This window comes from Nocardia vinacea (genome assembly GCF_035920345.1).
GTDB classification, from domain to species: domain Bacteria; phylum Actinomycetota; class Actinomycetes; order Mycobacteriales; family Mycobacteriaceae; genus Nocardia; species Nocardia vinacea_A.
Map to the genome: position 1 here is coordinate 9,982,354 of NZ_CP109149.1, position 57,671 is coordinate 10,040,024.

The following is a 57,671-nucleotide window of genomic DNA, read 5'->3' on the forward strand; positions in this document are numbered from 1 at the left end:
TGTCCTACACCACATCTGATTCCGTCTCTGCGCGATGCCACCGACTGTGGCGCCATCGGCGGGCTGAGCGATGAGCTGGCCCGATCCGCGACGCGGAACCACCGATCCCGCCTATTACCGCGACGCCGCCGACAGCACCGAAGCGCGAATCCGGGCGGATTTCACGCGCTACTACCAGCTGCGGGAGATCGCGCCGCATGGCGAAACACCCGAGCAGCAGCAGCAATTCACCGCGGATGCCGATGCGCTGGCCGCACGATGGGGCCGCCACGAATCCGTCGAGCACCGCACTTTATGGGCGCAACTGCAAGCCGCGGTCGCCGGGTGGGAGGCGCGTCCGGAATCCACCCGCCGCGCCTACGACCGCATCACCCAAGCCAGAGCCGATGGAGACCTCGACGTCGATGCGGTCGTGTGGCGCAACCTGCACCAGGCCGCCGTCATCACCGGCCATGTCGAAACTTTCACCGCGGGCTCCGACCAAGACGGCGTCCGCTGGAGACCACCGGAGCACACCCGTGGTCGGGAAGCCGACCGCGCCAGCCTGCTCGACCGGGCCCTCGGTGGGCGCGCACCGGGACTGGCCACCCTGGCCGAGGTCGATGCGATCATCGCCGAAACCGATCAGCTCCTCGAGGCCGAGGAAGCAGCCGGAGATCTCGACAACGGTCGTGACGAACGCCTCGCCCGGCAGAACGCGGCCTTGCGGCAGCTGCAGGACGCGACCGCCGAACACACCCGCCTGGCGGATGCGTGGCCGGGCTCGCCCGAACGCGACCTTGCCCACATCGCGCGGCTGGAATCCCTGCTGGATGACGCCCGCACTGCCCGCAGCGACGCGGCCCTGGCCGGGGTACCGGTCGCCGACATCGAAGCTGTCTACCACGCCGGACGCGACGGCACCTACTGGGACGAACAGTCGGCGCCCCTTATCGGTGAGGCAATCACCGGCGAGCCGGCCCCACCGGAACCGAGCACTGACCCCGGCGGCGCCGGGATCGAGGAAGCCATCGGCGCCGCCATGCCCGAGGCCGAGTTCGGCGACTGGAGCCCGGCCGACGGCGGCGAGGACACCCCCACGGCCCTCATGGCGGGCCTGGACGTCGATGCCGATATGTCGCGATGAAAACCATTGCCTCCCAATCCTTTCCATCTTCCTTCAGGAGTTGATCATGATCTCGACCAGAGAGACCCGCCGCCGCACCAAACGCGGTCTGGGCGAGGAAACGACACTGCTGCTGGCGTTTCTGGCGTTGGTGGCCTTCGCGCTGTCGCTGTGGGCGGCGTTGAGCGTGGGCAGCTGGCTGGCTGGACTGCCGGTCACCGGCCACCCCGTGACCGCGCTCCTTCAGGTTCTCCTCGGCCAACATCGCTGGCCCTGGCAGGCCAGCGTCGTGGCCGTCGCTTTCACTGCCGCCGAAGCCGCACTCGTGGTCGCGTGCTGGCGAACGTTCAGTGCGGGCAGCGAGCTCGATGCCGCCGCGCGCACCATGCAACGCCCCGCCCAGATCCGGATGGCGCGCGCCCGCGACAACGCGACCGCCAACCGGCGGCTGCTGCGCGACGCCTCTCCCGAAATCCAAGCCCTCAAGGGGCCACCGCTGGGAAAAACAGTGCTCGGTGGCGTGGAGCTTTACGTGCCCGCCGAACTCGGGGTGACGATCGCCGCCGGGACCCGAACCGGAAAAACCATGGCATGGGCGATCCCGGCGGTGTTATCGGCATGGGGGCCATGCCTGGCCACGAGCAACAAGCCAGACCTGTACCGGCACACCGCCTACGGGCGCGAGCGGCGCGGGCAGATCTGGTTGTGCGACCTGCAAGCGGTCACCGGGCAGGTGGAGTGCGGGTTCTGGGTCAACCTGCTCACCCAGGTCACCAACCTCCCGAAAGCTCGGAAACTGGCCGGTTTCTTCGTCTCCGCCGCCTCCGGCTCCGCGGCCCAGGCAGCCAACGCCAAGGTCGACAGCTATTTCGACGGCGGTGCCCAGGAGTTGCTCAGTCTGTATCTGTATGCCGCGGCCTGCGCCGGAGGGGACCTGCTGCATTGCGCTGAATGGCTCGGCCGCGACCAGGATCAAACCCCGGTACTGATCCTGCGCCACTACGGGCATGACCGGCCCGCCGAACGCATCCTCGAATCCCAAGCGCTGTATGCCCGCCAGCGTGACGGCTTGTACGACATGGCGAGGCGGTTTCTCAACGTCTTGTCCGATGAGGGTTACGCCCGCATGGTCACCCCACCCCAGCGCGTCCGGTTGGTGGTGCGAGAGGAAACCGACAAGAAGACCGGCAAGACCGGTGTCGTCATCGACAAAACCGAACAAGACCGAACTCATGATCTGCCCGAGTTCACACCCGCTGCCTTCGTGACCTCGACCGACACGCTGTATGCGCTGTCGATGGCCGGTCCCGACGGAGCCACACCACTGACCTCGGCGTTGGTCGGGCAGATCCTGGAAGCCGCGCTCGATGCCGCCCGCGCCCGCCCGGACGGTCGGCTGGCAGTGCCGCTGCTGGGGGTGCTCGACGAGGCCGCCAACTGCGCTCGCATCGCTGAGCTCCCGTCGTATTACACCTACGCCGGCGGCTGCGGAATCATCCTCATGACCATCCTGCAAGTCCTCGAACAGGGCGAAGACCTCTGGGGCGCAAACGGTCTCAAAACGATGCGCGCCCAATCCATCGAGGTCTACGGCGGCGGCATCGCCGCGACCGACTACCTCGAACACTGGTCAGCCATGACCGGCCCGCACGATGTGGCCGACCGCTCCCGCAGCCACGGCGCCCAAGGAGTCAACAGATCCCTGTCCTGGCGCGCCGAATCCATCCTCGACGTTTCCTTACTGGCCGCCTTACCGAAAGACCGCGCACTGGTGCGTCTTCCGAACCACGGGCCGGTGGTGGTGCGCAAGATCTGGTGGTCCGACACCGAATACGCGCCCCTGATCCGGGCGTCGCTGGCGCGGTTCGAGAAAGCCGCGCACCAGGTCGCGCTGCCCGCCAGTGACAACACCGACGGCCCGTCGGGCGGTGAGCAGCGGTGACCGCCCCGACCGCGGGCAAGAAGCCGCCGATGGCGCCGAGCTACACCCACTTCACCGAATTCGCGCAGCGATGGTTGTTCCCGTTCCTGACGGTGCGCCTGGCCGAAGCCAACCGGGAGAACACCTACACCTGGTGCAGCAAGTGGTGGGCACACCGCCCGGTCGCGGTGCGCATAGCACATATGCATGCCGCGTTCGAAGCCCAACGCCGCGCACAAACGGGCAACGGGTTCAGCACCTTCGTGGCATCCCACGTCGACGCCCACGTCAAAACCATGCTCGACGCCGCCAACGGGCCCCTGCACCGCTGCACCCGCACCACCCACGTCGCCACACCCTCACTGCCGTTCGACCCCGTCCCGGCCGGGTGGTTCGATTCCGCCTCACCAGCCGCTGGGCAAGCCGGTGCCACCGACACAGAGAGAAAGAAGAAGGAGGAGCCGCCGCCGCGGTTCGACCATTACAGCGAGTTCGTGCAGCAGTGGTTGCTGCCGGCCACCGCGGTGCGTCTGGCGGGCAACGGGCGTGAGGGCCAATACACGTGGTGCCGTCAATGGTGGCGCCACCACGGCGTGAGCGTCCGGTTCGCCGGGATACACAGGGTGTTCGAAGCCGCCCGCCGCGCCGAGGACAAGTCCGCGATGAGCAGCCTGTTCGTCCGCCACATCGACCCGCACCTGCGCCACATCCTCGACGCCGCCAATGGGCCGCTGTTCCGCTGTACCCCCGAGGCACACATCGACACCCCCGGTGTGCCCGCCGCACCGATCCCGGCCGCCTGGTTCGGTGCCCCCGGCGCGAAAACCCCCATTGAACGCCTCGGGTTCGGGCCCGACTTCCGCCGGTTCGTGGACGGGGCGAGGTCGTGACAGCACCGAGGCGGGCGCAGGTGACGGTTCTCAGATCCCTGCAAAACCAGAGCGTGTTCGTCAGCCGAATGCTGGCCACAGCCACCGAACGTCAGCAGCAGACCGGTCAACCCCCGCCGCAACCGTGGTTCGAGGACTACCACGGCCGCGCAGTCATGCGCGAAGAACTCAGCAACGCCGCCTATGCCGGTGGGGTGCCCCGGGTGTGGATCGATCACGTGCGCGAACGTGGGGACCGCGGTATCGGTTGGCGCGCCGAGTTGTACCTGCGTGCTCCCGAACCAACGGACTGGGACCGCATACTCGGTGACCTCGACGCGGACGTGCAGCGCCAGCGCGAGTGGATTGCTCTGGATGCCGCCCACCACACGATCAGCCCAAACACCGACAGCAGCGTCGCCTACGACGTCGAACGCAACCTGCGCGCCCTGCACCAGCGCACCACGGGAGTGGCCAACCTGCTCGGCCTCACCACCGAGGACGGCCACCAGCTGTGGGGCGATGTCTCCGACTGGGCCCACGCTGCGGTCACGATGCTCGATGGTGTTCCCGCCGAACAGTTGACGCAGCGTTGGCACCAACTCGCGCGCACTGGTACCCGCGCCTACGCCCTGCAAGCCCGCGCGCTGGCCGAGGCCGGGATACCGATTTCTACTGCGGCGGCGTTGCCCTCCCACGAGGAGCTGGTCCCCGCGATCAGAGCGGGGCTCACGCTCCCACAGCCCCTGTTCCGATCGGCCGTTACCACCGGTGCGGATATCGACACCGCGATCAACGCCGCGAACCTCACCGTCACCGTAGAAACCGACAGCGCACCAGCGGAGTTCAGCCACGCGCCCACCACGGAATTGTGGGTCTACGACCCCGCGGCAGACATCGGCGCGCCGCAGTTAGTGGCACCGGGCGAGGGATTCGAACCGTGACCAGGCCGGGATCAGGTACGCGCAGCGGGGAGATCCCGCCTGAGCAGGCGGCACTGCTGCGCCGCATCCATCAGCTGGCCGCTGACGCCACCCGCCTGCGACAGACCGATCACACCGCAGACGCGGGTACCCCGCCTACCCCACAGGTTCTCGCGCAGATTGCCGCGATCGACCGGGACCGCGACCTGACCGAGATCGCAGCCCGCGCACGCGGTGTGCCCGCGAGTTGGGTCGATACTGTCCGCCGCCTCGGGCAAACCGGCCGGGCATGGACCGATGACCACCTGCTCCCGACACCGCGGCCAGGACCGGGCCGCCGAAACCTTGAACGAGTCGTCGACGACACCCGCCAATTGGCCGATATGGCCGCGATCACGGTGGTCCGCGACCACCTGCTTGCTGCCGCCGGGATCACAAGTGAGCCGGACCCTGTTGCCGCGCAGCAACTCCGGCGGAACATGAATGCGCTGTGGACGCGCGCCACCACCACCGCCACCTCGATCGGCATGCGCGCCGAGGACCGCGCCGACACATTCGATGCCGTCGCCAGGGACGTGGGCACCCATGTCGAACGCTACCGGCACTACAGCCTCGACAACCTCGACGCACAGTGGCGCACCTACACCACATCGACCATCGCCGATGGCGTGCGGCGCTCCCTGAAAAGCCTCCGCCGCACCGACCGCGTCACCACCACCACCAGCAGCAGTAGCGACGCCGCGTTCGAGAAGCCACCGACACCGAACGCACTGCTCGACCACGCCCGCCATGCCCTCGACACGGCACACACCGACCGATCCGATGCCGGAGCCGTCATCGACGCAGCGGTCACCGACGCGATGCCCGATGCGGCGACCCATGACTGGGACACCACCACCCACGCCCACGACAGCGAGTTCGCATCCGCCGAGGCGTGCCCGGAGGCAGGACCCGATCCCTAGCCGACCCCGAACCGAACGTTGTTGCCCACCTTCAACTCTCACCCGAGAGGAGCCCATGCACGCACTCGACAACGGTGCCACCGCCCCACGGCACGCGGCGACCCGCACGCTCTCGCGATGACCCGCCCGCCCAGCCGCCGAGACGCGACCCGCCCGAACGCCCACCGACGGGTAGGACACCGACTCGTCTTCCGGCGCCGACCGCCAACGATTTCGCCCAGATCAGGAGACCGCTTCATGACCCTCAGCCTCGACCACTACACCCGCCCCGCCACCACCCACAGACACCAGTTCGGCGACCACCGCATCACCTACCTCCCCGACGGTGTCGCGCTGCTCGAACCCCAAGCATGGTTGCCCGGCGCCGACGACCAGATCTGGGCCGAGCACGCCCACTTGATCAATGCCGACGGCTATCTGGTCGCCAGCGTCGGTGCGCTGCTGGTCGAATACGGCAACCAAGCGCTGCTCATCGACGCCGGATTCGGGCCACTCGCCGTCTCGACACCGTTCGGGCTGCTGCGGGGCGGACAGTTGCTCGACAGCCTCGACGCAGTAGGCAAGAGCCCCACCGACATCGAACTCCTCGCCATCACCCATCTGCACCTCGATCACATCGGCTGGCTCTGGCAATCCTCGCCCACCAGCTACACCAGCCCGTTCGCCGATATCCCGATCCTGGTCGGGGACACCGAATGGGATCAGCGTGACCTCGCCTTCGCCGACGGCGCCAGTCCCGAGATGATCGAGGTGTTCGCCGCGCAAGTCCACACCATCGGCGACGGCGAGGAAATCTTTCCCGGCGTCCACGCCATGGCCACACCGGGTCACAGCCACGGACACCTCGCCTACACCATCACCTCGCCTGGTCACCGGCTGATCGCGTTCGGCGACGCCATGCAAACTCCGCTGCAGATCACCCAATCCGAGCTGACCGCCGCCGTCGATGACGACCCCGTCGCATCCGTGGCCACCTGCCGACGACTGATCGACGAACTCACGATGCCTGGCGTCCTCGGCTTCGGCCTGCACTTCGCCGACGTCCAACTCGGCCGAGTCACCACCCATCCCGATCGCGGTCGGACGTGGCAGCCGCAATAACCACGCGCCCAACCACATTCGACGACGCTCACGCCAACTCCAAGACCCCGCACACTCATCAATCCAAGGAGACAGCTATGCAACCCAACCCCCGATCCGCCGGTGTCACCGTTCAGATCCGCCCCGCCGCGAGCCGTGCGGAGCTGAGCGAGTTCACTCGATGGCATCGCCTCGCCGGTGTGCCGCAAGCACGCCGGGCCGGACGCAACCTCGTCGATGTCAGCGACGCGGGGATCCTCTCTACTGGGCTGACACGCAGCTACGCGCCGTCCGTGCTGGAGGGCACCAGCACGGCGGGCAGCGTACCGACCGTGCTGGCTGCGCGAACGATGGCACTGGTCGCCATGGCCGACGGCCGCCCGATCGGCGGCCTGTCCGCGGGCCCCTCATTCTTCCTGTGCGCGCAGCTCGCCGTCCTCGGTCCCGCAGTGACCTTGCAAGCGGCGCTGTCGACGATCAAGATTCACGCGCTGGCAGTCGAGCCCGGCTACCAGCGCCACCGCATCGGCACGGCGTTGCTGCGTCATGCGATTGCCACCGCCCGCGATGCCGGAGCCCGCATCGTGTACGGCCAATTCGATACCAGCACACCAGGACTGGCCGCGTTCTACCGCCACTGCGGAATGAACCTCGCCGAACCCGATGCACCACTGGACCTGGATGCACTCATCGAGCTGCCAGCGATAATCGCCTCACTGCCAGGGGAGACCCTGTTTCATCAGGTGATGAACCAGTGAGCAACCAATCACAGCGCCCACTACAGACCGAACGGACGACACAAGCCGCTACATCGGTATCAGACATTCCAGATCTGCAGGTCGCCGTGGTGGGAGCGGGTTTCGGTGGAATCGGCATGGGGGTGGCGCTACGGCGTGCGGGTATCGACCGGTTCGCGATCTTCGAGCAGGCCGACGACCCGGGCGGCGTTTGGCGCGACAACACCTACCCCAACTGCAATTGCGATGTTCCCGCTCACCTGTACTCGTATTCCTTTGCGCCCTACCGCAACCGGCGCACCAGGTATCCAGGACAGCCCGAGATCCTGAGCTATCTGCGGCGGGTCTTACACGAGGAGGGGCTTTCGCCACACCTACGGCTGAACACCGCGATCCGCGAAGCCACCTACCTCGAAGACCAGGGACGATGGGAACTGATCACCCAGTCTGGACAGCACGTGCTGGCGGATGCCGTGGTTTTCGCCGTCGGGCAGCTGCACCGGCCATATATTCCCGATCTGCCGGGTCGAGCCGACTTCACGGGGGCGGCTTTCCACACCGCGCGCTGGGACCACAACCAGGACCTGTCCGGACGCGATGTCGCGGTGATCGGTACCGGATCCAGTGCCGCCCAGATCCTGCCGAGTCTTGCCGCGACCGCGCACCGCGTGCGCGTCTTCCAGCGAACACCACATTGGGTGCTGCCCAAACCCGCCAGCGACTTCGGGCCCATCACTCGCACGGCGCTGCGAATACCTGGTGCGCACCGCCTCTACCGGCACGGGCTCTACTACAGTGCCGATCTCGTGCTCGCACCGATCATGCGCCGCGGCTGGTCGGGACGCCCCGCCGAATGGGCAGCCCGCCGCTACCTACGGCGACACATCCCCGACCCAGCACTACGCGCCAAGCTCACCCCCGACTACCCGATCGGAGGAAAACGCATCATCCTCGACAGCGACTACTACCCGGCGCTAACCCAACCGAACGTCGAGCTGATCACCGCCCCGATCACGCGCTTGACCCACGAAGGTCTCGAGACCGCCGACAGTGCACACCACCACGCCGATATCGTGGTGTACGCCACCGGCTTCCGCGCTGCCGAGTTCCTCGTCCCGATCACCGTGCGCGGCCGAGCTGGAGTCGTACTGCACGAGCAATGGCGTTCGGGTGCGTCAGCGTTGCACGGGTTGGCAGTGCCGGGCTTCCCGAACTGCTACCTCGTTGCCGGACCGAACACCTTCAATCCCGCGGGCAGCAACCCGGCGATGAAGCAACGCCAAATCGACTACATCATGAAATGCCTGCGCTGGCGCAACGAGACCTGCGCGGCCGCAATCGAAGTCGACAACACAGCGATGCACACCCACCAGCGGTGGATGCAACACGCCATCGCCGAAACCGTCTGGCCAGCCGCAGGGCCGAGCTGGTATAAGCACCCCAGCGGAGCCATCACCAACCCCTGGCCCGCCTCCACGCGCCGCTTCGACCAGATGCTGCGCCAACCGCCCGCTCAATCATTCCACGCGGTCTCGGCCGAGTCGATGACCGCAGAGGCCGATTTAGGCTAGTTCCAGTCGATTTCGAGCACCGACAAGATCGTTGGACTGTCGGGTTTATTGCCACGGCGTGGCTGCACAGGCAATGTGAGCTGATCAATGTTCATTGCCGGGTAGTCGACGATGACGACAACCGGTAGTCGGGGAGGCGAGGGGTGTCGTTGATCAGTCGACGAGGACGACTTGTCTTGTGCTAACTCGCATCTGCACGCCGTCGGGTACCGGTACCTGTGTCATCGACATCGAGATCGGCCGCTGCGTAGACGACGCCAGTCGCCACCGACCGGTGATCGTCGCCAATGCGAGCGCGGTCTCGATCAACGCGAACTGCTCACCGATGCACCGGCGCGCACCAAGACCGAACGGGATGAACGTCTTGCGATTGTGATGCGGTGTGGTGTCCACCCAGCGGTCGGGACGGAACGCGCTCGGATCCTCATACAGCTTGTCGCTGCGATGAATGACATACGGGCTCACCGCGATCGCTGTCCCTGCTGGAAGCAATATGTCACCCAGTTTGGTGTCTGCCGTGACCTGTCGAGTCACCACCCAGGTAGGCGGGTACAGCCGAAGGGTTTCGGTGATGATCCTGTTGGTGAGTGGCAGCGAGGGAAGGTCTTCACGCGTCGCTGGGCGGCCACCCAGGACCGAGTCGATCTCCTCGTGCAACGAGTCCTGCACGTCGCGGTTACGATCTAGCAGGTACAACGCCCAGGTGAGGCAGCCCGCAGTGGTCTCGGCGCCCCCCAAAAAGAACGTGAATACCTGGTCGATCAGCTCGGAGTCGGTGAACTGTGCCCCATCCTGTACATCGCTGGCTTGCAGCAACGCCGACAAGAGATCACCACGGTCTTTTCGATCGGCGCGCCGTTCCGCAATGACGGATGCGGCGAGTTGCCGCACGCGGCGGTTGGTGGCGTCGTAGCGCCGATTGTCGGGGGTGGGGAGGCGATTGATGATGGGGGGCAGTGCTGCCCGCCGGAAAAGTCCGTGAGCGATCGCGCTCAGATCTGTGGCGAATTCGCGAATCTGTTGGTCGGACAGCGACGTTGAGAACATGGTCTCGGTCGCAATCCGGAAGGTCATCCCAGACAGCTCGACGCCCAGATCGATGACCTGGCCGTCGTGCCATCCCTGCGCCGTGGTCTCGATCGACCGGGTCATGCTCGAGACATACGACGGGAGCCGTCCAGAGCCGAACGCCGGCTGGCAAAGGCGGCGCTGTCGACGGTGCATGTCGTGTGGACAACTCCCGAGTCCGTCGCCAGCGATCTCTCTGGCCCGAGCATAGAACGGCCCACCTTTGTCGTAGACCTTGTCATCAGCGAGGACCTGCGATGTCAGGTCCGCATCGGAGACGAAAACGACGGTGTCCGCCGCGAGCCGGATTCGGCACATCGGACCGTACTCGGGCAGTGCCGAGAGCAGTCCGAGGGGATTTCGCATCAGCGCCAAACCATGTCCGATCAATGGCAGACCACCCGGAACGAGAGGGATGCGGTCGAGATCTGACTTTTCCACGTTCACAGGGGTCCCCCTTCATCAGCTGGCTACTTCCCAGATGAGCGGGCAATTCATTCGCCAGCGAGCAGAACAATCATTCAGGATGCTACCAACATTCGGATGTTCATAACATCCCAAAAGCCGTCTGGTGCCTGGACGGTGAGTGTCATGCGTTGTGCCGGTGCGCGTGTCGCCCACAGCCCGCCGGGGCTGATCAGGACAGCGGCGGGCCAGCATATGGTCGTCGCATCGCCTGATGGATGAGGATGTCACGGTCAGGGCCAGGAAGTTCACTGACCTGAACGGACACCGAGAATGGCTCTTTGGTCACCGGATCCACCATGTGGCACAAATCGTCGGGCTCACGTCCATATGTGACCTGGATTCCGGCCCGCCAGCGAGCATTGAACTCGTCGCTGGCCCGGAGTCGCTCGAGCAAGTCGATGGACTGGGGAGAATCGCGGTAGCGACCTAGCCCCGCACGGACCAATGCGATAAGGCCGTTGGCCTCATACTCCCATTGCAGGGCAACGTCTTTGGCGGGTGGCCTGGCCATACCGGGCCGGAAATGCCACAGTGCGACATTGTGGCCTGCGGCGACGATATCGGGTTCTGCTCGGTAGAAATTTTCGTTGCCGACAAGGACATTCCACAAGGGGTCGGTGAAAACGCAAATGACACCGACCTGGTCGAAGAACCGCAGTGCGGCAAGGCGGTCCGGCGTGGTCACCCGTTCGCGCAACTCCTCAATCGGCGTCAGCTCGACGGGCGGTTCGGCGAGTTCCCGAGTGAAGCGGGCCTGCATCTCGTCAAGCCGGTAGCCGACGATGAGCTGGTCCAGCACACCGCGAAGTGGCACGAGCTTGTTGTTCTCGATCTGTTTGATGTAGGACTCGCTGACGCCGGTACGCGCTTCGGCGGACCGCCGAGTGTGCTTGCGGTGCTCACGCACCTTGCGCAACCAGTCACCCAACCTCGGCATCTCGGCTTTATCTGCTGTCTGGGCGCGGCCACGTCGTTGGGCGGCCATGGCGCGTCTTGCAGGAGTGGAGCTCATGTTGTCCTCCCCGTACGTCTTGTCATCTCTGCCAGAAATTCCTCACCATCACCAGATGGCAGAAGGTCACCGCAGACTCCCCCAAGCGGCTTATTTCCTATCAGACCTAGATCAGTCCGGCAAATGCACAATGCGCGCACGCGATTGCGAAAAAGTTGCCTTCAGCCGTCGACGCTTCGAGTCATTGACCGGGGCGGCGATCAAGCACGTTTCTCACCGTCGCACACCGAACCGACGCTACGCTCGGCTAGTCCATCGTGCGCTATGGCGCGATCGTGTTCTCCCGCACCCACATGCGGTGCCGATACGCGGGGCGGCCACCACGGGCGAAAGGCGCCTATGGGCAAAGCTATTGCCAAATCCCCCGATCCGCGCTGGTCAGGACAGTCAAGCCTATGGGCAAAGAAATTGACTGGCAAAAACGCTGTCCCCTGAAGGGGTAGCACCGCAACCGCTTTCGAGGTTTTGATGGCGTAAGGACGAACGCCGATCTCGACGCGCACCACGTCGCGTGCGGCGCGATCCATTCTCGGTGCTCAGGGGAGGAACCATGCAATTGATCCAGGTTCTGCGAACATACCGGATCGTCGGTACGGGCGAGGTGAACGGCGCGAGTGACAACCATGCTCCCACAGCCGGTCTCGTCGTCGTAGCCACCAGTGCGATGGGACTTCCGAAACCATTCGCACCTACGAATCCGGTATTGCCAGGGACGTCCGCAAGTGGTTTCGGGCGAGACACTTCGCAAGCGCCGGACTGCGAAGTGTCGCGATCGTCCAACGGCAGTGCAATCGCGACCATCACGAGGGACGGAGAACCGTCATCGCATGACGCCAGCGCATCGGTCAGCGGGCGGTTCCGGTGATCACGTCGACCGATCACGTCGGCCCACACCCTTCTAGCCCGAGAACAGCCCGAGATGCGCGACAACCCAGGACCTCCCCATGCCCAATCGTTCGAGAGGAACCGATGGAAGAAGCGACCACAAGTGTGCCTGGCCAGCTGGTCGGTTCGACATCGGTGAGCGCACGAAGCTCTCCGATCAGCTTGACCGCGCGAGCTGCCGGAGTGGCACGTCGAGCGGCAGAGACCCGCGAGCATTTCTTTCGTGCGGCGACCGAGTTGTTTCTCACGCGCGGCTACGCCGAGACTTCGGTCAAAGACATCTGCAATGGCGCAGGCCATGGCTACAACGCATTCGTAGCTCACTTCGACTCCAAACAGCAGATCGGCCACGAGGTCGCGGAAAAGCTTGCGAGCCGCGGTGCCCAGCGAATTCAGCACGCGAGCCCACGCGACACCGACCACCTGATCACGATGTTGGCGAGGTGGGCGACGATCCTGGTGACCAGGCCCGCATGGGTGTGCCTGGAGCTGGCCCTCGCAGCCATTGATGACCCCAGCCGTGCCAAGGCCACCGCGCGCGTCAGCCTCCTGCGCGACGCCATTGGCGAACTGGTTGTCACCACCGCAGACAAGCCACGCGAGTCACGTGCCGATATCGACAACACGATGTCTTTCCTGGTGACGACGGTTATAGGCACTGCCATCCAATACGCCAACGGCTTGGAGATAGCCGGCGAGACGATCGGCGAACACGTCCGACTAATTCTGGAAGCTGGTGGACTCAGCAGATCCGCGCCGAGATAGACCTCGTCGTCGACCTCAGCGAGGTTGCGATGCCATCCGATCACCGCCAGCGATCAGGCGTGTTAGAGGGCTGGCATGTCATCGTCTTCCACCGCTACCCGATCGCCTCGGATTCGTCGACAACCACGAGATCGGATGTGCGGGTAGGAAACTCGTAACCCCGGTCGCTAACCGGTTTGACGAGCACGCGGCCCGGGTCGCCGTCGACCGCCACGTCGGTGACCCGGAACCGCGACACACCGTTTTCGCCGAGTTTGACCAGGTCGCCTAGCTTGATCTCCATTTGCCGCAGCCTAGCTCGGGCGTCTGACTGGTTGGTACCGTCTCCGCCGTGGCCGCGTACCGTGAGTACCCCGACGATGAGCTGATGAGTCCGCAGCAGCGTGCCCTACTCCTCGAGGTGCTCACCGCACTCGACGCGGGCGAGACCGATGTCTACCGCGCTGTCGCGACTCGAATGACTCCACCTCCGCCGCCCGAACATGTCGATTCTGTGCTGCGAATCCTCGATATCGAGGCAATCCGATACCGGCCGGGCGAGCCGGGCGCGGTGGTTCTCTCACGTATCCTGGACGCTCTGGAAGCCGCAGCGAACGGCGTCGAGTTCAAGCTTCCGCCGGACGACGACATCGACTAGACCAGACGGTATTGTTCGAACATGGGTTCGAACAACTTCGACGGGTGGTCCCCGCAGTACGAACTCGACGGTGTCCCGGTCGACCCGGACCGGCTCTATGAAGTCCGTGGCGGGTGCGCGGCACCGAGCCCCGTAGCGTGCCCACGCGGTCACCGGCTCGGGCCATGGCGCGTGCTGGTGGGCTGGCAATCGTGCCGAACCGTCGGCGGGCATGGCACGCATACCTGTGTCGAGTGCGGCTACACGATCTTTACCCCACCCATGCGGCCCGACTGCCGGCACCATGCATTCGACGAGCGGCTGATCCACGAGCCCGAAATAGACGGAACCGCACCGCAGGCTGGGCCGTCCAATGCTATATGACCACTGAGCCGAGTCGCCCACCCCGATACGAGCCACCACTGCAGCCCTACGTACCGCGCAGTGTCCGCGCCAGCGAGGAGGACCTGCCCGCTTGGATCGAATACCTCCGGCGAGCGCAAGTTCTGGAACCCGACGAACCATTGGTCCGAAAGCGAGAAAGCCGCCCCCGGAACGCGGCTTCACCCAGAGTGTGCGGACGCTCATGAATTCGCGGTGCCGCACACGGCGCGGACCAAATTGGTCGAAGCGTTAGTCCCAGGAAGGGCGCTGCGCGAGCAGGTGAGGGAATTCGGTTTGCAGCACGCAAAATTCGTTGTCCCAGGGATCTCGCAGAACCCAGAAGTCGTAGCCGCGCTCTTGTTGGTGGTCCCACCGGGCTGCACCGAGCGCCTCGAGGCGGCGAACCTCGGCCTCCACATCGTCGGTTTCGATGTCGATGTGTACCCGTTCCTTCGACACCTTGTCGTCGGAGGTCGCTTGCAGCAAGATCCGAATGTCGGAATCGGGCAGACTGAGACGCCGGTAGACACGGCGGCTGGCGGGGTTTACCAGTTCCTCGGTCGCGTCGAGGGCGCGTCCCCAGAACGCGACCGCTTGATCGAGATCGGTCACGTCGATGACGATGTGGCACAGTCGACTTCGATGGCTCACGGCTCGAAGCGTAGCGGGTCCCGTGGTACCCGTCAGGCAGGACGCCACTGCTGGCCCGGGGTGGAGTGGGCACCTCGTCGCTGTCTTACGGCGCTGTCCGGACCGGCGAATTGGCGGTCGGAGGACGTGCCCTGATGTCGAAAGGACATTTGGGCGCGGGTCGGTCGTAGCCCGCTTCACGGCCGTTGTTCTGGTTGCCATGGCGATTGCACTGTTGGCTGGTCGGGGTGTCGGACCAGTTCGAGTAACGCCCAGACCTGCTCGAAGGTGAATGTTGGGCCTTCGACAACGAACTCGCGATTGCTGCCGCCGTACCGGGCGCCCGCCAACTGGAGAAGATCGAAGACATGATCGAAATCATCCACGTCGGAAGCTTGGATATCGAAACGCTGTGCGCCGCGCGGCGCGGAACGTCTCGGCGTGCCGTTTCCGGTCGGCGGGGGCAGCGGTAATACCGCCGATCCCTGCCATTGGACGTGGACATCGCGCCCGAGCACCGCTTGTATAGCTGCGCGTAGGGCATCGGCGTATTTCGGTATCGTCAGGCGCTGCGCCAACACTGCGTGCTGATGGGCTAATACGACAGTATCGGCTTCGAGCCGAACCACCGACACCCCCGACAGCAGTGCATCCACAACGCCGCCACCGAACTCACGCGCCTTTGCCCGGATCACCGGCCACGCAGCCTCGATCCCGTCAACCTCGTCACCGGACGAGATTCGCGTGATCGACGGCGGTTCCGATGGGACGGGCCGCGAATGTACTGAGTTGCGTGCGCTCTCGGCGTCTCGGAGCCGTCGCCGTTCCGAGACCAATTGTGCGGTCAGTTGCTTGCGTAGCTCAACAGGGACCGTAATGCCGTCTGGCGTCAACACCAGGTCAGACAGCAAGAATTCGTAGGGGACGAGGCTGTCTCCGATACACGGTGGCAGGTGCTGTACACGATGATTGACGTCATTGACCGTCTCGGTCGACCGGTGCTGATGCGGTGCGCCGACCATCAGCGTGACAGCGGCCTTCCACGGATCGAGCATCCAAACATGCTGCGCGCGCTCGGTGGCGTCGAGGATCACCCACGGGATCGGGCTGTCAGGATGCCAGAGCCATACATCGATAACACCACTGGCCTGGTAGTCGCGGTGGCGGTCGCGCAAGTCGGCATCGGTCAGCCGAGAGCTCTGCGCCTCGAGCACAACCTCACGACCGTCGGCGAACACGACACGAACATCGCAGCGCCGAGCACGGTCCGGCAGCCACACCTCGTTGCCGACCTCGACTACACCCGGCTGTGTCCGTGCCTAGCCAGCGAGAGTCTCCTTGCTGGCCAGATGCCACACCGACTCCGGCTCATGTTGTCCCCCAACGGGTCCTCGGCCTGGTGGGTGCGCAAAATGGGGACGCCGAACACCACCGATACGACCTTTCACGACCAGCGGAACCCTGATGCCCGGTGCTGCGTCGACACCCGCGTAGCACAGAGCGCACACCAGTGTCTGGTCACCGCGATAGCTACCTGCGCGCAGCGCATCCATCGCTGGATCAGCAGGATCGGTTGGCGCGCAAACATATTGGTGGCCCACCGTATCCAGCGCGACCGTGAGGTTGTAGTCACTCACGAACATCCTCCTCGGAATAGGCGAAGACATCCCGGCATAGGCCAGGAAGCCGTTACGAGACCGCGCTATTCGAAGTGGATAAATATATTGAGGTCCGGCTCAAAATTTGGCTGGGGGAGCGTGTGGCTCGGGTGATGGTGTCAATTCAGTTGCGTCGCCGGAGGTTTGAGGTTCGCGAGTTGTGTTGTTGCTGACGTGCGGCCTTCCCTGATCGTACGACGGCTGAGCCCGCGTGTCGACGATTAACGGGCTGCCCTGCCGCACTCACTTCTACCTCGGTGGTTTGCCAGCGCGAGCCGAAAGCTGCAGGACGACACAGGAAACGAGGGGATCCACCGCCGTACGGGCGCAGTCATTCATGGGCAGAATCGGCCTGAAGCGCGTGAGCGGCATCGTGATGAGGAATGAGCAGCAGCGGCATCGACGGCTGCGGCGGCATCCCTGCGCGAGTGCATGAATGCACGACACGCTGACGCTGGGCGACCGGCGAAGAGTGGGGCAGCCGCGAGGGTTCGGTCTCTGCCAGCTATTCACTGCCGTTGTTGGTGTGCAGGATGAAGTGACGCTGGAGCGTTCACGCGTGGACTCGCGAAACGCAACAGCCGAATGCGCGGGCTGCCACCATGGACTGTCACGGGCGGAAAAGCTGCCGAGGAATCGTGGGGGCACTGATGCCGGAGACGAGCGCGACTGCTACTGAGACGCTGGCCGATGATGCGGAACCGGTGGACTACCGATGGACCACTATCGTGACCGACGTGGACGGGCATCAACGGCCGATCTTGCACGGCCGGGGTTGGTTCGACGCCGAGGATTCCTACACCGCACGCGTCCACGACAGCCACACCGGCATAGCTGCGGCGGTGTTCGCCGAGGTGTGCGGCGAGATGGTCGAATACCACCGAGACGCGGTGCTCGATGCCTGCATCGACGGCCAACCCGACCCGATCCCACCCATCACGGTCACCACCACAGTCCACGATGCCCACGACACCGCCGTGGCGATCTTGACCGGCCGCCTGCTCCATCGGCCGGTCACCGAGGACGAGGTCGCCGACACCGCAGTCGCACTGGGCCAGACAGCCGTCGCCGACGCACGCCTGCGCATCGACCACCTTCGCGACCCCGGGGGCGCCAGCCACCACGACTTGATTCCGCCAGTCCTTGACCTCGATGTTGAGCTGCGCCCCGACATTGGCACCCGCACCGCTGGTGCTAGTGCAGTTGCAGCTGTCGACGACGACCGGCGACAACGCCTGCGCGCGCTGCGGGCGGCCGCCGCAGACCTGCGGGCCGAGGTGTACAACCCCGAGTATTTTCGGCAACAACTGGCCACCATGGAAGACGCCCTCGCCGCCACCCACACCACCGAAACCTCACCCTTGACCACACCGCCCAGCGTCGAGGATCGAGCCGCTGTCGCCCCGATCGATTGGCAGGCCCGCGTCGATCGCTGGCGGCGGCTGTTGGAGATCTCCACCGAGGCATACCTCGACGCCGCCAGGCTCGACACCGCCGCCGAACACCTGCGCCGGAGACGCAAACATCACGACTCTGTCGATCGCCGCGAGACGCAGGGCGACGATGCCGACACGAACACCACAGAGGTCCAGAGCCGAGCATGACCTCAGCTAGCCGGAACGGCAGGACCACGCGGTGAAAGACAACGTGGATAGCCATGAGCACTGCATCGGGGGGATGCATGCTGACCACGCCGAAGACTGCGATTCGGCCGTGAGCTCCTTGAATGGTTTGGCTCGGTCCCGGTGGACCGGCTATGTCGAGCAACCGAACTACGAGAGGCGTCACCACAGAGCGCAACACATCGACCAAGCCATAGCAATCGGCCACCAGAACGGATGATCTCGAGCGCCGCGACTGCCGCCGGCCTCGGCACCGCGCTTGCTTGGGGTCTGTTGCGACGCAGTTGGTTAGCGGTGACCCGACGGATCAACTTGCGGTTGTCAATGTCTTCGCGAACGCGCGATTGAAGTCCGGCCGGTCCGGAACATACGCGGGAATCAGGTGGTAGCCAGCGGATGTGTACATGTGCATAGCTGCCTGGTTGTAGGACCCGGTTTCGAGGATCACCTCGTGTGCGCCGTATGCGGCGGCGTGCTGCTCGAGCTCGGCCAGGACGCGGCGGCCCAGGCCGATCTTGCGATATCCCGGTGCGACGTACATCTTGCGGATCTCCATGACGTGGTCCCGGTCGGGATAGGTTCTCACACCGCCACACGCGAAGGGATCGGCTGCAGTGGTGTATGCGACGACGAACAATCCAGAAGGCGAGTGGTACTGCGATGGCTTATCCAGTCCCGGTGGATCGTCGAAGCCGACGACGCCCCGGCGTTCCTGCGCGTATGCGTGCAGCAGACACGTGGAGTCGGGATCGTCGAAATCACGCGCAGAGAGCGTGACATCGACCGCGCTGCGAACCCCTGCGACATGCGACATGCGACCCATTCCAGCGATTATCCGGTTCACAACCCTAGGTGCAGTGGGAAGAGCTTTGATCCTTCGCTAATTGACCCGTTGTGGACGGTGGCTGCCTAGAAGTTGTTGGGGCAGACCGAACGTGTCGATGCTGGTCTATAGGATGCCCGCGACGGAGACCTCAGCTTTGAATGGACCCGAGGCGGAGGGCCACCGATGAAGGAATCCGACGCCTTGGCGGTCGGCTGTTGTATTAGTGCGCGGTTGTCTCGATTGCGGGCATCCATGCAACGGCTGTTTCCTTCGAGCTCTGGTGCACGGGGACCAGATCGCTGTGGTCGTCGAGGCTCATCATCGTCACACCTATAGCCGTGCCGCCGACATCGAGAGCCGCGATCGTGCTGCCGCAGTTGCCGCAGAATCCGCGGGCGGTCGTGGGCCAGGTCGTGTACCAGCGAGGCTCCCCGCCGGGCCCGACCCATTCGAATCCTTCGATGGGGAAATCGACCCATGCCATCGCTGGGCAGCCACCGAGCTGCTGGCAGTGTGGGCACGAGCACAGTTCCCCGTCAAGTGCTTCTGTTCAAAGGTAACGCCAATGACAGGATCCGGTCTGGGAAACTCGCCTACCCCGGCGACGCTGATGCTCCATTTGCCGCTGTTGGGAGAACTCCGGCCGCAGTCATCGCCACCGTCAGCGCCGGGTACCGGTAGTAGTCCTCTGGGTCGGGTGCCTTCTGCTGCGCCGCTGCCAGGAACTCCAGGAACGCGACTTGTTGGTCGGTGCCAAGATGACGGGTACTTTCGAACAGCTCGGTCGCGATCTGTGGCATCTGGGCGGCCTTCAGGCATTGGTCGTTGGCCGCCCACGCCTGCAGCGCCTGGCGCAACGTGTCCGGTCGCAGCCAGTTCGCATGAGCCACAACGAGCTGACCGATAGGCTCGGCGTCCCGGAAGGACGGTGCCTCACGCAAGAGTTCGATCAGAGTCGGGACGTAGAACTCGGCTGGCCTGAGGCCGATGAGATAAAGCTTGCTGTACCAGTTCATCTCGTCGAACCGTCGCTCCAGCACTGGCAGTCGCCTTCGTGCCTGGCTGTTGCCTACCATCGCTAACCCGGCTGTCAGATCTGGATCCAGGGGGCCGGGCGGAGTCGGCACGTTCAGCAGGTTCGTGAGTCGATCGGTGAGCGGGCCGTCGACGAGATCCCAGAAGAAGTCCTCGGCGCCGAGCCGACCAAGCGCTCGCAATTGCGCGGCGCCGTCGAGGTTGTCGAACTTGTCGCGTTGCTCGGCGACGACGGTCCGAACTAGGCTTGGATCCCGCTGCGCGAATGCTGACAGCACCACTGCGGATCGATCCGCGTACTTTTGCTTTGAGGGGAACCGTTCACCGGGGTCGACTTCCAGCAGAGCATGTTTGGCTGCGAGTTTGGCGATTCCCTTGCGGGTCGCGGCACGTAGTCGGTCGAAGAACACGGCCTGGATGTGGGAGACCGACTCGGGAGCGAACATGGGGTCGCAGGTGTAGTCGAGGTAGGCATCAATCGCTTTGCGGCCCTGCGTCGGCGGGTGAATCAGAAGCGTCGTCAATGCGATCGCCAGGTGGGCTCGTGCCTGCTCGGGCCGAGGTTCGTAAACATCCCCGAATGGCCGCAGCGAGGGGTGAACGCACAGGTTGCGGTCCTCACGGATACGCTCCAGCTCCCGCTTCCCGACCGAGTCGATAAGTTCGAACTCGACCGCGGTGTCGAGCAGCTCGTTCTCGATCTGCTGCATCTGCTTCACGCCGTCGGTGCTGATCCCTTTCGACTGCGCTGCAATCACTTTCGCCGAGAACAGCTTCGCCTTGCCGTCGTCGCCATCGGCCAGCTCGATCAGCTTCCCGATGATGTCGGTGGTCACCGCGCTCCACGTCGCAGCGATGCTTGCTCGGACTGCGCCGCAGAGTAGCAGATCCACGCCTCACCGACCAGCGGTCGCACATCCGGAGTGCGCACCTGAGTCAGCAAATGCTCCACATCACTCACCGCCAAACAGTCCTCTCTGTCGTGACTCTCGGAAGAGCCAGTAGTACGCACTGATCGCGTCGACCTCGATCGTAAAGTGATGGATTCCCCCGGAAGGTGTCTCTGCGGCAGAGCTTTCCGCGCCGACCGATCGAAGACACAGCTGCGCGGTACGCGTTGTCACTGTCACGCAGCCTCGGCACCACGAGGGCAGCTCTGGCGGCGTGGCTGGCCACAGCGCGAGTGTTTTTGTTCATCGTCGTCGTGCTGACGGAACCCATGGACAGCTGCGTGTCACAAGATCGACGACCGGGTGCTCAGCGGTCGTCGGCGGTGAGCGAGTACACCGGAGGTTCAGACCTCGCGGCCGCGACGCCAGCGCCCAGTGAATCCAGCGTGTCGCGCCAGTAGGCCCGCCAGATCGCTCGAGTGGCGTCATCGGACAGTTCGGCATCGACCTTGACCGTGCCCTCTTTACCCTTCTCCTTGAACGGCCAGGGGGGCTCGTCCCCGCTGGCCAAACAAATACGGGCAAGGACGGTGCGTCGCACGATATCCCGCAGCCGGTCGACGGCGTACCCGAGCCGAACCAGGGTATTCTCCTCGGCCTTCTCGCTGGGCACGCACTCCATCGCTCGCAGCTTCCCGTTCAGGGACTTCACCGATACTTCCCCACCGTGGACGATGCTCGATCTCAGGCTATAGAGCTGCTTCAGGTCCTCGAAAAGTATTGCGGCGGGATCGTCGTCGTGCGCAAGCAGAGCGGTAACACGGGTGCACAACCGAAGCGTCAAGCCCTCTCCCTCGTTCGTCCCGAGCGCCAGTCCCTCCAATGAGGTGGCGAGATCTACGATCTGCTCGCCGAATCCTGTTGTGTCGTCGAAGTTCACGAACTTCTTGAGTGCTTCCCTGAAAGAGCTGAGCCAGACATCCGGACCGCCGGTCTTTGATTCAGCCTCCGCGACCAGCGCGGTCAGGGCGGTGATCGCTGGGCCTTCCGTTCCGTCGAGTCGTGCCGTTCGCCGCGTCGCCGTAACGTCGCTGTTCCGGGCCAGAAGGTTAAGAGAAGCCGGTTGGGTGGCAATCTTGCAGCTCGGTCCGAATACCTGATACATGCCTTGCACGTTGGCTCCGGTCAGAAGGCAGACGCCGAGCTGGAACCGATCCAGCGTCCGCGCCAGGCTACCAACGCCGAAGTAGTCGACGCCGGAGATCTGCTCGCGGACGATCAACAAGGCGTGCGGGGGCCGATACGGCTTGGAAAGGCGCCGTTTCCAGGCATGATCGGCGTCAGGGATCTCCTTCAGGATGCGTAGCGTCATATGCGTGCGCCCGTCGGGAACGATGGTGACGCCGTTGATCTCGATCTCACGCCCTGAATCCGGTACGAGATGAGAGACGTGGCGTGCCAGCACCATGTCGTAGGGCTCTCCGGACACCACCTGGATCAACTGCGCGATGGCAGCAGCCACTTGCGGACCGTTCGGATCGTAGGTGTTCGCGAAGGAACACTCCCGCACGCACAACTCAAGAAAACTCGTTAGCAGCAACGAGGCCGCGAACTCCGGCCCGCCGGAACCCTGGTAGCTATCGCGCATGCCGTCAGGCGCCGCCGAAATCACCGATTCCGCGAGCCGCGCATACTCCGGAAGCTTCTCGATTGGGGAGATTTCGAAGTCGAGGCCGGCCTGGAGATGTCTGTGGGAGGTAGACGTCGGGATCGCTCCTTCTGCTCGCAATCTTTCGAAGCAGACTGTTACGAATGCCTTGGCGGTCGACTCGAACTCGTTCAACGAACTCCTCGGTGGGCGTGAGCAGCTTCTGGCCGTCGTTTCGAATAGCCGACCGAAACTGTTACGGAGACACACTCAGCCACCGTGCTCGGTCGTGACACGGTCAGTCCTGTGCGCCGACGATCGGCAGCCACGGGGCGGCATTGGGGCGGAAACTCTGCCGCTCGGGCACCAAACCGGCGTGATCATCGAGGCTCATCATCGTGACGCCGACCAGTTTCGCGTCGCCGTCGTCCTGGGCGGCCACCGAACTTCCACACACGCCGCAGAAGCCACGCTGGGAATCGGGAAAGGTGTTGTACCAGACCGGCTCTCCGCCCGGCCCGGTCCACTCGAAACCTTCCCGGGGAAAGTCGACCCACGACATCACGGGGGCACCAGACAGTTTCTGGCAGTGGATACACGAACAAAGGTGGGGGGACGAGAGGTCACCCGATGCCTGATACCGGATGTTGTCACAGACAGCCACCCTCGCGCATCAGAATCTCCCTCTTCATCGATACTTCGAATGTTGTTGGCACAGTGGAAATTCAATAGTTCAGGAATAAACGCCCCCGGCCTCGGAAAGCTTGGGTCCGGGCCGCACCGGTTGCTGATTGCCAGGCGAGGCCCGCAGCAGTTGTCCGAACGTTTCCTGGGCGCGTCGCGCGGCACCATCGTTGTGAAGCGTCGGGTCCCGAAGCTATTCCAGGTGCAGCCCCGACGGTGGGAAGTGTAGTGCGGCACTGAGTTCGGCGCGTAATGAGATCCCGGTGAGATGTCCATTGGTGCGGCACCACAATGGAAGTCGTGTTCCCCAGTATCGGCTACGCGGGACGGCCAGTCGATGTCTCCGCGTGGTTGTGGTCAGGGAAGGCATGGAGGTGATTCGACGGTCGGGATGGCGGATGTACGTTCAGCAGTTGGCTCGCAGGCAAGGCAGGCACGGCACCACCAGGTGACCGAGCGCTCTACCGTCCGGGCATTGTGATTCGTTTGGTCAGCCATTCTCGAGAGATGCGGGCCTTTTCGGCTTGGTGGACACGCAGATTCGGTGACCGCGGCTGTGCGGGCAGTCGACTGTTACGGGCCCAGTAGCCCGACATCGCGCACACGAACGCGGTGATCGCGGCCGGGTCGGTGTCAACAGTGGTTGGGTGGGTGGCGAGGATGGGGTCGGGGTCGATCCCGTCGGCGAGCAGTGATGGCATGAGTGAGACGAGGTCGACCCACGCGGCACCGCTGCAGGGCCAGGCCCAGTCCACCACGACCACGCCGCGGTCTTTTTGGTAGAGCATGTTGTCGGGGCGAAGGTCGGTGTGCAGCAACGTGTCACCGGCCGCCAGATCTGGCCAGGTTGCTTCCAACTCGGCGAGCCGGTCCAGGTTGCCTAGCGACCACCGGTCGAGGTCAGCGGGCGGACCATGTTCGGCGAACTGCCGCCAACCGGTCAGTTCCGGCCCGTAGGACTGCTCGATCGTGGGCACCCCAGCCAGCGGGTTCGGCGTCAACACCACCGCCAACTGCTCAACCACGTCTAACACGGCGGCCAGCTCACGGGGCCGATCGAGGCGAGGATGCCAGCCGGGCACAGCTTCGAACACGGTGACCACCCATCCCGCCGACTCGATCGAGAACAACACCGCAGGCGTCGGCACCACAGCGGGTAGCCGGGAAACGGTGTCTGCTTCGGTGCGATAGCGGAGGGCGAGGGTGTCATCGCTGGGGATCGCCTTCGCGAAAACCGTTCGGCCGTCGTCCAATTTCAGAAGCGCGGCCATGCCGTGGCTGAACCCGCCAGACGGAACTGTCACCATCTGAACCCGAGCATGCAGGCGGCGCTCGATCGCCGCGCGCGCCGAGGCGGGCAGTTGATCCCATCCGATCCGATACGCGGCTTGCTCGTCTGTCATCGCACCATCGTGGGTCCCGCGCCACGGTGGACTCCACTCATTTTCGGCGAGCGACCGAGGTCGGACGTCTTGGGGGAGTGGGGGCTGTCACGGATGCGTTCGAGGCTGCCGCAGGTAGAGGCCTGCTTCCTCGAAGTCCCCAGCCCCGTTTGTAGAATCCTGCAACGTCGAGATGTGCTGCCAGCCCGAGGTGGTGGAGCTGCCGTTGGGTTGCCCAGTCGGTGATTCGGTCCATGATGAGCGTGCCGATGCCTCGATGGTGGTGTCTCGATGGTGGTGTCTCGATCAATCCGTATAACGCGCCGTCGCCGATGACCCGTCCCATCGCGAGGACCTCATCGTTGCGATCGGTAGCGACCACACCGAAAAGGGATCCCGACAGCGCATCTGCGCACTCCTCGGTGGACGGACAACGCCATCCGACAGCCGCCCGAAGCCGGAGATATTCGGCGGGACTCGCGGTGCGGTCCACCACCTGGATATCTGACGGTTCGGTCTGCATGACTAGTTCGTGTTGACAGTTCGATCCTGGAACGCGGTCGGGCTCCAGATCTTCAGGTGGGTCTGCTTGCTCGCCGGGTGAGTGGTCGAGTTCGTTCATCATGGAATTACCGCCTCCTACTGAGGGTGGTGGATCCAGTTTGTATGACGGCGTGTTCGCCGTTGGTGCGCCATCGGCTGTCTGTGAGGTCCAGGGTTTCGATGTCTTCGGGTGCTAGTCCGACGATTACGTCGGATTTCAGTGCTCGCAATGCAGTGGGAGGGGAGGGGAAGTAGTCGACCAGATCGCGAAATGATGTGGTTGGAGCCCATTTTCGATCGCCGACGAGGCGTCTGTAGTTGAGGTCGCCCTTGAGGATTGTGATCGTCGCGGTGCCCAGTTCCGCTCTCAGATCGTCTGGCATGTCGTGGAATGGCAGTGGGGCGCAAAAGAATTCGTGCGTGCGCACGATCAGGCGATCTTGGGACAACGCCTGCCACAGCCGCATGCCGATTTTGTGTGCTTGCGTTTCGGACGCGGCGCGAAGCCTGCGAAGTGCTGCGAGCATGTCGTGCATTGTCGCGTCGGAAACGTAATACGGATGGGGCTTGACGTACAAGACAACGCGTGCGGCGAGACGGCTGGTGAGAAGGTGATCGACGAGGATGAGATCCGGCAGCAGTTCGCGGCCCGCGTTGTCGGCGATGATGCACACGGTCGCGGCGACGGAGTCCTCGAGGATGGTCCACAGCGCGGTGCTGTCGTCGACGAGCAGACTCGATGATCGGTGTTGTGTGTCGGTGGTGAGCCGGAATCCCAGGTCCGCTTGATTGCCCCACAACGCTGATACGAGCAGCGAGTTCCGCCTGCTTTCCTCGTCAAGGCGTTCCAGGTCGTCGAGCGCGGCGAGTTCGTCGCTGACCGTTGGGCTGCTCAGTTCAGCGGTCTTGGTCGGTTCGAATGGGTCGATCCCATGCCACACACCGGGACCGAAGTAGCCCACGGCTTCGAGGAGCCGTTTGTAGAAGAAGCTTTCGGCCCATAGGAACGGCGTGTCGGCCCAGGTCCGTCCCCATATTCCGCGGCCCCATTCCGACCACTGTTCCCAGTCCGCCGCCGATTCCGGAAGTTGGTCGATGACACCACTCGTGCTTTCGCCGAGCAGCTGATGAAGCGCGGCTTCCTCGTTCGATCCGTATGGACGGGCAGCGATGACCTGATCGATGAGTTTGGGGTGGCGTTGGTGGAAGACGCTGCGGGCGAACGAGCCTGGGGTGCCGGTGAGGATCGGCGGCGCGACGGTCATGAGCGATATCCTGTCCTATCCGTTCGGGTGCGCGGCACGGCTCGTTGATCGGTACGGCTGATTCCGGACGGGCCGACGTGCTGTGCGGTGGAGGCATTGGGAAGCTGGAGCACCAGTGACGTCACGAGATGGTTGACGTGGTCAACCCAATCACAACCACCACACCTGCCTGAGTGGGCATGGAACACGTCGGCCGACCGAGCGCGACCTCGAACTCGACGCCGCGCTCTCGGTCAATCGGGAACTCATCACAAACCTCAACCGACGCAGCAGCTAACCGCCATTGACGGCATCGGCCGAGCCCAACATTCGGCCGATGCCGTCGCCCGCGTCGGCTGAACCGCAAGACGGGTGGAGAGCAGCCGAGCGGCCGGAATGTGAATGGCGTAAACGGTCGGATCAGGTCGAGAGTGGAAGGTCGACGATGAGCACGTCGAAGCGGGGGGCACCGTCCCAGGAGGGTTGGAGCGTGCCGACACGTCGTGCTCCCCAGTGCCGGTAGATCGCATATGCCTTGTTGATGGGATTCACCAGCCAGGTGACCCGCTGCTCGTGTCGGTCGGCGAGCAGGCCTCTATAGAGCGCGCTGGCGATGCCGCGCCCGGTGCGTTTTTTGTCGACCATGAGTTCACTGAGTCCGAATGTCTTGGTTCCGTCCTCGGCGGCGAACTCTGTGAGAGTGGGCTGTCCTGGATCGAGGGCGAGGCCGGTCCACCAGGTGGTGTCGGCGGCAAGCGGCCAGCCGAATGTCTGGCCGACGGGTTCGCTGTCGATGGTTGCCAGGATCATCGAGAAGCCCGGTATGGCCGAGTAGACCTCGAACCGCTCCATGAACGCTTCGGTGGACTCGAACGGGTTGCCAGTGGCGATGGCATCGACGTATCCGCGGGCCTGCACGTCGGCGATCGTGCTGCGGATCGTGCGGGCCTGTTCACCAGAAAACGATTGTAGAGCAACGTCTTCCGCCATCGGACCTCCTTCAGACCTGGATCGAGAGCTGATCGTATCGTTCTCGGAAGTCGGTATGGTGCGGTTTGGTTGCGGCGTTGCGAACCGGCTCCAACACACGCAAGGTTCGGCTCGAGGACACACCGCTGGCGAGGTTGGTGATGACGTCGGTGGCTTCGGTGATTGCGTCGGCGATGTTGCCCACTTGGGCCAGGGAGCAGGCGAACCAGGCGCGATAGTGGGCGGCGTTGCGTTGCCCGGCGCGCTCGGCGGCCACTTGCTCGAACAACTCCGTGGACATCGAAGCGTCGCCGAGGTATGCGTTGCCACAAGCCTCATGGTAGCGAACCTCGTTGTGGCACATAAATTTCAACCAGTCGGGGCATTGGTCGAGAGGTTCGTGATCGTAGGCGAGGTCCATCTCCCGCCACGCGCTTGCGATCGAGCGGTTGAACGCCGAGCGGTCGCCGAGGCAGGAATGAGCCAGCGCCTGCCTCGCGGCGATCAAGGCATGGATTCGGCCCGCGGCCGCGGGCCGGGCGAGGTCAGCGGCTCGCAGGGCGGATCGCAACGCGGAGTGCGGGTTGGCTTTTCCGCGTCGGGCCTGCGTGATGGTTTGCAACGCCCTGTTGAGGCAGGTGTGGGCAGCCAGTTCGTCATCGCCGACCTCGGCGGCCAACGCCAATGCGTCGCGGTAGCAGGCGGTGGCGGCATCCTGGTCGTCGGAGTCGTAGAACAGCCAGCCCGCCATGACCGCCATATTGCCCGCCGCCGAAACGAAGGCCGGTAGTGCGGCGCCATCGATGTCGTGGGTCTGCAACATCATCTCGGCGTGCTCGAGGTCGGTTCGGGCCGCGGTCGCCAGCGTGCCTCCGCCGACCCGCTGTTCGGTGTTGACATAGCTGTCTACCCGCGCCGCAAGACGTTTGGCGGCGTTTATGCCGATGCGGGTGGGGAAGCGTTGTGGGCGGTGTGTGATGACGGTGAGACCGGCTGCGGTCCCACCGACGAGCAGTTGTCGCCGTTCCATGTCGTCGTCCTCGTCTAGTTTCGGTTCCCGGGCGACGTGGTGTGTATCGGCGATGATATGCCCAGCGATCGTCGACACGACAGCGGACTCGCCCGGTGGGAAGAACCCCAGAGCGGCGTCTGTAGCCGCTCCCAGCACAGCCCGCAACGCGTTTCGGTAGTCGGCGTTGGGCCAGCGCATCGTGCCCCGTTCCAACCTGCCGACATAGTTGCCGGACATGTCCATCGAGACGCCGCGGGCATGTGCCCACGCGTTGGCGGCCTCTGCGACCTCGTCGCGAGACATTGCGTAGCCGGTCACAGGCGAGACGATCGCCTGCCGGGCGGCTCGCAGCTGAACGTTGTTCTCCGACATCGCCTTGATCGTCGCATGATTCATTGTGTGCGCGTGTCGATTTCGGGTGCGACCAGGTGAGCAGGCCCGCACTCGAACGGCACTCGATCCGCACTCGAACTGGAATTGGCCTGGCCTGGGGATAGCGGGATTGTTGGCACCGTGGACGCCCGCTCGGTGCTGGGTCGTGGTGTGTGCCATCCCCGGATCCTGCCTGGGTCCGAGCCTCGGGCGGGTGTCCGCGTCGACAGTGATGGCCGGATATCAGGTGGTGGATGAGATGAGTCATGACACGGAACGATTCTGCGAGGATCGATCTCGGCATGATGCCCCGCTCTCGACACGATTGAATTCTGAGGGCACATCGAATGAGCGGGTGGCTGTTCATCATCTGATCGAGCACACCGTCCGCGCCTACCCCAACGCGCCCGCTGTCGAATTCGGCGACCGCATCATGAGTTACTCGCAGCTCAACGCGTATGCGAATCGCATTGCGCGGCAACTGGTCGCGGTCGGGGTGAAGATGGGTGACGCCGTTGGGCTGTGTGTGGACAGGTCCATCGATCAGATCGCCGCGGTGGTGGGCATTGTGAAGGCAGGTTGTGCGGTCGTCCCGCTGGATCCGGCGTACCCGCGAGATCGGTTGGCGTTCATGGTTTCCGATTCCGGTGTCGAGGTCGTGATCACCGCCGGCGCGCTCCCGGTCGAGGACCTGGACCCGCAGCTGCAGGAGATGACCACTGTCTGGCTCGATGAGCAGGCCGCCGCGATCGCCTCGCGGGCCGATCACGATCTGCCGGGCACGCTACCGGCCGAGGCCACCTGTTACATGATCTACACCTCCGGCTCGACCGGACAGCCGAAGGGCGTCGTTGTCGAGCATGCGGCGGTGGCAAATCTTGTTGCCTGGCACCGAAATGCATGGCTGTCGGAGGTCGGTACCCGGACGTTGCTGTTTTCGCCGATCAGTTTCGACGTGGCCTTCCATGAGATCTTCGCCGGATTGTGCACCGGCGCGACGCTTGTGCAGGTCGATGAAGACACCCGCCGTAATCCGATGGCGCTGCTGGAGTTCGCTCGAGTTCGGCGAATTCAGAAGTGGTACATGCCGTTTGTCACCTTGCAGCAGATCGCGCAGGCCGCCCACGGTGCCGAGGCGCCGGGCGAGCTCGCCGAACTCATCGTCGGCGGCGAGGTGCTGCGGGTGACCCCCGCGATCCGGGAGTTCGCCCGCCGTAGCGGGTGTGTCATTCACAACCACTACGGGTCGACCGAATGCATCGATGTGGCGACGTACACGCTGTCCGGTGACCCGGACCTGTGGCCGGGCGTGGTTCCCATCGGCCACCCCAACGTGGCGAATATGAACCTGTACCTGCTCGACCGGTCGCTACGACCGGTGTCGCAGGGAGAGGTCGGGGAGATCTATGCCGAGGGCGAGTTGCTCGCGCGGTGCTATCACCGGCGTCCGGGGCTGACGGCGGCGCGGTTTGTGCCGAACCCGTTCATGATCGGGGGGCGGCGGCTGTATCGGATGGGTGATCTGGGGCGCTACCTGCCCGACGGGACGATCGAATGCCTCGGCCGTGCGGACAACCAGGTCAAGATCCGCGGGTACCGCGTCGAACCCAGCGAAGTCGAGGCCGCCCTGGCCGAACACCCGGCCGTAGCCGAATGCGTCGTCACCGCCAACACTGCCGGTCACGACACCCGCCGGCTGCTCGCCTACGTCGTGGCCGCTAACGGATCCGACATCGCGGCCCTGCCGGAAGTGTTGCGCGCCAATACAGCCCGGACACTGCCCGACTATATGGTCCCTGCGGCGGTGATCGTTGTCGATGCCTTGCCGCTGACCCCCAGCGGCAAAGTTGACGTGCGTGCCTTGGCCGCCCTCGCAACGTGTGTGGCACCCGAAAGCGCTGCGGAGGAGTCGATTACGTCGGTGCGGGATCTGGTCACCCGGATCTGGTGCGAGCTGCTGGAGGTGACGCAGATCGACGTGCACAAAAGCTATTTCGACCTGGGTGCCGACTCGCTCATGATGGTGCACGCGCACCAGCGCATCGCTGCCGAGCTGGGACGGGATCTACCCGCCGAGACACTGTTCCGGTATCCGACGGCGCAGGCCCTGGCCAGCTTCCTGTGCGGTCGCGCCGATGGCGAGCCCACCGACCGCGCTCCGGTCACGCAGTACCGGGCGCCAGGCCGCGACGAGGGGGCGGTGGCGATCATCGGCATGGCCTGCCGAGTTCCTGGTGCCGACACACTTGATCAGTTCTGGTCGAACCTGCGCAACGGGGTCGAGTCGATCACACGGTTGCCGGACTCGCAGGTGTTCCGGCTGCCGACCGATCAGACTCGCGATCCGCACTTCGTGCCGGTGGCCGCGTCGATCGAGGGCATCGAGTACTTCGATGCGGAATTCTTCGGCTACAGCCCCGCCGAGGCCGCAGTGATCGATCCGCAGCAGCGGCTGTTCCTGGAATGCGCGTGGGAGGCGCTCGAGAACGCCGGTGCCGACACCCGACGCCTCCGGGCCGGTGTGTATGCGGGGTCGAGCATGAGCACCTATCTGATCAACAATGTGCTCCCGGCGAAGTTGCGGTCCGGAATCTATTTGAGCCACAGGCATTTCGACGATGCCACTGAGTTACGCATCGAGGTGGGCAACTCGCGCGATCACCTGCCGATGCGGACCTCGTTCAAGTGCGACCTGCGCGGCCCGAGCGTCAATGTGCAGTCCACCTGCTCGACCTCGCTGGTCGCGGTGCACATGGCGCGCCAGGCGCTGCTGTCGGGTGAGTGCGAGATCGCCGTGGCCGGAGGCGTTTCGATCATCACCCCGCAGGACACCGGCTACTTGTGGCGCGAGGGGATGATGGTGTCTCACGATGGGCACCTGCGGGCCTTCGACGCCGCCGCGGACGGCACGGTCTTCGGCAACGGGCTCGGTGTCGTAGTCCTCAAACGCTTGTCCGCCGCCCTGGCCGAGGGCGACCACATCTACGCAGTGATCACCGGCTCTGCGGTCAACAACGACGGGTCAAACAAAATCGACTACTCGGGCCCCAACGTCGCCGCCCAAGCCGAGGTCATCGCCCGAGCCCACCACGACGCTGGGGTGAACGCCGAGGACATCTCCTACGTCGAAACACACGGCACCGGCACAATATTGGGTGATCCGATCGAGATCGCGGGCCTGACCGAAGCATTCGGGCACAGCACCGATCGCGACGGGGCGTGGTGTGCGATCGGGTCGGTGAAAACCAACATCGGTCACCTCGACGAGGCGGCCGGAGTGATCGGACTGATCAAAACGGCGCTGAGCCTGAACCACCGCCAGATTCCGCCCAGCCTGGGATTCACCACCGCGAACCCACGGGCCGCGCTGGCGGCGAGCCCGTTCGTCGTCAACACCGAACTGCGCGACTGGTCAAGCGTCGACGGGCGGGTGCGCCGCGCCGGGGTGAGTTCCTTCGGCATGGGCGGCACGAATTGCCACGTTGTCCTGGAAGAGCCACCCGGCCAGCCGGTCTCACCGGCACCGGATATCGAGCGGCCCGCGCACTTGTTGACGATCTCAGCCCGCACTCCGGATGCGTTGCGCGCCAACATAGAGCGCTACCACGACCATCTCGACCAGCAACCGGCCGACCGGTTCGCTGACATCTGCTTCTCCGCCGCAACCGGGCGCCGCCATTTCGACCATCGGATCGCAGTGCTGGCCACCGACGCTGCCGACGCACGCTCGCAGCTGACGCAGCTGCTATCCGAACCGGAACTCGGCGGGACCGCCTCCACAGTGGGGCCGCAGCAGCCGCCGGTGGCGTTCCTGTGCACCGGCCACGGATCGCAATACCCGCAGATGGGGCGGGTGTTATATGAGACGCAGCTGGTGTATCGGGAGGCGTTCGATCGCTGCGACGCGATCCTGGCTCCGCTGATCGGGTGTTCGCTATCGGCGCTGCTGTACGGGCCGGACCCAGCGGACTGCATCGATGACAACCCGATCGCGCACCCGGCGTTGTTCAGCGTCGGCTACGCGATCGCCGCGCTGTGGGAATCCTGGGGCGTGCGGCCTGATCTCGTGGTCGGCTACAGCCTCGGGGAGTACCTGGCAGCCTGTCTTGCCGGGGTTTTCAGCCTCGAGGATGGGCTGCGATTGGTCGCGTCCCGGGCGCGGTTGGTCGACGAACTCACCCCGCCCGGCGCAATGGTGTATGTCCCGGCGGACGCGGACACCGTCGCCGCGGCGTTGATCGGATTCAACGAGAAAGTCTCGATCGCCGTGGTGAACGCCCCCGACGGCACGGTGATCTCCGGTGACCGCACCGTTCTCGACACTGTCGTCGCCGCCTTTCAGCGCGGTGGGATCGAACCGATTGTGTTGCCGGTGTCGCGGGCCTTCCATTCACCGGCGATGGTCGCGGTCGCCGAGCCGTATCGAGCGGTGGCCGAAACGGTGGTGTATTCGCCGCCGCGGTGCAACATCATCGCCAACCTGACCGGGGAACTCGCCGGCGCCCATGAGCTGCAGAGCGCCGATTACTGGGTCCGGCACATGATCGAACCAGTGCAGTTCACCCGGGTGATGGCCGGGGCAGACCAGCTCGGGATCGGGGCGTTCGTCGAGATCGGCCCCAAGGCGACGTTGAGCAGTCTCGGGCGTCGCTGCCTGCCCGACAGCCCGGCTCTGTGGCTGCCCAGCCTGGCTCCGCGCGACCCGCATGCGATCCTCGCCGCCTTCCGCGCTCTGTACCTGGCCGGAATCCCGGTGGACTGGAACGGATTCGACAACCCTTTCCCCCGCCGCCGTGTCCCGGTGCCGACCTACGCCTTCCAGCGACGACGCCACTGGATCGACCTCCAGCCAGCCCCACATCACCCCAGGGAACGCGAGGCGCCGCCGCGCGCACTCGCCCCAGCCAGCGAACCGGAAGATGCGATGATCCCGCCGATCCTCGACCTCGTCTGGGAGCCTGCACCGATCCCGGCGACCGCTGCGGGTCCGGTCACCGGCTACGTGGTGATCGGCCCCCGCGGCGAACTCACGCAACGGCTCACCGCAGGACTGCGAGCCAGCGGAGCGTCCTGTGCGCTTGTGCCGGTTGACCTTTCGGCCGACACGGACTCGTCGCTGTCCACCCAACTCGGGCGCCTGGCTCAACCGGTGATGTCACTGCGTGTGCTGCTGGTCGCTGACCCAGATGGGGGAGAGGACCCTGCGGCGGCCTTGCTGCCGGTGGTGACCGCAGCCAGGGCGGTGCTGGAGTTCGCCACCGGATCGAGCGCGGTGTCGAGCCTGTGGTTCGTGACCCGTGAACGCGATATCCGCAGTGCGGGTTTGGCGGCGCTGGCTCGCACGATCACCGCCGAGCACCCCGACCTCGCCTGCACCGCGATCACAGTGCCCACCCAGATCAGCGGCAGCGATCTCGAGGTGATCACCACCCGCCTGCGCCACGGCACCGACGCGGGTGAACAACTCGCGCTGCGAGCGGGCACCGTCCACCGTGCCCGCCTGATCCCGCGCCACGACGTTGGAACGGAGGCGGCGGTGCCGGTGCGTCATGACGGGACCTATGTGATCACCGGCGGCACAGGGGGATTGGGGTTGCACGTGGCGGCGGCGCTTGCCCAGCACCGGCCGCAGCGGTTGATCCTGGTCAGCCGCTACGGCAAGCCCGCCGACACCCGAGCCTGGCAGGCCCTGTCGGCGAGCGGGGTCACGGTGGAGGTGGTGTGCGCGGAGGTGACCGACGAGGCGCGGATCCGCGAAATCTTCGCCGACTGCGGGCCGAACCTGCGTGGTGTCATCCACTGCGCTGGCGTGGTCGATGACGGAATCTTTGTCCGGCAGACCGCGGCGCGTATCGCGGGGGTGCTCGGGCCGAAGGTGCGTGGTGCGTGGCTGCTGCACACGCTCACCGCCGATCGAGACCTGGACTTCTTTGTCCTGTTCTCCTCTCTGGCCTCGGTGATCGGCTATCGCGGGCAAGCCAGCTACGCCGCCGCCAACGGATTCCTGGATGGTCTGGCCGCCTATCGCCGCCAGCGTGGGTTGCCCGCGGTGAGTGTGAGCTGGGGCAGCTGGGCCGGAGCAGGCATGTCGGCCGCTCTCACCGAGGCCCAACGCGCAGCCCTGCGCGCTGACGGCGAAACCCGCCTCATTCCAGGCGCTGCGGTGTCCGCCCTGACCAGGTTGCTGACCAGCGCGACGCCGCACGCGGTCGTCGCCGACATGGACTGGGAACGCTTCGCAGTCTCCCGCAACTACCCCACTCCGACGATCGAGGCCCTGATGAACCCCGCATCGACCGAACCCTCCCCCAGCGTCGCGACCGGATCGTTGCGGACCCGGCTGCGCAACACGGCCCCGCAGCACGCCCGAGAGCTGCTGCGCCGGGAGGTCTCTACAGCCGTGGCTGCCCTGCTGGGTTGCGATCCCGATCACCTCGACCCTCGCCGCGGGCTCGAGGAGATGGGCCTGGACTCGTTGGGCGCTCTGGACCTGCGCGCGAAGCTGGAAACCGATCTCGGTGTGCGACTGTCTGCCACCGTCGCGTTCGACCACCCCTGCGTCGATGCCCTGGTCGAGCACCTCGCCGACCGGCATTTCACCGATGACATCACGGCCACACCGGCACCGATCCCGGTAACTGCGGAGCCCGTAGCTGCGGCCGGGGCGGGTGCGCGACCCGATCGAGACGCCGAGGCGGCGCAGGGGGAGACCGGGGTCGCGATCATCGGCATGGCGTGCAAGTTCCCGGGCGCCGATTCTCCCGACGAGTTGTGGAAGCTGCTGCTCGAAGGCCAGGATATGGTGGCCGAAATCCCGCCTGGCCGTTGGGATGTCGATGGCTTCTACGATCCGTCGCCGCAGGCACCGGGCAAGATGCATGTTCGTGATGCTGCGACGATCACCGGCCTGGACTTCTTCGACACAGGTTTCTTCGGGATCTCCCCGCGCGAGGCCGCGAGCATGGATCCGCGGCATCGGCTGCTGCTGGCATCGGCGTGGCACGCGGTGGAGAACGCCGGAATCGACCCGACATCTTTGCATGGCAGCGACACCGCGGTCTATCTCGGCTGCGACGAGTTCCTCAACGACTACCTGCGCCAAGCCGACGCCGGCCTGGGCAGCGAACCTTATTTGGCGACCGGGACGACGCTGAGCATGACCGCAGGGCGGTTGTCCTACAAGTTCGGCTGCCACGGCCCGAGCCTGGTGATCGCCACCGGATGCTCATCAGCGCTGGTCGCGGTGCACTCCGCGGTGCAGGCGATCCGCAGCGGTGACTGCGAACTCGCGATCGTCGGCAGCGGCAAACTGATGGTGGACCCGCTCGAAACCGTCCAACTGTGCAAGCTGGGCGCATTGGCGTCCGACGGGCGTTCGAAAGTGTTCTCCGCGGCCGCCGACGGATTCGGGCGCGGCGAGGGTGTCGCGACGATCGTGCTGAAGCGCCTCGACCACGCTCTCACCGACGGCGACCCCATCCACGCGGTGATCCGCGGGTCCGCGGTCAACCACGACGGGCCCAGCTCCGGGTTGACCGTCCCCAACGGTGCCGCGCAAACAGCGGTCATCACACGTGCGCTGCGCAACGCCGGAATCACCGCCGCCGAGGTCACCTACGTCGAAACCCACGGCACCGGAACACAACTGGGTGACCCGATCGAACTCAACGCCCTCGGTGCCGCATTCGACGGCGACCGGGCCCGCGCACTGTTCGTCGGGTCGGTCAAGGCCAACATCGGACACCTCGAAGAAGCCGCAGGCCTGGCCGGACTGATCAAGACAGTCCTCATGGTGCACCACGGCGTCATCCCCGCCCAGCTGCACTGCGAACACCTCAACACCAACGTGGACTGGGCGCAGCTGCGGTTGCAGGTGCCCGGCACAGCCACGGACTGGCCGACCGACGCCGCGCGGATCGCCGGAGTGAGTTCCTTCGGCCTCAGCGGCACCAACGCCCACGTCATCGTCGAATCTCACACCCCCGCAACACAACCGACGCCGCAAGGACTGTTCGTCTTCCCGTTCTCCGCCCGCGACGAGGACGACCTGCGCGCCAGCATCGGGCGCATCGCCGACGCTCTGTCCGCCGGGCACGACCCGGGCGCGATCGCCTACACGCTGCAGGTGGGCCGCCAGCACTACCGCCACCGGCTGGCTGTCGTCGCTGCCTCGATTAGCGAAGTCCGCGCCCGCCTGCAGGCTGTGCTCGGCAACGGCGCGACCGCGGCCAGCGTGCACCGCGGTAATGCCGGGACCCAACCGCGTCACCTCGACCCGCAAGCCGCCGAGCATCTGTACGCCGACCGGGATCTCGTCGGTGTGGCCGCACGGTGGTGCGAGGGATTCGACATCGACTGGCAGCGCCTCTACCCCGCAGGCCTGCCACGGCGGGTCGCGCTGCCGGGCTATCCGTTCAAACACGAGAGCATCTGGAGTGCAACGCCGCCTGCGCTTGGCGCATCGGCCCAGGCCGCGCCGAAACCTGTGGCACCGCAACTAGATACACCTGCAACGCCTACACCATCGGCTTCGACAGTGCGCGCCGAGATCCACGCTGGTGTCGCCGCGTTGCTCGGCTTTACGCCTGAGGCGCTGGACAGCGCGGCCAGCCTCGAAGGGTTGGGCGCGGACTCGCTGATGTTCACCCGCCTGGGCCACTTCCTGCGCGATCACTACCAGGTCGAAATCCCATTCCAGCAACTCATCGACGAGGCGGCCACCGTCGACGATGTTGTCGCTGTGGTGACCGCCCGCCAGCCCCACACCACCGCACCGACCCCACCGAGCCCCGCACCAGCGGAACCGCTGGCGGCATCGACGCCGATGCTGCGATCCGGGCCCGCCAGCTTGGCGGGCGGGCCGCCAGTAGCGGGGCTGTTGACCGACCAGCAGACGGCCTTCATAGGCGAGCTCGTCGCGGCGTACGCCGCTCGCACTTCAGGGTCGAAATCCCGTGCCGCGCAGGACCGGCCGGTGATGGCGAACTGTCGGATGACACCGTTCCAGATGTCGTTGAAGGAGCTGTGCTATCCGATCGTGGCCGAACGCTCCTACGGTTCCCGGTTCTGGGACGTCGACGGCAACGAGTACCTCGATATCGCGATGGGCTACGGAGTGCACTTCTTCGGCTACCAGCCCGACTTCGTGCTCGAGGCGCTGCGCGCGCAGCTCGACGAGGGCGTCCACATCGGCCCCCAGGTCGCGGGCGCCGGCCACGTCGCGCGCCAGCTGTGCGAGATCACCGGCAACCAGCGCGCGGTGTTCTGCAACTCCGGCACCGAAGCGGTCATGGCCGCATTGCGTTTCGCGCGCGCGGCCACCGGCCGGACCCGGTTCGTGATGTTCGAGGGCTCCTATCACGGCTGGTCTGATGGCACCTTGGCCCTGCCCGCCGGTACCCAGAAATCCATGGCGATGTCGCGCGGTGTCGGTGCGGGCGTGATGAGCGATGTCATCGTGCTCGACTACGGGGCACCGGAGAGCCTCGAAGTGATCAGTGGCCTCGGTGCGGAGCTGGCCGCGGTGTTGGTCGAGCCGGTGCAAAGCCGTCGACCCGATCTGCAGCCGGCCGAGTTCCTGCACACGTTGCGTGAACTGACCCATGCCTCAGGTATGGCCCTGATCTTCGACGAGGTGGTCACCGGGTTCCGGGTCGGACCGCGCGGTGCACAAGGTTGGTCGGGTGTGGACGCCGATATGGCCGTCTACGGCAAGATCCTCGGCGGGGGGCTGCCGGTCGGTGCCGTCGCCGGGCGTGCTGAATTCCTCGACACCATCGACGGCGGTGCCTGGTCCTATGGTGACGACTCGAGCCCCTCGGTGCCGACGACCTTTTACGGCGGAACGTTCAACCGCAACCCGCTGACGATGGCGGCGGCCTCGGCAGTGTTGACTCGCGTGGCCGCCGAGGGCCCGCAGCTGGCGCAGCGCGCCAGCGAGCACGTGGCATGGCTGGCCGAGGACTTCAACACCTTCTGCCGCAGTGAAGGATTCCCGCTGCGGATCGTGTACTTCACCTCGGTGTTCCGGTTCATCGGCGAGGGTGACTATCGGCTGCTGCGTTCCTCCCTCGAACTCGAACTGTTCTTCCACCTGCTCGCGCTGCACGGGGTCTACGTTCTCGAAACCCGCGTCTGCTACCTGTCAGCGGCCCACACCGACCAGGACATGCGCCGCATCGCAGAGACCGCGAAAACCTGCCTGCACGAGTTGCGCCGCGGCGGCTTCTTCCCAGCACCAACTCTCACGACTGCTTCGGTGCCGATCCGGCAGCGGTCGCGGCTGCTCGACGATGCTCACCTGGACCTCACTGTGGCGACAGGGCTCGCTCCGGACGCCGACAGGGGCGAGGACGTGCTGGTGACCGGTGCCACCGGATTCCTCGGCCGCTACCTGACACGGGATCTGCTCGAGGCCACCTCGGCACGTATCCACTGTTTGGTGCGCGCACGCGACACCGATCAGGCCAACCAGAGGGTGATCGCCGCGCTGACCGAAGCCGGCGAGATCGACGACGCGTGGCGGGAGCGGATCGTCGCCATCCCCGCCGAGTTGTCCAGTCCGAGACTGGGAGTGGCGACCAATCAGTGGCGACACCTCGCTGAGCAGATCACCGCGATCTACCACTGCGGGGCACACGTGAACGCGCTGCTGCCCTACGACAAACTCGAGCCCGCCAACGTGTGCGGGACCCGCGAGCTTCTGCGCCTGGCCGCCGAGCATCACCCGACACCGTTTCACTATGTCTCCTCCGACGCGGTATTCGATGCCCACGGTTATCACCGGCACGCCGTCCTCTACGAAGACCAACCGCTGGCCTACAGCGACAGCATGTACGGCGGCGGCTACGCCGAAACCAAGTGGGTGGCAGACACACTCGTCGACCACGCCCGCAGTCTCGGCCTGCCCACCAACATCTATCGCCCCGGCGTGCTCTTGTGCGCCACTACCGGCGGCTGCGGGCAGCCCGGCGACTTCATGAACCGTTTCCTGCGCGGCGTCATCGAGCTCGGCGTATGCCCGGATCTGGACGCAACGATCGACCTCACCCCGGTCGACTACGCCTCACACCTGATCGTGGACCTCTCGCGCACAGGCCGGACACACTCCACGTTCCATCTGACCCATCCCGACCCGATCAGCTATGCCGAGTTCATCGAGGCAGTGCGCGCGAACGGGTATCGGATCCAGACCGTCGCGCTACACGAGTGGGACGCCATTGTGCGGGCATTGCGGCACGAGGACGGCAACCCGCTGTACCCACTGGTGCCGCTGCTCACCGAGTCGCCGGATCCCTACTTCCGCAAGGCACGCCTCGATGTCGGCAACACCCGCGCCGCCGCACCCACGGTGATCGACTCCTGCCCGTCGCTGCCCGAGTTGATCGCGCTGCATCTGCAACGCCTTCGCGCCCAAGGATTTCTGCCCCCGGCGCCCGAGTTGGCAGGCACTTCGGCGGTGGCGGCCCGATGACCGGATTCGGCCCGGGCCTCTCCGCCGTGGATGTCGCTGACATCGACCACGATTGGCTGCATACCCGGCTGGGCTGGAGGGTGAACCATGAGCAGCCGGTGTCGGCGGAGTCCCTGCTCCGCGCGGGCGGCTCGACCTGCGGGGTGCATCGCGTCCGCTGCGGTGACCGCTCTTTCATCTACAAGACCGCACCGCAGGGCAACAGTGTGTGGGCCCAGTGGATCCGCGACGCCGACGCAGTCGCGCGGGAAGTGCGCAGCTACCGACTCCTGGGTGAGCACGGGCCGGTTGCTGAGCTGATCGCTCCGCGATGCTATTGGTCGACACTCGGCGTCGACGGGCGTGGGGCGTTGGCGCTGCAAGACCTGGGCGCATCCGGCGCACCCGATCCCACCGCATTGGCTCGGGGGCTGACCTATCCGCAAGCACGGGCCGCGATGCGGCCGCTGGCGGTTCTGCACGCGCTCGCCGCCAACACGGCTGCGGACTTTTCGGTGCCGCCGCATCCGTGGCTGCTTTCCGCGTCCTCCGCCGATCTGATCACCGCCATTCGCGCGGGTTTCGACGATCTGCCCCGCGCATGGGAGATCTGTCAGCCCGATGTCGGATCGGTTGCGGTGCAACGGATCATCTCCGGCATCGACGTGGAACAGGAGTTGATCGGTGCGCATCAAGGCTCGACGTTGATCTCGGTATGCCATGGCGATCTGTGGGCAGGAAATCTCGTCTTCACCACTGCCGGCCCAGCCCGGCCGATGACCGCGCGACTGATCGACTGGCAGTTCACGATGTGGGGCAACCCGCTGTCCGACCTGGCCGTGCTGCTGATGTCGTCGCTGCACCCGGCACACCGGCAGGCTTGGCAGGAACCCCTGCTGCGCCACTACCACCAAACTCTGATCGCGCAATCGGGGCTGGCCTACAGCTTCGCCGAATGCCTCGACGACTTCGACCGAGCCCAGCGGTTCGCAGCGCTCGTCGTGCTGGCAACCCTGGACGGCTATACCGCCGAGATGACCGTCACCGAGCGCGCACGGTTCGCGCCTAGAGTGCTGACCGCCCTGAACCTGGTCACCACCGCATACGCCACCGGAACCCCATCTGACACAGACAGTTTCGAAGCCAACAGTCGAACAGGAGCGAGGTAGACGTGGCGAAGATCGTTGAAGTCGCGGTGATCGGCGCCGGCATGTTCGGGGCAGCGGCCAGCAAATACCTCAGCCGCGAAGGCGCCGACGTCCTCGTCATCGGGCCGGGCGAACCCGTGGGCACGGGGCAAGTCAGCCCAGCCGCGTTCAGCGCCCATTTCGACGAAGCCCGGATCTGCCGACGGCTGGGCTGGGACGAGGTATGGGCGGCGCTGGATGCCCGATCCCTCGAGCGGTTCCGCGACATCGAAACCGAATCCGGCATCGCCTTCTTCCGCGACTGCGGATCACTGGTATTGCTGGCCAAGTCGATTCACCACCGGACCACGGTGATCGTCGACCAATGCCACGACGAAGGGATCCCGGTCGAGCGACTGACCGAACCTGCACTGCGGGCAGAGTTTCCCGCACTCGGACTGCCGCGCCTGGCCGACGGGGTCGAGGGTTTGCTCGAGCGGACGCACGCCGGCTACCTGAACCCGAGAAAACTCGTCGCCGCCCAGCTCGTTCTGACCGACGCTGCCGGGGGCCGACGCCTGCGCGGCGCTGTCCACGCGATCAGCAAGGACCGGGGACTGTGGAAGCTGCAGGTAGTCCACGACGACGGGGGCATCGATGAGATCACTGCCGAGAAGGTGCTTATCGCCACCGGCGCGCTCACCAACGAAACCGGTGTCCTTCCCGAGGGGCGCCGCCTCACGCTTCGCGCGTTCACCGAACCCAACCTGCTGTTCGAACTCAGCGACAGCGATCGTGACCGCTTGCAGACGCTACCGCCGGTAGTGACCGTCGACCCTCGTGATGTCGGTGACGCCAACATGTCGCTGTATATGCTGCCGCCGATCCGATACCCGGACGGCCGCTGCTACATGCGTATCGGGCCCGGCATGCAGCCGTTCGTCCAGCCGCTGCGCTCGGCCGCCGAGATGATCGACTGGTACACCGCCCAGCAGATCACCGCGCGACAAGCCCGGTTCCTCACCGATGCGATGGAAACCATGGTGCCCGGCCTGCGCCCGGCATCGGCGCGGCAGGCCTGCTGCATCATCGAGAAGACCGCCACCCGTTACCCCTATATCGGCCACCTCGACGATGACGATGACAGCCTCACCGTCGCGGTAGGAGGCAACGGGCACGGTGCCCGCGGATCCGACGAGATCGGCCGCCTCGCCGCGAACACCGTCCTGGGAAAGCCCTGGGACTGCCCCATCCCCGAGAACACATTCACTCCCGTCATAACCCAGACGAGTGATTGTTCGACCCAACTCGACGGACTCAAACCACCGTTCGGCCTGTGCTGACCGTCCAGAAGTGATTGGGTGTCGCGAAGTTAGGGGATGACCGCCTCGATCGGCAGATTCCATCGGGTCTCGGTCCGGCCGTTAGCGACGCCGTGCGACGGCACGGGAATCGGGTAGTCGCCGGTCAAGCACGCTGTGCACAGGCCGGTTGTGTCTTCGGGGCTGATGGCGGTGAGCATCGCGTCGATGTCCAAGTACGCCAAGGAGTCCGCCCCGAGGAAGGTTCTGATCTCCTCGACACTCATTTGCGCTGCAACCAGTTTCGACTGGTCGGTGGTGTCCATGCCATACCAGCACGGCCATTTGTACGGCGGTGAGAGCACCCGCAGGTGGATCTCGGCCACACCGGAATTGCGCAGCATGCGCATCGTTTCCAGCAGTGTGGTAGCTCGGATGATCGAGTCCTCGACCACGACGAGGCGCTTGCCTTCGATGTTCTCTCGAATCGGGTTCAGCTTGATCTTGACCGCGTTGCGGCGAAGCTGCTGAGTGGGGGCGATGAATGTTCGGCCGATGTATCTGTTCTTGACGAAACCGTCGACGTACGGGATGCCGGACTCGTGCGCGTATCCCTGGGCGCCGGGAACGCTGGATTCCGGGATCGGGACCACGGCGTCGGCGTCGACGGGAGCCTGACGTGCCAGGGCTTCGCCCATGCGCTGCCGGACTCGATGAACATTCTGGCCCCGCAGATTTCCATCCGGCCGAGCGAAATACACATACTCGAATGAACAGAATTTCGGCACGATCTCTTCGGCGGGGAAGGGCCACAACGACTTCACACCGGCGCCGTCGATGACAACCATCTCGCCAGGTTGAATCTCACGAACGACAGCGGCGTCGATAACATCGAGCGCCGGTGTCTCCGACGCCAGGGCCCAGCCCCCATCATTGAGGCGGCCGAGGAACAGCGGGCGAAAGCCATGCGGGTCACGCACACCGATGATCGCGTCCTGGCTCAGGAGCACGAAGGAATAGGCTCCGCTGAGCCGGGGGAGCGTGCGGACGAATGCCTCGACGAGTTCGTCCTGATCACCGCTGCCGCCATGCAATTCGCGTGCCAGCAGCTCGGCCGCGAGATCGCTGTCGCTGCCGATTCCATCGGCGGGGACACCGAGTTCCGTAGCGAGTGGCTCGGTATTGACGAGGTTGCCGTTATGGGCCAGCGCGAATTGGTGTTTGCCGACTTGCCGGTACACCGGCTGGGAGTTTTGCCAGTCGCCGGAACCTGTTGTGCTGTAACGGGTGTGGCCGATCGCCAAGTCCCCACGCAGGGTCTGCAAACGATAGTCGTTGAAAATGGTTGAGACCAGGCCGGTGTCCTTGTCGACCCAAATCTTGTCGCCCTCGCTGACCGCTATGCCTGCGGCTTCCTGTCCCCGATGCTGCAGGGCGAACAGGCCGAGATAGACCATGTGAGAGACGGGGCTGCCGGGGGCATAGAGTCCGAAAACGCCGCAAGATTCCTTGGGTGCACTGTCGTCCACCGCCAAAGCGTACCCGACCGGCGGCCATCCTTCGTCGGCCGCAGTGCGTAGGTTTGCGCCGCAAGCAGTGTCATTTCGTGCGGGCATGCAAGTGCATGTCGTGCCATCCATCCAGGTGCAGCCCGGCGCTTGCTTTCGTGCCCTCCAGCCCAAAACCCGTCTTGTCGGCGACACGGCAGGAGGCGTGATTGTGTACCGAGTGAGTCAGCTCGAGCCGGTGAAATCCGACTCCGTCGAAGGCCCAGGCGGTCAGCGCCTCAACGGCGCGAGGGGCAACGGCCAAGCCGCGGGCCGCGGGCATGGTCCAGTACGCCATCTCCGCCTGGCCGGCGGGCAAGTCCATGTGCTTGAGCGAAGTCCGCCCGACAACGCGACCGTCGCTGTCTGCGACTGCCCAGTGAGCCCGGATAGCGTTGCGCCATGCACGATTCCACGCCTGGATCCAGCTGCTCGCCTCATCTGTCGATGCCGCGGCGCGAACATGCCATCGCTGGATCATCGGGTCCTGGAATGCCTCGAACACCGCTGGTGCGTCATCATGCGACCACGGCCGCAGAACCAAGCCGCCGGGAGCCGGAATCATAGGTTGAGCGGTCTGCGTGAAACGCTCGGCGCTGACGACATCGGGTGTCAGTTCAGGCATACAGGGATTCTGTGGTGCCGACGCGATTTACCGTGGTAAGCCCCGGTCGACACGGAGAGTCGAAACTGCGGTGAAAATGGATCCTGTAGGTCGTAGGCCTACAGGACGAGATTACAACGCGGCATCCGAAGTCATCATCGCGTTACGCCGCGCCGATCGTCACCGATCACGGACACAACTACATCCGTTCGTGAAAACTATTCCGGCTGATGATGTTCTGGCGCCGACCTCGCCACCGACCACAGCATCACCCCCAGCCAACTCGCGGCGGCCCGCATCGATACCACCACGACCTTGCCCGGCGCGCGCGATGAGCGGGCAGGACAGAACCCAGGGATCTGGCAGCAAACGATCTACAACTACACCCGCGATTTCACCATCAACCTGCGCCACGCCGAAGCCGGGGATTTGATTAGCTGTTCCGCGACCGAGGAGCATCAAAATGGCGCCGAGCATTCAACAGCTGATGGTCTTATTTGGGACTGCGAGGATAACGGTGTCATCGCTACGCTGACTCGGCAGTATCTACGTCCGAGCCAAACAGTCACACTCCGCTGGAAGGTTACCCGTGAGCACTCGTGACGCGGTCGAGCACACCATCCGGGCATGGAATCAGCACGAGATCGGTCGAGGTGCCCCAGCCGTCATCGACTTCGACTTCTTCCCATCCGCTGGTTCGCAGCCAAGCCCAGTCGACCGGCTCGCAACGTTTCGGCGGTTGAGCGAGCTGCTGCGCGAAACCGAGGAACCCTCGGTTGTGAAGCGAGTCAACGCTGATCTCGCGTATCTCCGAGCACTCATGGGCGAACGCGCGACCCTCGATGACTATGTCCGCGCAACGCAAGGATGTCCGGCCGCTGGGTGGCCCACCGACTATGTCACCGCCAAGGGGGAGATCGCCCGCCAATGCCTGGACAGCCGCGGTATCCGATGGGGCGAGAACACCGCCATTGATCTCGCTGAGGCTGAAGGCCCGATCGATGCGTCTGCGGCACCGGACGCGATCCGCCAAGCCGCAACCGAATACGAGCCGGTCGTGCGGATCGCGACCAATACGCAGGCCGCCTACGAGCTGACGATCGAGGAAGCCGACGTCGACGCCTACTGGGGGTACTGGCTCGACGGCGCTGGTCAACGAGTTCGTCTGCGGCTCAATATGCGCAATGCGAGCTATACGAAAGTCCAAGCCCGCCAGTTCGCGCTGCATGAGGTCTTAGGTCACGGATTGCAAAGCGCCAGCATCGCCGCCCGCTGCGCGACAGAAGATGTCCCGTGGGTGCGCCTATTGTCTGTTCACGGCCCACAACAGGTCCTGCTGGAAGGCTTGGCACAGGCGATGCCGTTATTCATCGCCCCCGACGATGAAGCGTTGGTTGCGCGGGTACGGATCGACCACTACACCCACCTCGTGCGCTCCGAACTGCACATCGCGTTGAACGCCGGAACACCCATCGAAGAATGCGCGCGACACGCCCAATCGCGCGTGCCATGGTGGAAAGACAGCCAAATCGCCGGTCTGCTGGCAGACCGCAGTACCGACCCGCAGCTCAGAACCTACATGTGGGCATACGCCGCTGGCATCGACTGGTTCGCCAACCTCGCCGACGCGAACGAGACAACGATTCAACAGGTACTCCACGCCGCATACCGTGCCCCACTGACCCCGACCGACCTCGAAGAACTCTGGCGCGAAGGACCAGCTGTCGGTGGTCCCGGAGGTTGTGGCCTGTAGGAGCACAAGATTCGCGCGGTCACCGGCAGCCGGGCCGCGTTAGACAGCTCGCAGCTGATTGGGAACGTTTCGACGTGTGGGGCAGCTTTGCTGCGCGAGCGTGGTGCGGATGGGAGCGTTTATCCTGTTGCGGCAGAATGTGTTTCGGCGCCGTGAAGGGGGCGGGTTCACGTGGTCAGTCCGGGCGGGGCCACCCGATGTGGACGCTGAGGCGGGCGCGTGCGGGTGATGGGCCGCGGTTGCGTGCCCTGCGGATACAGGCGCTGCGCACTGACGGAGCGGCGTTCCTCGAAACTCTACGGGAAGCTGCAGCATTGGATGCAGCCGCCTGGGAAGCCCGCATAGCCCGCTACAGCCGTCGCGGGCATCAGGTCCTGGTCGTCGCCGAGGATCTGGGCAACTCTTCGTGGGTGGGCATGGCGGGCGCTTTCCTGGATTCCGAGCGTGACAGCGATGAGTTCGATCTCCCGGATCCGCCTGTTGCTGCTGGTGATCGGTGGGCAATGGTGTGGGGCACCTATGTTGATCCGTCGCACCGGGGCCAAGGTGTCGCCGATGGCTTGTGTGCAGGGCTCTACAAGTGGGCCGCTGAGGAAGCCTGCGTCGACTGGCTGGGCCTGCATGTACGCGATTCCAACACCCAAGCGATCCAGCTGTATGACCGCCAGGGGTTTCGCGTTGTTTCGCTCAGCCACCATCCAGAGCTGGGCGTGACCTCCTTGGTCATGGTCCAACCGATTACCTAGACCAACCGCAGGCAACCTGGATCGGATGTGTCCACTACTGCTGGCTGAACCACCTCGCTGGAGGTCGACCGGCCCGCCACCGGCTCAATCCTGGCTCTCAACGGTAGCCCGGATGAAGCATCGTTACCACCGTGAATCCACCGACACGATGACCACTGGTGACCGTCTGCACACCACCTTCGGTGGGGCGGCGCGGATCGATTCCAACTAGGATCTGCGGATCCGGATGTGATCATCGGTGACAGGGGTTGAAAGTAGTCATCGGTGACCGAGTGACGATCCGTCACGGAGCCACCCTGCTGGCATCGAAATCGGCGGCGACGCAGCGATCGGGAAGAACATTGTGAGCTCGCCGATGGCATCCATCCGGATCAGCCACACAGGGATGGCATCTGACATCGAGCTGATTTGCCTGCCATGCGCCTATTCTCACCGGCACAATTGATGTCCGTCGTACTAGGGGAGGAGCGTGTGTCGATGCCGACGACTGCGCTGTTGATGATCGATCTGCAGAATGGCTACCTGGTTCAGGATGTGCGGGACGCCCTCGGGTGGCCGCCGATCTGGCGCCTCGATGAGGTGGTCACTGAATGCCGATTGCTTTTGACCGCGGCCAGAGCGGCATCGGTGCCGGTGATCTACTCGCGTCAAATACCCAGCCCGGCAGGGCAGTTGGCCTTCAATCCCCGAGCCGCACGGCATCGCCGATACCGGGCAGCGCGAGTGCCGAAGCTGACGCCGCAGGACAAGGCGTGGCGATCTGAGTTGATGGATGCGATCGCTCCCGAACCCGGCGATTTGGTATTGGAGAAGACCAGGCACAGCTTCTTCGCCTATACCGAGCTGGCCCCGATCTTGCGTAGCCTCGGCGCCCAACGGCTCATCGTCGCCGGGCTGCAGACCAATGTGTGCGTCGAGGCCACCGTACGGGCGGGGCTGGAACACAACTTCGAGGTCGCCGTCCCCGAGGATGCTGTCAGCACCGACGGGCCCGCATTGCATTACGCCGCTCTGAATTCGATGCGCGTCCTCTACGTTGAAGTCGCGCCGTGGCGAGACCTGATCGATCCCGACGCAGAATGGGAGACCGCGTTCACAACCCCGAACTACGGCCGCGATACCGCCTATTGGATCGACCCTGCGACCACCTCGCACGACGACGATTCCAGCGCCGATCTACCCGCGGGCGCGCGTCCATAGACGACGCCGTGGGTGAACGCACCACCCTGTTGCCGCTTGTGTGTGAGACCGCTAAACCCGCGACATCGATACGGGAACTCTCATCCCGCCGTGGGGACCATCGAGCGCCTGGGTTGCGCTTGAGCAGTCGAACTCAGGTGGCGTAGTGCCGAATATAGTGGGGCTGTGCGGGTTTCACTGGCTGCGAAGGTGGCCGACGGCGTAGAGCCGCGTGGAACGAAGATCGAGGCGTGCATACCCGTAATCGGAACCCGATCGGCGCGCACGATGTCGGTGGGCTGTGATGAACTGGTGTCTGTGCCAGCCGAATCCGAGTCTCGCCCGAGCACATCACTCCTGACAACCACGCCACCGCCATTGGTCCTGCCGCAAGATATCCGGACCGCCATGGAGCAGTGCGCCGCCCGGCTGGACGGTCGCGGAGCTGTGGCTGTGTGCGGCTTTCCTGCTTCTGGAAAGTCCACGGCCGCTGCCTATTTGGCCTCGCTCGTGGGTGCGACCGTCTTGGACAAGGACACCCTGGCGCCGGGACTCGAGCAAGCCGTAATGGGGGAACTGACAGGGGATCCGCACGATCGTGACAGCGAGACCTACCGACGATTGATCGCCCCGCACATCTACGACGCGCTGCTTCGCATTGCCTTGACCGTCGCAGTTAAACACCCCGTCGTGCTCGACGCACCGTTCCTCGAAGTCATCCGCCAGGCAGCCCGCGCCGGTGTGCCGCTCTCGGTGCAGATGCTGGCCCGCTCCGGTATTAACTCCGCGCCACCGCTTTCCACGGTGTGGCTCGACAGCTCGGCAGAACAGATCCGATCCCGGATGATCGCCCGCGGCGCTGAACGCGACAACCCGAAACTTGCCGACTGGCCTGCCTACCAGGCCGACGTACTCAACAGTGGAGTGCGCGAACTGGCGCATTCCGTTGTCGACGTAGTTATCGGCAACTGATCCCTGTCCTGCTCCTGCGCGCCCGACGACCACCGAGGGACAGTGATGTTTCTTGAAAAGTTCACTGATGATTCGAACCTCGGCGGCGCGGCGGCCTGGGAGGGGAGTTGTGCTCCTCGCTGCGCGGGAAGAGGCCGACCCTTGGAAGCGTTTCGGTCGGTGATCGTCGGTATGCTGCGATCACTGAACTGGTGGGTGGCGCAGCAATCGCGGAGGGCACACAATGTCTGACGCCGACAGGTCTGATGCCCTGCGGTCGGAAATCGCTGCCTTCTATGCGGGTTTCGGGCAGCCGGAGGTGTTGCGAGAGGCGTTCCTGCAGGCGTCGCTGCTGGTGCCGCTGATCGACGAGGATCGCGTGTATACCTCTCGGCTCGGGGGTGTCGATTGGGTTTGCGCGTTCACCAGCGTGGAGGAGTACGCCCGCTATATGGCTGCTCGTGGTGTTGATCCTGATCAGGAGTACCGGTATCAGACGCTGTTCGGTTGGCGGTTGGTCGAGTACGCCGCGACACGTTCGGAGCCGACGGGTGTGGCCGTCGATATCACTGGTTCGGCGCCGATGGCATTTCCACCAGAGGTGACCGGGGAGCCTGTTGGGGAGCGGGTGTAGCGGTGGGTGAGCAATTGAACGTTGATCCGGCGGTGTTGCAGCAGGCCGCGGATGGGATCACCGGTGTCATCGGTGAGTTGTCGGACCTGGGTGTGGGTGAGACGGGGGCGATGGGTCGAGGGTTTTCGCTGCTTACGTTGTCGCCGATCCAGGCGGGAAAGCAGTCGGTGCAGAACGCGTTCGAGACTTTCACCGAGCGGTGGTCGTGGGGTGTGCGGGCGTTGGTGCAGGCAGGCAATGCGATCGCGCAAACGTTGGGGTTGGCGGCGGGCCGCTATCACATCATGGATGAGAAGCTCTCGAACACGTTCAAGGAGATCACCAGCCATCTGATCGGGAACCCGCATCTGTCGAACGAGGAGATCGACAAAAGGTCGTGGGGAGAGACCCTGGCCGATAACCAGTACAACCAGATCCGCAACCGCGACTACAGCGCCGAGTCGTTCCAGAACGCGTTCAACCAGATCGGCACCAACATCGAAGTCATCCAGGCGGTGGGCCCGGACGCGCTCGCTGGCGCAGTGCCCGGGGTTCACTGGAATACCGGGGCGGCGCAGCGGGCCGCTGAGATCCGTAACGAGCAAGGGGGGCAATAGCTTTGGGGATCGGGGACTTCGTCAACTCGGTCGGTGACGCGATCGAGCACGGCGTCGAATCGGTCACTCAGAAAGCGGGCGAGCTCGCCGATTCCGGGTTGGACGCCGCCGCCGCGCTGGCCCGCAACCTTGGCGCGGACGGGGTCGCCGAAGGGCTGGACGATCTCGGCGACAAGATCGCCGATCTGGCCGGCGGCGAAATTCACGAGCGTGAACTCGGGCAAACCAGGGATCCGAAAGAACTGATCCGTGGTGATCCCTCGGCGATCCATGATGCCGCCGAAGCATTGGGCAAGATGGGTGATTCGATCGGGCAGACCGGTGATGCCCTGCGCACTGTGAACACCGCGGATTGGACTGGGACCGCCGCGGAGGAGTTCCACACTGAGTTCGCTAAACAGCCCAAGCTGTGGTGGGAAGGCGCGGACGCGATGCACAAGGCGTCGGGCGTACTCAACAGTTGGTATTACGAGGTCACCGCCGCCCAAACCAAAGCCGCCGACGCGATCGCGCGATGGGATGCCGCCGAGGTCGAGGAAACCAGCAAGAAGACCCAGTGGAACGCGCTGTCCGATGAGCAGAAACGCAAAACCCCCCTGGTCGACACGTGGACGTCGATACGCAACGAGGCCCGCGAGATCCTGCGTGGTGCCCGCGCCCAACGCGACAACGCCGCAGCCTCGGCCGCGGGAGCGTTGGCGGCGGCGACAGAGTCCGCGCCGACCGAGCCGCCGTTCACCGAACGCTGGTCCGACAACGTCTCGGACCTGTCGGGGGCGTTGGATCAGGCGAAGCTGAATTTCACCTCCGGGTTGTTGACCAGTTTTTCCGGGATCGTGCAGTTCGTGCGTCAGGTCAGCCCGCTCGACGCCTACAACCTCACTCATCCGGCCGAATACTTCTCGGGGATGTCGGATCTGGGCACCGGGCTGGTGGTGGCCGCTGCCGATCCCGGGGCGACGACGTCGGCGATCCTGTCCGGTGCCCGCAAGAACCCCTCGGAATTTTTGGGTTCGCTCACCGGGGACTTGATCACCACCGTCGGGACCGGTGGTGCGGGCGCGGCCAAACCCGCACTGTCGGCGTTGGACACGGTCGGTGACGTCTCCAAAGTCACCAAAGCCACCCACACCGTGGCCAGCGCGGCAGAACACGCCCCACACCCCACGCCCAGCACCCCACACACCACCCACACCCCGACCTCGACCCCGCACGAAACCGGGACACCCGCGAGCACGCACCCGACGACCGAATCACCCTCGCCAGCCTCGACCGGACACGAACCAGGAACACCGACCGCAACCCAACCGAGCGCGACCGAGCCCGGCGCGCACCCGAGTACGACCACGGAGTCTGCGCCACAACCGGGATCTACCACCTCCCCTGAAACCCCTACCCACACAAACGAACCCGCCGCTGCTCGACCGGATGACGCAACGCCGGGCCACGCACAGGCCGACGCGCCTGGATCCACTCATCCCGAACAGCCTGGGACCCACTCCCCTCCCTCCGCCGAACACCTGGGTGACGCGCCACAGTCACCCTCACAGCACAATCCCGATTCGCCATCGGGGCGACCGGATTCGGGCACACCCGCAGCGCCACACGCCAGCACCGAGACTCCTGGGCATTCGGGTCCGGAGGCGGGTCAGCCCACCCAGCACCCGGATACTCCAGACACCCCTACCGAGCACGGCGGCGAGAGCCCGCACCAAACCCACGACCCCGAGCCGTCACACGCAGGCGAGGACGGCACGAACCCCGGCGGCCACGACGGTGCATCCCCGGAACATCAAGCACCGCACCAGGATTCGCCGTCAGAGCATCCCACGCCGCAGGATCGCGCCGACGCCGATCACGGTGCGGGCGATACCGCACGGGAGAACGGCGCGGACAACGACCGCACCCCCGGCGATAAAACCTGCTCGGAGGACCCGGTTGATATCGCGACCGGTGAATTCCTGCTCCCTGAAACCGATGTCGAGCTGCCTGGCGTCCTCGCTCTGGCATTGCGGCGCACGCATCGCTCGAACTATCGATACGGTCGCTGGTTCGGTCCCTCTTGGTCGGCGACCTTGGACATGCGCCTGGTCGTCGAACACGAAGGCGTGACGTTCCTCGGCGAGGACGGCATCATGCTGGCCTATCCACACGCTGAGGTCGGTGTCGCCACCGAACCGGTGACCGGTGGACAGCAGTGGACATTGACCCGCACCGAGGTCGGCGGCTACCGGATCTGGGACCAACACCGGGAAATACTGTGGCATTTCGCGCCCGAACCCGGCCTCGACAGCATCGAATCCCGGCTGGGCAACTACGCCATCTCCGCGATTACCGACCGACACCGCAACCGGATCCGCTTCCACTACGACACCAACGGCGTCCCGACCGAAGTGTCACACTCCGGCGGATACCGCGTCCGCATCGACACCACGGCCGGACGGGTGACCCGACTATCACTGATCGGTGTCGATCCCGATGGTGCCGAAATCCGTACCCGGCTAAGGGAATTCGCGTACGCGCATGGAGTGCTGTCGGCGGTCGTGAACGCTGTCGGTGCGACCACGACCTACACCTACGATGACGATCATCGGTTGATGTCCTGGACCGATTCCAACGGCAACCAGATGGTCAACACCTACGACGGATCCGGTCGTGTCATCTATCAACGAGGCACCGCAGGAGTACTCGATACCGACTTCGAATATCTCGAATTCCCTGACGGCACAGGATGTCTCACCAGCGTCACTGACTCGCTTGGTGCGAGCACCACCCACGGCTTCGATCGTGACTTGCGTCTTCGCGATCTCGTCGAACCCGGTGGCGGCCGAACCCATATCGACTACAACGCCGACCGCAAACCGCTGAGAGTTATCGCACCCGACGGGGCGGTGACCCAATACGGGTACACGCGCGACGGCGACATCGCCGAAGTAACCCGCCCAGACGGACGCACCGTCGAGATCGAGTACATGTGGCGCAACCGCCCTACCCGCGTCGTCGACGCGGACGCCACCGTGCGGCAACAGGAATGGGATAAGAACGGCAATCTTGTCAGTAGCGTCGATGCCGCGGGGACGAGGACGTCCTACAGCTACCACCCGAACGGCGCGGTCGCCGAGACAATCGGCGCAGGTGGCGCGCGGACCGGCTTCGAAGTCGGTGCCGCCGGGCTCCCTGTTCAGATTACCGATCCATCCGGGGCGATTACCCGCATCGACCGCGACCACTTCGGCCGCCCCATTCGAATCACCGACCCATTGGGCGGCCGGACCCACTACGAGTGGGCGCCCGATGGAAAGCTATTGCGGCGCATCGACTCCGACGGACATGCGCAGGTTTGGAGCTACGACGGTGAAGGCAACCTGCTCACACATACCGATAGGGCAGGCAACCTCACCCGATTCACCTACGGCGCGTTCGACCTGGTCAGCTCCCGCGTTGACCCCGATGGCTCCACGACCCATTACAGCTGGGATAGCCAACGCCGCCTTACCGCCATCACCAATCCCCTCGGTCAATCCTGGACCTATGAATACGATCAGGCTGGACGTCTGATCGCCGAGACCGACTACGACAGCGCCACAATCCGATACGCACACGATCGATGTGGACGAGTCGCCAGCGTTACTCCAGCGACCGGCGACTCACGCCACCACACCTACGACGTTCTAGGTCGTCTGACGGCCATCGCCACCGACACCGGCGATTGGGTCCGCTACACCCACGATCCGATGGGGCGAGTACTGGCCGCCGTCACCGGCGCCGCTGACGAGACCATCAGCGCCCTCGAATTCACTTACACCGCAACCGGGAACCTGGCGACGCAACGCCTCGACGATCAACAGGTGATGCGCTACGAATACGACGAGCACGATCGTCGAACCCGCCGGCAGTCACCGACCGGCGCCACCACCGCGTGGCACTATGACTCCGGTGGCCGCGTGCGCGCGATGGGCGCCGATGGGCACCACATCGACTTCGCTCACGACCCGCTCGGTCGTCTCACCGGTTGGCGACTCGGCGAAATCACGGTGAACCGTCAACTCACCGACATCGGCTACGTCGCTGCCCAACAGGTCACCGCCTACCCGGGCACCTCGCTCGACCTCGACCTCGGCCCGTCGACCCGACCGGCACCTCGACAGATCCGCTCCGACGAATACCGTTACCGCCCCGATGGATATCTCACCAGCCACGTCCTGACCCGCCCGGACACCGAACCCGCGCGCCGGGACTACACGCTCGACCGGGCCGGTCGCATCACCACCATCGCACACAATGGAATCCTCGCGGAGAAATACGTCTATGACCCGCTGAGCAACATCACCAACGCGCTCGCGATACCGGAATCCCGTGCAGCCCATGATATTCACGCCCAGATCTCCGCAGGGCCGGACGCCCCTGGACAGGCTGCGCCACCGGCCGCGGATCGCAACACGGGTGAGCGGGAATATCGAAAGAACCAGCTGATCCGCGACGGCCGCACGCGTTACCAGTACGACGAATCCGGGCGCCTCATCCGCAAAACAACAACGCGCCCCTTCCGCAAGCCCGACATCTGGCACTACCGCTACAACGGCTTCGACCAACTCACCGACGTCTGGACACCCGATCACCAGTGGTGGCATTACACCTATGACGCCCTCGGGCGGCGAACCAGCAAACAACGCCTCGACACCAACCGAGCCGTCCTCGAACGCATCGACTACACCTGGGACGGCACCCGGCTCATCGAGCAATCAACCGACGACTCCACCACACGCTGGCAGTACCACCCCGGCTCATACTCACCGATCACCCAGACCACCGACCAGGACACCGTCGACCGCGAGTTCTACGCGATCATCACCGATCTCGTCGGCACCCCAACCGAACTCGTCGAACCCAACACAGCCACCACCGTGGCCACAGCGACAACCGACCTCTGGGGCAACACAACATGGGAAGGGCAAACCAGCACACCGCTGCGCTACCCCGGCCAGATCCGTGACCCCGAAACCGGACTGCACTACAACCTCCACCGCAGCTACGACCCCACCACCGGCCGATACCTGACACCAGACCCACTCGGCCTCACCGCAGCACCCAACCCGAACACCTACCCCCACAACCCCACAACCTGGTCAGACCCCCTCGGCCTCATACCCAACGAATGCTCAACCGGCCCCGGCGCCAATCCACAGAACCAGACACCGGGCCAACCAACACCTGAAACCCTTTACCACTACACAAACCATGAAGGGCATGACGGAATCCTGGAAAGCCAAGAACTGCACCCATCCCTCCGCGAGCAGAACCCCAAAGACGCTCGCTACGGCGACGGCCAGTACTTGACCGACATCGAGCCCGGAACCCGAACACTCGGCCAGCTATCAGCGGCTTTCCTACGCGTCCCCTGGGCAGGCCAGAAGTTCACCCACTTCATCGAGATCGACGTCACCGGCCTCACAGTGGTGCAAGGGCGACCTGGAGTATTCGTGATACCGAACACCGGACCCCTAGACCTTGCAGGACGAATCATCCGGTCAGGAAGGAACTGAACATGCGATACGTGAAAGTCACCTGGCACCATGATTTCGACGACGAGCCCGTCGAATACTTCCACGAAGTCGGCGACGACAACTGGGAAACACGCAGAGTACAGGTCTACCGCGACGGACATCTGGAATGGGCCGACGAAACCCACGAAACCGCAACCGCCGGAGTCGCGGAAATACCGATCGCGCCAATCGAAGAGATAGCAGCGCAACCCGAATTCGACGCAGAAGAAATATCCCAAGACCAATTCGAGCGCCAGTGGTCACAAGCCCGCGCAGAGATGTAACACTTTACCCCGCAGGGTCGCTCGGGGTTCTGTGGCCAGTGGATGTGGTCGCCACGGTCGCAGACGGAGATGCCTGCTGGGGGAAAGTTCGTCGACTCAGCTGATGTGCGAGTGAGCGCCGGCTGGGTTGTTCGCTCGGTATGCGGCTAGTTAAGGCTGATGGTAGGACTTGATCCCGGCCAGGATCAGTCCGAGGTACCCGGTGGGAGGCTCCCTAATCGGCTGCCCGCCAGCAGTATCGGTGTGGCTCTCTAATGGCTTGCATCCCACAGGGTTACCGTGCGGGCGGGCTGGAAAGAGTCTGCTTTGGCTCGAAGTAGCGGTGCCTTCTCGCGCAGATACGTATCCATCGATCTGGAAGGATACCGATGTCGGTCATCATCGGAACGGACCCGCACAAATGCTCGGCTACCATCGAAATCATCGGCCTTGACGCGAAGATCCTAGCGAGCGGGGTACGCCACCGGCCCGGCCGAGTACGGCGAAATGCTCTGTGCGGCAAAGCGCTGCGGTCTCTGAAAGACTGATCGTCACGTCTTGCGCGACCGGCGCAGCCAGAGCCTAGCGAAAGGGACGATCACGGTGAGGACGCCGACCGCGATGGATTCGCTGGGCCAGTCGCTGCTGCCGACCTTGTCGCACACAGGGTGTCGTGATGCGCGATGATGCTCGTGTGACGCACCGGCTGCTGCAGACTGTGCGCCGTCTGCTCGGACGGCGCGCGCGGGGTCGCGGTGGGCGTCAAACATTCATTGTCGAGTGAGCCTCGTAAGGAGCCTTGTGAGCACCCTCGGTAGTTTCATCTGGTCGATTGCCGACCAGCTTCGGGGTCCCTACCGCCCCAACCAGTACGGCAACGTAATCCTCCCGCTCACGATCCTGCGCCGCCTCGACTGCATCCTCGAGCCCGACCGGGAGACGGTGCGCACGCTGTCGGCGAAGTACGACAACCCCAACCGGCTCAAGATCGAGGTCAAGAAGGCCACTGGGCGGCCGTTCTATAACACCTCGAACTACTCCTTCGCCAACCTCCTCGAAGACGCCGACGGGCTGGCGGACAACCTGGCCGACTA

General features: G+C 64.7%; 41 protein-coding genes (1 of these 41 running past the window's edge). 24 read left to right on the forward strand and 17 right to left on the reverse strand.

Translation table 11 applies throughout. The annotated features are described in order from the left end of the window. The first annotated feature begins 70 nt into the window (after nucleotides 1-70). From OIE68_RS45325 to OIE68_RS45360, 8 genes are all read left to right on the forward strand, one after another. A complete protein-coding gene (locus OIE68_RS45325; RefSeq protein ID WP_327097025.1) occupies nucleotides 71-1,126 on the forward strand; it encodes a hypothetical protein in 1,056 nt (351 codons plus the stop codon). A 46-nt stretch (nucleotides 1,127-1,172) separates the two neighbouring features. Beyond that, entirely contained in the window at nucleotides 1,173-3,047 is a 1,875-nt protein-coding gene (locus OIE68_RS45330; protein ID WP_327097026.1) for a type IV secretory system conjugative DNA transfer family protein, read from the forward strand. Further along, nucleotides 3,044-3,916 carry a DUF4913 domain-containing protein gene (locus OIE68_RS45335; protein ID WP_327097027.1) on the forward strand — a complete coding sequence of 291 codons (873 nt, stop codon included), beginning with the start codon at nucleotides 3,044-3,046 and terminating at the stop codon, nucleotides 3,914-3,916. Before OIE68_RS45330 ends, OIE68_RS45335 begins: the two co-directional genes overlap by 4 nt. Nucleotides 3,917-3,936: 20 nt before the next feature. Then, complete coding sequence (locus OIE68_RS45340) at nucleotides 3,937-4,839, forward strand: hypothetical protein (protein WP_327097028.1); 903 nt, start codon at nucleotides 3,937-3,939, stop codon at nucleotides 4,837-4,839. Further along, nucleotides 4,836-5,780: a hypothetical protein gene (locus OIE68_RS45345; RefSeq protein WP_327097029.1), complete on the forward strand. Its 945-nt coding sequence runs from the start codon at nucleotides 4,836-4,838 to the stop codon at nucleotides 5,778-5,780. The genes OIE68_RS45340 and OIE68_RS45345 overlap by 4 nt, the downstream gene beginning before the upstream one ends. 237 nt (nucleotides 5,781-6,017) lie before the next feature. Further along, nucleotides 6,018-6,881 (forward strand): MBL fold metallo-hydrolase, encoded by an 864-nt coding sequence (locus OIE68_RS45350; protein ID WP_327097030.1) that lies wholly within the window; start codon nucleotides 6,018-6,020, stop codon nucleotides 6,879-6,881. A 77-nt stretch (nucleotides 6,882-6,958) separates the two neighbouring features. Next, a complete protein-coding gene (locus OIE68_RS45355) occupies nucleotides 6,959-7,618 on the forward strand; it encodes a GNAT family N-acetyltransferase (RefSeq protein ID WP_327097031.1) in 660 nt (219 codons plus the stop codon). Further along, nucleotides 7,615-9,168 carry an NAD(P)/FAD-dependent oxidoreductase gene (locus OIE68_RS45360; protein ID WP_327097032.1) on the forward strand — a complete coding sequence of 518 codons (1,554 nt, stop codon included), beginning with the start codon at nucleotides 7,615-7,617 and terminating at the stop codon, nucleotides 9,166-9,168. The genes OIE68_RS45355 and OIE68_RS45360 overlap by 4 nt, the downstream gene beginning before the upstream one ends. Before the next feature lie 153 nt (nucleotides 9,169-9,321). Here OIE68_RS45360 and OIE68_RS45365 read toward each other — a convergent pair whose 3' ends face one another. Together OIE68_RS45365 and OIE68_RS45370 are read right to left on the reverse strand one after the other, a co-directional pair. Then, the gene (locus tag OIE68_RS45365; protein WP_327097033.1) at nucleotides 9,322-10,683 is read right to left on the reverse strand and encodes a cytochrome P450; all 1,362 of its coding nucleotides are present in this window, start codon (nucleotides 10,681-10,683) and stop codon (nucleotides 9,322-9,324) included. Nucleotides 10,684-10,873: 190 nt separating this feature from the next. Next, a complete protein-coding gene (locus OIE68_RS45370; protein ID WP_327097034.1) occupies nucleotides 10,874-11,716 on the reverse strand; it encodes a helix-turn-helix domain-containing protein in 843 nt (280 codons plus the stop codon). 1,068 nt (nucleotides 11,717-12,784) lie between these two features. On the opposite strand from OIE68_RS45370, the gene OIE68_RS45375 reads away from it, so the two are divergent. Continuing rightward, nucleotides 12,785-13,366: a TetR/AcrR family transcriptional regulator gene (locus OIE68_RS45375; protein ID WP_327097035.1), complete on the forward strand. Its 582-nt coding sequence runs from the start codon at nucleotides 12,785-12,787 to the stop codon at nucleotides 13,364-13,366. A gap of 94 nt (nucleotides 13,367-13,460) precedes the next feature. On the opposite strand, the gene OIE68_RS45380 is transcribed toward OIE68_RS45375, so the two are convergent. Beyond that, on the reverse strand, nucleotides 13,461-13,649 hold the full coding sequence (locus tag OIE68_RS45380; protein ID WP_327097036.1) for a hypothetical protein: 189 nt from the start codon (nucleotides 13,647-13,649) through the stop codon (nucleotides 13,461-13,463). 48 nt (nucleotides 13,650-13,697) lie between these two features. Here OIE68_RS45380 and OIE68_RS45385 point away from each other — a divergent pair, with 48 nt between their 5' ends. After that, nucleotides 13,698-14,003 carry a hypothetical protein gene (locus tag OIE68_RS45385; RefSeq protein ID WP_327097037.1) on the forward strand — a complete coding sequence of 102 codons (306 nt, stop codon included), beginning with the start codon at nucleotides 13,698-13,700 and terminating at the stop codon, nucleotides 14,001-14,003. A gap of 612 nt (nucleotides 14,004-14,615) precedes the next feature. Here the strand turns inward: OIE68_RS45385 and OIE68_RS45390 are convergent. Both OIE68_RS45390 and OIE68_RS45395 read right to left on the reverse strand, forming a co-directional pair. Next, complete coding sequence (locus tag OIE68_RS45390; protein ID WP_327097038.1) at nucleotides 14,616-15,017, reverse strand: VOC family protein; 402 nt, start codon at nucleotides 15,015-15,017, stop codon at nucleotides 14,616-14,618. A 176-nt stretch (nucleotides 15,018-15,193) separates the two neighbouring features. Then, nucleotides 15,194-16,234 carry a hypothetical protein gene (locus OIE68_RS45395; RefSeq protein ID WP_327097039.1) on the reverse strand — a complete coding sequence of 347 codons (1,041 nt, stop codon included), beginning with the start codon at nucleotides 16,232-16,234 and terminating at the stop codon, nucleotides 15,194-15,196. Between the two features lie 1,070 nt (nucleotides 16,235-17,304). Between OIE68_RS45395 and OIE68_RS45400 the strand changes: the two genes are divergently transcribed. After that, on the forward strand, nucleotides 17,305-18,258 hold the full coding sequence (locus tag OIE68_RS45400; RefSeq protein ID WP_327097040.1) for a hypothetical protein: 954 nt from the start codon (nucleotides 17,305-17,307) through the stop codon (nucleotides 18,256-18,258). Nucleotides 18,259-18,583: 325 nt separating this feature from the next. Here OIE68_RS45400 and OIE68_RS45405 read toward each other — a convergent pair whose 3' ends face one another. The 10 genes from OIE68_RS45405 to OIE68_RS45450 all read right to left on the reverse strand — a co-directional run bounded on the left by OIE68_RS45405 (nucleotide 18,584) and on the right by OIE68_RS45450 (nucleotide 28,881). Continuing rightward, on the reverse strand, nucleotides 18,584-19,090 hold the full coding sequence (locus tag OIE68_RS45405; protein WP_327097041.1) for a GNAT family N-acetyltransferase: 507 nt from the start codon (nucleotides 19,088-19,090) through the stop codon (nucleotides 18,584-18,586). Nucleotides 19,091-19,322: 232 nt separating this feature from the next. Then, nucleotides 19,323-19,631, reverse strand: a complete 309-nt coding sequence (locus tag OIE68_RS45410; protein ID WP_327102036.1) for a GFA family protein — start codon at nucleotides 19,629-19,631, stop codon at nucleotides 19,323-19,325. 64 nt (nucleotides 19,632-19,695) lie between these two features. Beyond that, nucleotides 19,696-20,973 carry a hypothetical protein gene (locus tag OIE68_RS45415; RefSeq protein WP_327097042.1) on the reverse strand — a complete coding sequence of 426 codons (1,278 nt, stop codon included), beginning with the start codon at nucleotides 20,971-20,973 and terminating at the stop codon, nucleotides 19,696-19,698. Further along, on the reverse strand, nucleotides 20,970-21,098 hold the full coding sequence (locus tag OIE68_RS45420) for a hypothetical protein (protein ID WP_327097043.1): 129 nt from the start codon (nucleotides 21,096-21,098) through the stop codon (nucleotides 20,970-20,972). The genes OIE68_RS45415 and OIE68_RS45420 overlap by 4 nt, the downstream gene beginning before the upstream one ends. Before the next feature lie 296 nt (nucleotides 21,099-21,394). Further along, the gene (locus OIE68_RS45425; RefSeq protein ID WP_327097044.1) at nucleotides 21,395-22,870 is read right to left on the reverse strand and encodes a hypothetical protein; all 1,476 of its coding nucleotides are present in this window, start codon (nucleotides 22,868-22,870) and stop codon (nucleotides 21,395-21,397) included. 103 nt (nucleotides 22,871-22,973) lie between these two features. Further along, complete coding sequence (locus OIE68_RS45430; RefSeq protein ID WP_327102037.1) at nucleotides 22,974-23,237, reverse strand: hypothetical protein; 264 nt, start codon at nucleotides 23,235-23,237, stop codon at nucleotides 22,974-22,976. Between the two features lie 583 nt (nucleotides 23,238-23,820). Next, nucleotides 23,821-24,762, reverse strand: a complete 942-nt coding sequence (locus tag OIE68_RS45435; protein WP_327097045.1) for a phosphotransferase family protein — start codon at nucleotides 24,760-24,762, stop codon at nucleotides 23,821-23,823. 608 nt (nucleotides 24,763-25,370) lie between these two features. Next, entirely contained in the window at nucleotides 25,371-26,549 is a 1,179-nt protein-coding gene (locus OIE68_RS45440) for a damage-control phosphatase ARMT1 family protein (protein WP_327097046.1), read from the reverse strand. A 399-nt stretch (nucleotides 26,550-26,948) separates the two neighbouring features. Further along, nucleotides 26,949-27,518, reverse strand: coding sequence for a GNAT family N-acetyltransferase (locus OIE68_RS45445; protein ID WP_327097047.1), 570 nt, complete (start codon nucleotides 27,516-27,518; stop codon nucleotides 26,949-26,951). Nucleotides 27,519-27,528: 10 nt separating this feature from the next. Next, nucleotides 27,529-28,881, reverse strand: a complete 1,353-nt coding sequence (locus OIE68_RS45450; RefSeq protein ID WP_327097048.1) for a hypothetical protein — start codon at nucleotides 28,879-28,881, stop codon at nucleotides 27,529-27,531. 355 nt (nucleotides 28,882-29,236) lie between these two features. Between OIE68_RS45450 and OIE68_RS45455 the strand changes: the two genes are divergently transcribed. The 3 genes from OIE68_RS45455 to OIE68_RS45465 are packed head-to-tail and all read left to right on the forward strand — an operon-like array spanning nucleotide 29,237 to nucleotide 42,803. Next, nucleotides 29,237-40,354, forward strand: coding sequence for a polyketide synthase (locus OIE68_RS45455; protein WP_327097049.1), 11,118 nt, complete (start codon nucleotides 29,237-29,239; stop codon nucleotides 40,352-40,354). Further along, nucleotides 40,351-41,502, forward strand: coding sequence for an oxidoreductase family protein (locus OIE68_RS45460; RefSeq protein ID WP_327097050.1), 1,152 nt, complete (start codon nucleotides 40,351-40,353; stop codon nucleotides 41,500-41,502). The genes OIE68_RS45455 and OIE68_RS45460 overlap by 4 nt, the downstream gene beginning before the upstream one ends. A gap of 2 nt (nucleotides 41,503-41,504) precedes the next feature. Continuing rightward, nucleotides 41,505-42,803 carry an FAD-binding oxidoreductase gene (locus OIE68_RS45465; protein ID WP_327097051.1) on the forward strand — a complete coding sequence of 433 codons (1,299 nt, stop codon included), beginning with the start codon at nucleotides 41,505-41,507 and terminating at the stop codon, nucleotides 42,801-42,803. A gap of 29 nt (nucleotides 42,804-42,832) precedes the next feature. Here the strand turns inward: OIE68_RS45465 and purF are convergent, their stop codons facing one another. Together purF and OIE68_RS45475 are read right to left on the reverse strand one after the other, a co-directional pair. Further along, a complete protein-coding gene (purF, locus tag OIE68_RS45470) occupies nucleotides 42,833-44,290 on the reverse strand; it encodes an amidophosphoribosyltransferase (RefSeq protein ID WP_327097052.1) in 1,458 nt (485 codons plus the stop codon). A 70-nt stretch (nucleotides 44,291-44,360) separates the two neighbouring features. Beyond that, complete coding sequence (locus OIE68_RS45475; protein WP_327097053.1) at nucleotides 44,361-44,933, reverse strand: GNAT family N-acetyltransferase; 573 nt, start codon at nucleotides 44,931-44,933, stop codon at nucleotides 44,361-44,363. A 294-nt stretch (nucleotides 44,934-45,227) separates the two neighbouring features. On the opposite strand from OIE68_RS45475, the gene OIE68_RS45480 reads away from it, so the two are divergent. The 10 genes from OIE68_RS45480 to OIE68_RS45525 all read left to right on the forward strand — a co-directional run. After that, the gene (locus OIE68_RS45480; protein ID WP_327097054.1) at nucleotides 45,228-45,515 is read left to right on the forward strand and encodes a hypothetical protein; all 288 of its coding nucleotides are present in this window, start codon (nucleotides 45,228-45,230) and stop codon (nucleotides 45,513-45,515) included. Continuing rightward, entirely contained in the window at nucleotides 45,502-46,665 is a 1,164-nt protein-coding gene (locus tag OIE68_RS45485; protein ID WP_327097055.1) for a hypothetical protein, read from the forward strand. The genes OIE68_RS45480 and OIE68_RS45485 overlap by 14 nt, the downstream gene beginning before the upstream one ends. A gap of 239 nt (nucleotides 46,666-46,904) precedes the next feature. Further along, nucleotides 46,905-47,411, forward strand: coding sequence for an N-acetyltransferase (locus OIE68_RS45490; RefSeq protein ID WP_327097056.1), 507 nt, complete (start codon nucleotides 46,905-46,907; stop codon nucleotides 47,409-47,411). Nucleotides 47,412-47,888: 477 nt separating this feature from the next. Next, complete coding sequence (locus tag OIE68_RS45495) at nucleotides 47,889-48,611, forward strand: cysteine hydrolase (protein WP_327097057.1); 723 nt, start codon at nucleotides 47,889-47,891, stop codon at nucleotides 48,609-48,611. 291 nt (nucleotides 48,612-48,902) lie between these two features. Beyond that, on the forward strand, nucleotides 48,903-49,562 hold the full coding sequence (locus tag OIE68_RS45500) for an ATP-binding protein (protein WP_327097058.1): 660 nt from the start codon (nucleotides 48,903-48,905) through the stop codon (nucleotides 49,560-49,562). Between the two features lie 223 nt (nucleotides 49,563-49,785). Beyond that, a complete protein-coding gene (locus tag OIE68_RS45505; RefSeq protein WP_327097059.1) occupies nucleotides 49,786-50,175 on the forward strand; it encodes a hypothetical protein in 390 nt (129 codons plus the stop codon). A gap of 32 nt (nucleotides 50,176-50,207) precedes the next feature. Next, nucleotides 50,208-50,771, forward strand: a complete 564-nt coding sequence (locus OIE68_RS45510; protein WP_327097060.1) for a hypothetical protein — start codon at nucleotides 50,208-50,210, stop codon at nucleotides 50,769-50,771. A gap of 2 nt (nucleotides 50,772-50,773) precedes the next feature. Further along, nucleotides 50,774-56,314: a putative T7SS-secreted protein gene (locus OIE68_RS45515; protein WP_327097061.1), complete on the forward strand. Its 5,541-nt coding sequence runs from the start codon at nucleotides 50,774-50,776 to the stop codon at nucleotides 56,312-56,314. 2 nt (nucleotides 56,315-56,316) lie between these two features. Further along, a complete protein-coding gene (locus tag OIE68_RS45520) occupies nucleotides 56,317-56,598 on the forward strand; it encodes a DUF6881 domain-containing protein (RefSeq protein WP_327097062.1) in 282 nt (93 codons plus the stop codon). Nucleotides 56,599-57,378: 780 nt separating this feature from the next. Further along, on the forward strand, nucleotides 57,379-57,671 hold the 5' portion of the coding sequence (locus OIE68_RS45525) for a class I SAM-dependent DNA methyltransferase (RefSeq protein ID WP_327097063.1). 1,453 nt of this gene lie beyond the right edge of the window; only the first 293 of its 1,746 coding nucleotides appear in the window; its start codon is at nucleotides 57,379-57,381; its stop codon lies off the right edge, out of view.

Bases quoted from the DNA above. Each gene is read 5' to 3' on its own strand.
- OIE68_RS45325 (WP_327097025.1), top strand. From the start codon at position 71: ATGAGCTGGCCCGATCCGCGACGCGGAACCACCGATCCCGCCTATTAC.
- OIE68_RS45330 (WP_327097026.1), top strand. From the start codon at position 1,173: ATGATCTCGACCAGAGAGACCCGCCGCCGCACCAAACGCGGTCTGGGC.
- OIE68_RS45350 (WP_327097030.1), top strand. From the start codon at position 6,018: ATGACCCTCAGCCTCGACCACTACACCCGCCCCGCCACCACCCACAGA.
- OIE68_RS45355 (WP_327097031.1), top strand. From the start codon at position 6,959: ATGCAACCCAACCCCCGATCCGCCGGTGTCACCGTTCAGATCCGCCCC.
- OIE68_RS45370 (WP_327097034.1), bottom strand. From the start codon at position 11,716: ATGAGCTCCACTCCTGCAAGACGCGCCATGGCCGCCCAACGACGTGGC.
- OIE68_RS45380 (WP_327097036.1), bottom strand. From the start codon at position 13,649: ATGGAGATCAAGCTAGGCGACCTGGTCAAACTCGGCGAAAACGGTGTG.
- OIE68_RS45400 (WP_327097040.1), top strand. From the start codon at position 17,305: ATGCCGGAGACGAGCGCGACTGCTACTGAGACGCTGGCCGATGATGCG.
- OIE68_RS45405 (WP_327097041.1), bottom strand. From the start codon at position 19,090: ATGTCGCATGTCGCAGGGGTTCGCAGCGCGGTCGATGTCACGCTCTCT.
- OIE68_RS45430 (WP_327102037.1), bottom strand. From the start codon at position 23,237: ATGTCGTGGGTCGACTTTCCCCGGGAAGGTTTCGAGTGGACCGGGCCG.
- OIE68_RS45435 (WP_327097045.1), bottom strand. From the start codon at position 24,762: ATGACAGACGAGCAAGCCGCGTATCGGATCGGATGGGATCAACTGCCC.
- OIE68_RS45440 (WP_327097046.1), bottom strand. From the start codon at position 26,549: ATGACCGTCGCGCCGCCGATCCTCACCGGCACCCCAGGCTCGTTCGCC.
- OIE68_RS45445 (WP_327097047.1), bottom strand. From the start codon at position 27,518: ATGGCGGAAGACGTTGCTCTACAATCGTTTTCTGGTGAACAGGCCCGC.
- OIE68_RS45450 (WP_327097048.1), bottom strand. From the start codon at position 28,881: ATGTCGGAGAACAACGTTCAGCTGCGAGCCGCCCGGCAGGCGATCGTC.
- OIE68_RS45460 (WP_327097050.1), top strand. From the start codon at position 40,351: ATGACCGGATTCGGCCCGGGCCTCTCCGCCGTGGATGTCGCTGACATC.
- OIE68_RS45475 (WP_327097053.1), bottom strand. From the start codon at position 44,933: ATGCCTGAACTGACACCCGATGTCGTCAGCGCCGAGCGTTTCACGCAG.
- OIE68_RS45495 (WP_327097057.1), top strand. From the start codon at position 47,889: ATGCCGACGACTGCGCTGTTGATGATCGATCTGCAGAATGGCTACCTG.
- OIE68_RS45505 (WP_327097059.1), top strand. From the start codon at position 49,786: ATGTCTGACGCCGACAGGTCTGATGCCCTGCGGTCGGAAATCGCTGCC.
- OIE68_RS45520 (WP_327097062.1), top strand. From the start codon at position 56,317: ATGCGATACGTGAAAGTCACCTGGCACCATGATTTCGACGACGAGCCC.